At 37.6% G+C, this 57671-nt stretch carries 56 protein-coding genes (1 of these 56 running past the window's edge); 26 read left to right on the top strand and 30 right to left on the bottom strand.

Annotated elements, in window-relative coordinates; all coding sequences use genetic code 11:
- The 3 genes from AW17_RS06790 to AW17_RS06780 form a co-directional block, all read left to right on the top strand.
- A protein-coding gene (locus AW17_RS06790) for a hypothetical protein (protein WP_029275371.1) crosses the window boundary here: on the top strand, positions 1-33 show its final stretch. It extends 240 nt beyond the left edge of the window; the window shows 33 of its 273 coding nt (coding positions 241-273); its start codon lies beyond the left edge, outside the window; its stop codon occupies positions 31-33.
- A 142-nt stretch (positions 34-175) separates the two neighbouring features.
- Positions 176-511 carry a gliding motility protein GldC gene (gene gldC, locus AW17_RS06785; protein ID WP_029275370.1) on the top strand — a complete coding sequence of 112 codons (336 nt, stop codon included), beginning with the start codon at positions 176-178 and terminating at the stop codon, positions 509-511.
- 222 nt (positions 512-733) lie between these two features.
- Entirely contained in the window at positions 734-1132 is a 399-nt protein-coding gene (locus tag AW17_RS06780) for a hypothetical protein (RefSeq protein WP_029275369.1), read from the top strand.
- Between the two features lie 41 nt (positions 1133-1173).
- Here the strand turns inward: AW17_RS06780 and AW17_RS06775 are convergent, their stop codons facing one another.
- A complete protein-coding gene (locus AW17_RS06775; protein WP_029275368.1) occupies positions 1174-1563 on the bottom strand; it encodes a cupin domain-containing protein in 390 nt (129 codons plus the stop codon).
- A 20-nt stretch (positions 1564-1583) separates the two neighbouring features.
- Positions 1584-2063 (bottom strand): methylated-DNA--[protein]-cysteine S-methyltransferase, encoded by a 480-nt coding sequence (locus AW17_RS06770; RefSeq protein ID WP_029275367.1) that lies wholly within the window; start codon positions 2061-2063, stop codon positions 1584-1586.
- A gap of 120 nt (positions 2064-2183) precedes the next feature.
- Here AW17_RS06770 and AW17_RS06765 point away from each other — a divergent pair, with 120 nt between their 5' ends.
- The 4 genes from AW17_RS06765 (at position 2184) to AW17_RS06750 (ending at position 5937) form a co-directional block, all read left to right on the top strand.
- A complete protein-coding gene (locus tag AW17_RS06765) occupies positions 2184-2849 on the top strand; it encodes a heme exporter protein CcmB (protein WP_029275366.1) in 666 nt (221 codons plus the stop codon).
- A 43-nt stretch (positions 2850-2892) separates the two neighbouring features.
- Positions 2893-3642 (top strand): cytochrome c biogenesis protein CcsA, encoded by a 750-nt coding sequence (gene ccsA / locus AW17_RS06760; protein WP_083488642.1) that lies wholly within the window; start codon positions 2893-2895, stop codon positions 3640-3642.
- 1 nt (position 3643) lies between these two features.
- Positions 3644-3862 (top strand): CcmD family protein, encoded by a 219-nt coding sequence (locus AW17_RS06755; protein ID WP_029275364.1) that lies wholly within the window; start codon positions 3644-3646, stop codon positions 3860-3862.
- A 653-nt stretch (positions 3863-4515) separates the two neighbouring features.
- Entirely contained in the window at positions 4516-5937 is a 1422-nt protein-coding gene (locus AW17_RS06750; RefSeq protein ID WP_029275363.1) for a Glu/Leu/Phe/Val family dehydrogenase, read from the top strand.
- Between the two features lie 843 nt (positions 5938-6780).
- Here AW17_RS06750 and AW17_RS06745 read toward each other — a convergent pair.
- From AW17_RS06745 to AW17_RS06735, 3 genes are all read right to left on the bottom strand, one after another.
- Entirely contained in the window at positions 6781-8124 is a 1344-nt protein-coding gene (locus AW17_RS06745) for a hypothetical protein (RefSeq protein ID WP_029275361.1), read from the bottom strand.
- Positions 8125-8193: 69 nt separating this feature from the next.
- The gene (locus AW17_RS06740) at positions 8194-10230 is read right to left on the bottom strand and encodes a hypothetical protein (RefSeq protein ID WP_029275360.1); all 2037 of its coding nucleotides are present in this window, start codon (positions 10228-10230) and stop codon (positions 8194-8196) included.
- A 200-nt stretch (positions 10231-10430) separates the two neighbouring features.
- Positions 10431-11111, bottom strand: coding sequence for a hypothetical protein (locus AW17_RS06735; RefSeq protein ID WP_029275359.1), 681 nt, complete (start codon positions 11109-11111; stop codon positions 10431-10433).
- A 255-nt stretch (positions 11112-11366) separates the two neighbouring features.
- Between AW17_RS06735 and AW17_RS06730 the strand changes: the two genes are divergently transcribed.
- The 10 genes from AW17_RS06730 (at position 11367) to AW17_RS06685 (ending at position 19481) form a co-directional block, all read left to right on the top strand.
- Positions 11367-11801 (top strand): cytochrome c maturation protein CcmE domain-containing protein, encoded by a 435-nt coding sequence (locus tag AW17_RS06730; protein WP_029275358.1) that lies wholly within the window; start codon positions 11367-11369, stop codon positions 11799-11801.
- Between the two features lie 5 nt (positions 11802-11806).
- A complete protein-coding gene (locus AW17_RS06725) occupies positions 11807-14272 on the top strand; it encodes a heme lyase CcmF/NrfE family subunit (protein WP_029275357.1) in 2466 nt (821 codons plus the stop codon).
- Positions 14273-14276: 4 nt separating this feature from the next.
- Positions 14277-15041, top strand: coding sequence for a Rossmann-like and DUF2520 domain-containing protein (locus AW17_RS06720; protein WP_029275356.1), 765 nt, complete (start codon positions 14277-14279; stop codon positions 15039-15041).
- Between the two features lie 40 nt (positions 15042-15081).
- Positions 15082-15414 (top strand): 2Fe-2S iron-sulfur cluster-binding protein, encoded by a 333-nt coding sequence (locus tag AW17_RS06715; protein WP_029275355.1) that lies wholly within the window; start codon positions 15082-15084, stop codon positions 15412-15414.
- A gap of 98 nt (positions 15415-15512) precedes the next feature.
- A complete protein-coding gene (iscX, locus tag AW17_RS06710; RefSeq protein WP_029275354.1) occupies positions 15513-15755 on the top strand; it encodes a Fe-S cluster assembly protein IscX in 243 nt (80 codons plus the stop codon).
- Between the two features lie 71 nt (positions 15756-15826).
- Entirely contained in the window at positions 15827-16354 is a 528-nt protein-coding gene (locus tag AW17_RS06705; protein WP_029275353.1) for a KdsC family phosphatase, read from the top strand.
- Positions 16355-16790: 436 nt separating this feature from the next.
- Positions 16791-17621, top strand: coding sequence for a universal stress protein (locus AW17_RS06700; RefSeq protein ID WP_029275352.1), 831 nt, complete (start codon positions 16791-16793; stop codon positions 17619-17621).
- A gap of 104 nt (positions 17622-17725) precedes the next feature.
- Complete coding sequence (locus AW17_RS06695; RefSeq protein WP_029275351.1) at positions 17726-18115, top strand: Spy/CpxP family protein refolding chaperone; 390 nt, start codon at positions 17726-17728, stop codon at positions 18113-18115.
- A gap of 69 nt (positions 18116-18184) precedes the next feature.
- The gene (locus AW17_RS06690; RefSeq protein ID WP_029275350.1) at positions 18185-18751 is read left to right on the top strand and encodes a Maf family protein; all 567 of its coding nucleotides are present in this window, start codon (positions 18185-18187) and stop codon (positions 18749-18751) included.
- Positions 18752-18803: 52 nt separating this feature from the next.
- A complete protein-coding gene (locus AW17_RS06685) occupies positions 18804-19481 on the top strand; it encodes a peptidase associated/transthyretin-like domain-containing protein (protein WP_029275349.1) in 678 nt (225 codons plus the stop codon).
- Positions 19482-19598: 117 nt separating this feature from the next.
- On the opposite strand, the gene tnpC is transcribed toward AW17_RS06685, so the two are convergent.
- The 15 genes from tnpC to AW17_RS06610 form a co-directional block, all read right to left on the bottom strand.
- Entirely contained in the window at positions 19599-20531 is a 933-nt protein-coding gene (tnpC, locus tag AW17_RS06680; RefSeq protein ID WP_029275348.1) for an IS66 family transposase, read from the bottom strand.
- A 34-nt stretch (positions 20532-20565) separates the two neighbouring features.
- On the bottom strand, positions 20566-21132 hold the full coding sequence (locus AW17_RS06675) for an IS66 family transposase (protein ID WP_029275347.1): 567 nt from the start codon (positions 21130-21132) through the stop codon (positions 20566-20568).
- A 77-nt stretch (positions 21133-21209) separates the two neighbouring features.
- Positions 21210-21572 carry an IS66 family insertion sequence element accessory protein TnpB gene (tnpB, locus tag AW17_RS06670; protein WP_029275346.1) on the bottom strand — a complete coding sequence of 121 codons (363 nt, stop codon included), beginning with the start codon at positions 21570-21572 and terminating at the stop codon, positions 21210-21212.
- Entirely contained in the window at positions 21569-21928 is a 360-nt protein-coding gene (locus AW17_RS06665; protein ID WP_029275345.1) for a hypothetical protein, read from the bottom strand. Before AW17_RS06665 ends, tnpB begins: the two co-directional genes overlap by 4 nt.
- 68 nt (positions 21929-21996) lie before the next feature.
- Positions 21997-22764, bottom strand: a complete 768-nt coding sequence (locus AW17_RS06660; RefSeq protein WP_209444213.1) for a DUF5712 family protein — start codon at positions 22762-22764, stop codon at positions 21997-21999.
- 3 nt (positions 22765-22767) lie between these two features.
- Entirely contained in the window at positions 22768-23316 is a 549-nt protein-coding gene (locus AW17_RS06655) for a BfmA/BtgA family mobilization protein (RefSeq protein WP_029275343.1), read from the bottom strand.
- Between the two features lie 10 nt (positions 23317-23326).
- Positions 23327-23644, bottom strand: coding sequence for a hypothetical protein (locus tag AW17_RS06650; RefSeq protein WP_036669220.1), 318 nt, complete (start codon positions 23642-23644; stop codon positions 23327-23329).
- Between the two features lies 1 nt (position 23645).
- Positions 23646-23906, bottom strand: coding sequence for a helix-turn-helix domain-containing protein (locus AW17_RS06645; RefSeq protein WP_029275341.1), 261 nt, complete (start codon positions 23904-23906; stop codon positions 23646-23648).
- Between the two features lie 447 nt (positions 23907-24353).
- Entirely contained in the window at positions 24354-24641 is a 288-nt protein-coding gene (locus AW17_RS06640; protein ID WP_051691671.1) for a helix-turn-helix domain-containing protein, read from the bottom strand.
- Between the two features lie 88 nt (positions 24642-24729).
- The gene (locus AW17_RS06635) at positions 24730-25740 is read right to left on the bottom strand and encodes a hypothetical protein (protein ID WP_029275339.1); all 1011 of its coding nucleotides are present in this window, start codon (positions 25738-25740) and stop codon (positions 24730-24732) included.
- A 506-nt stretch (positions 25741-26246) separates the two neighbouring features.
- Positions 26247-27155: a hypothetical protein gene (locus tag AW17_RS06630; RefSeq protein WP_029275338.1), complete on the bottom strand. Its 909-nt coding sequence runs from the start codon at positions 27153-27155 to the stop codon at positions 26247-26249.
- Between the two features lie 158 nt (positions 27156-27313).
- Positions 27314-28561 carry a hypothetical protein gene (locus AW17_RS06625; protein ID WP_029275337.1) on the bottom strand — a complete coding sequence of 416 codons (1248 nt, stop codon included), beginning with the start codon at positions 28559-28561 and terminating at the stop codon, positions 27314-27316.
- 6 nt (positions 28562-28567) lie between these two features.
- Positions 28568-28939, bottom strand: coding sequence for a hypothetical protein (locus AW17_RS06620; protein WP_029275336.1), 372 nt, complete (start codon positions 28937-28939; stop codon positions 28568-28570).
- 62 nt (positions 28940-29001) lie between these two features.
- Complete coding sequence (locus AW17_RS06615; protein ID WP_083488640.1) at positions 29002-30930, bottom strand: ATP-dependent helicase; 1929 nt, start codon at positions 30928-30930, stop codon at positions 29002-29004.
- Positions 30915-32774: an ATP-dependent nuclease gene (locus tag AW17_RS06610; protein WP_029275334.1), complete on the bottom strand. Its 1860-nt coding sequence runs from the start codon at positions 32772-32774 to the stop codon at positions 30915-30917. The genes AW17_RS06615 and AW17_RS06610 overlap by 16 nt, the downstream gene beginning before the upstream one ends.
- Before the next feature lie 119 nt (positions 32775-32893).
- On the opposite strand from AW17_RS06610, the gene AW17_RS06605 reads away from it, so the two are divergent.
- Entirely contained in the window at positions 32894-33868 is a 975-nt protein-coding gene (locus AW17_RS06605) for a hypothetical protein (RefSeq protein WP_157280228.1), read from the top strand.
- Between the two features lie 263 nt (positions 33869-34131).
- Here the strand turns inward: AW17_RS06605 and AW17_RS06600 are convergent, their stop codons facing one another.
- Positions 34132-34896, bottom strand: a complete 765-nt coding sequence (locus AW17_RS06600; protein ID WP_209444211.1) for a DUF6602 domain-containing protein — start codon at positions 34894-34896, stop codon at positions 34132-34134.
- 153 nt (positions 34897-35049) lie between these two features.
- Between AW17_RS06600 and AW17_RS06595 the strand changes: the two genes are divergently transcribed.
- The 3 genes from AW17_RS06595 (at position 35050) to AW17_RS06585 (ending at position 39379) form a co-directional block, all read left to right on the top strand.
- Entirely contained in the window at positions 35050-36462 is a 1413-nt protein-coding gene (locus tag AW17_RS06595; protein ID WP_157280227.1) for a hypothetical protein, read from the top strand.
- Between the two features lie 37 nt (positions 36463-36499).
- Positions 36500-38272: a hypothetical protein gene (locus tag AW17_RS06590; protein WP_029275330.1), complete on the top strand. Its 1773-nt coding sequence runs from the start codon at positions 36500-36502 to the stop codon at positions 38270-38272.
- 72 nt (positions 38273-38344) lie between these two features.
- Complete coding sequence (locus AW17_RS06585) at positions 38345-39379, top strand: hypothetical protein (protein ID WP_029275329.1); 1035 nt, start codon at positions 38345-38347, stop codon at positions 39377-39379.
- Here AW17_RS06585 and AW17_RS25350 read toward each other — a convergent pair.
- Positions 39369-39455 carry a DUF6717 family protein gene (locus AW17_RS25350; protein ID WP_425339087.1) on the bottom strand — a complete coding sequence of 29 codons (87 nt, stop codon included), beginning with the start codon at positions 39453-39455 and terminating at the stop codon, positions 39369-39371. The genes AW17_RS06585 and AW17_RS25350 overlap by 11 nt on opposite strands.
- Before the next feature lie 1054 nt (positions 39456-40509).
- Positions 40510-41400 carry a PhzF family phenazine biosynthesis protein gene (locus AW17_RS06580; protein WP_029275328.1) on the bottom strand — a complete coding sequence of 297 codons (891 nt, stop codon included), beginning with the start codon at positions 41398-41400 and terminating at the stop codon, positions 40510-40512.
- Positions 41401-41497: 97 nt separating this feature from the next.
- Here AW17_RS06580 and AW17_RS06575 point away from each other — a divergent pair, with 97 nt between their 5' ends.
- On the top strand, positions 41498-41851 hold the full coding sequence (locus AW17_RS06575) for a winged helix-turn-helix transcriptional regulator (RefSeq protein WP_029275327.1): 354 nt from the start codon (positions 41498-41500) through the stop codon (positions 41849-41851).
- A gap of 660 nt (positions 41852-42511) precedes the next feature.
- Here AW17_RS06575 and AW17_RS06570 read toward each other — a convergent pair.
- Positions 42512-44665 carry a GH92 family glycosyl hydrolase gene (locus tag AW17_RS06570; RefSeq protein WP_029275326.1) on the bottom strand — a complete coding sequence of 718 codons (2154 nt, stop codon included), beginning with the start codon at positions 44663-44665 and terminating at the stop codon, positions 42512-42514.
- A gap of 224 nt (positions 44666-44889) precedes the next feature.
- On the opposite strand from AW17_RS06570, the gene AW17_RS06565 reads away from it, so the two are divergent.
- On the top strand, positions 44890-47157 hold the full coding sequence (locus AW17_RS06565) for a glycoside hydrolase family 95 protein (RefSeq protein ID WP_051691670.1): 2268 nt from the start codon (positions 44890-44892) through the stop codon (positions 47155-47157).
- 273 nt (positions 47158-47430) lie between these two features.
- A complete protein-coding gene (locus AW17_RS06560; protein WP_029275324.1) occupies positions 47431-47784 on the top strand; it encodes a nuclear transport factor 2 family protein in 354 nt (117 codons plus the stop codon).
- 286 nt (positions 47785-48070) lie between these two features.
- Here the strand turns inward: AW17_RS06560 and AW17_RS06555 are convergent, their stop codons facing one another.
- Together AW17_RS06555 and AW17_RS06550 are read right to left on the bottom strand one after the other, a co-directional pair.
- Complete coding sequence (locus tag AW17_RS06555) at positions 48071-48265, bottom strand: hypothetical protein (RefSeq protein WP_029275323.1); 195 nt, start codon at positions 48263-48265, stop codon at positions 48071-48073.
- A gap of 171 nt (positions 48266-48436) precedes the next feature.
- Entirely contained in the window at positions 48437-49861 is a 1425-nt protein-coding gene (locus AW17_RS06550) for a glycoside hydrolase family 125 protein (protein ID WP_029275322.1), read from the bottom strand.
- A 289-nt stretch (positions 49862-50150) separates the two neighbouring features.
- Between AW17_RS06550 and AW17_RS06545 the strand changes: the two genes are divergently transcribed.
- Complete coding sequence (locus AW17_RS06545) at positions 50151-51338, top strand: acetyltransferase domain-containing protein (RefSeq protein WP_029275321.1); 1188 nt, start codon at positions 50151-50153, stop codon at positions 51336-51338.
- A gap of 341 nt (positions 51339-51679) precedes the next feature.
- On the opposite strand, the gene AW17_RS06540 is transcribed toward AW17_RS06545, so the two are convergent.
- From AW17_RS06540 to mutS, 4 genes are all read right to left on the bottom strand, one after another.
- Complete coding sequence (locus tag AW17_RS06540; protein WP_029275320.1) at positions 51680-52285, bottom strand: thioredoxin family protein; 606 nt, start codon at positions 52283-52285, stop codon at positions 51680-51682.
- Between the two features lie 6 nt (positions 52286-52291).
- The gene (locus AW17_RS06535) at positions 52292-52759 is read right to left on the bottom strand and encodes a TlpA disulfide reductase family protein (RefSeq protein ID WP_029275319.1); all 468 of its coding nucleotides are present in this window, start codon (positions 52757-52759) and stop codon (positions 52292-52294) included.
- A gap of 121 nt (positions 52760-52880) precedes the next feature.
- The gene (locus tag AW17_RS06530; RefSeq protein WP_029275318.1) at positions 52881-53408 is read right to left on the bottom strand and encodes a C40 family peptidase; all 528 of its coding nucleotides are present in this window, start codon (positions 53406-53408) and stop codon (positions 52881-52883) included.
- 72 nt (positions 53409-53480) lie between these two features.
- A complete protein-coding gene (mutS, locus tag AW17_RS06525; RefSeq protein WP_029275317.1) occupies positions 53481-56060 on the bottom strand; it encodes a DNA mismatch repair protein MutS in 2580 nt (859 codons plus the stop codon).
- Positions 56061-56691: 631 nt separating this feature from the next.
- Here mutS and AW17_RS06520 point away from each other — a divergent pair.
- The gene (locus AW17_RS06520; RefSeq protein ID WP_051691669.1) at positions 56692-57441 is read left to right on the top strand and encodes a phospholipase D-like domain-containing protein; all 750 of its coding nucleotides are present in this window, start codon (positions 56692-56694) and stop codon (positions 57439-57441) included.
- Positions 57442-57671: the final 230 nt, after the last annotated feature.

Below are 57671 nucleotides of genomic sequence, written 5' to 3'. Positions count from 1 at the left end.
GTTTTGATGCTGATACTCCAAAAAGTAGCGTAATTAAATGGTAAAAATATCTCAACGATCTTTATCGGTGCAATCAACCAATCTGTGGAATCAAATTAAATAAGCATCTTTGCATCCGTAAAAATTTACCGATAAATCTGTGTAATCCTTTTATCGGTGTAATCAATTTTAAAAAATGAAAAAAGCAGAAATAAAAATAACCGTTGAGTTAGATGAAGGCAATAACCCAGATAACATACTTTGGGAGAGTACAGATTCTGGAAACGCTGATAAAGTGCCTGCAAAGGCGATGTTTTTATCGGTTTGGGACCACAATTATAAAAACACTTTAAAGATAGATCTTTGGACAAAGGATATGCCTGTTGATGAGATGAAACGTTTCTTCTACGAAACTTTGCAAACCATGGGCGATAGCTTTTTAAAAGCCACAAACGAAACGTTGATTGTTGAAGATTTACGTGATTACTGTGCCCACTTCGCAGATAAGATGGGGATTATTGAAGGGCAATAGTTCATTAGTCATTAGTCATTAGTCATTAGTCATTAGTCATTAGTCATTAGTCATTAGTCATTAGTCATTAGTCATTAGTCATTAGTCATTAGTCATTAGTCATTAGTCATTAGTCATTAGTCATTAAAAAATGCCAGACAAGTTAGCTATTAAACTATTAATCATCAACTTCCGTCATAAACAATTAACCAATTTATACAGTTAACCGATTAACCAAAAAAAATGTTAGTATTAAATAAATTCAGGGCTTGGTTAGGCATTTTGTTATGTATTATTGCAGGTTTCTGCCCCATGTTAAAAGTACCCATTAAAGGCAATTGGAATTTGTATCAATCAGATGCACGTTTGTTTTTGATCACTTATGCCATTATTGCCATTTCGGTATTGTTTCTGTTTATCAGAAAAGTTGGTGCCTTTAAGTTTATGAGTTTTATAATGGCTATCTGGTACGTTTTAGCGGTAGTTGCTGTTTATTTTACTGCAAATAATTATACTAAATATGGCTTCGCCAATAAACTTATAGGTAAAGTTGTTCATTTCCAGTGGGGCTGGATTGTACTTTTGGTAGGTGTTATATTTATGCTTTTCAGTGTAAAACGTGGCGAAAAAATTACAGCTTAAGCTTTTTTGTGCAATTGTGAGCTTAGCTTGTTTTAAAAACGCTAATCTGCGATAAAATAATCGTTGGTATCATCCTCTAATGGAATATAGATTCTTTCCCATTCATTACCTTCTATAACTTGCCAGGTGTGCCCTTCTCCGGCCGTATCATTGGCAATGAGTATAATCCCCGGCTCGATAATAAATGTTTCGCCATTGCTTACTGTAAACCGAAGTTTACCCTTAAGCGTAATTACGTATTGACGCCTTGGTGCAGGATGAGGGATCTTCTCTAAAGTTGATACATCGGTTTGGGCGAAAAAATAATTGGCATTAATATGCTGACGGATAGGGATTGTACCCGTTTCAAAAGCACATTTGTTATCTTCAATATTAATTAAACGGATGGCTTTTATATAATTTTTAGTTGTTTCGGCTTGATCTGTATTCATCTGCAAAAAAAAATATGGTTTTAAAATTTTAATTCAGTTTGTCCTTTTTGGGAAACTTCACGTTCGTGTTGTAGCAGCCATTGCTTACGCCATAAACCACCTGCATACCCCACCAGTTTGCCATTACTGCCAATTACCCTATGACATGGTACTACAATGGCAATATTGTTTTTTCCATTTGCTGCAGCAATAGCCCGTATCGCTAATGGATTGTGTGCAGAAAATTTGGCATATGAAGTGGTTTCGCCAAAAGGTATAGTCAGTAAATTCTGCCAGACCTCCTGTTGAAATTCAGTCCCTTTTTGCTTCATCGGAAAATCGAAAGCCTTTAAATCGCCTTTAAAATAATCATTTAACTGATTGGCTACCTTTACCGTAAGCTCGTTTTCTGATAATCCTGTAATATCCTTTTCAGCAAAAGTAATTACATGTACAAATTCGTCATCAGCTAAGATGGTTATTGCGCCAACAGGCGATGCTATAACTGATGCGTAATCCATAATTTTCCGTGACTTCAGTATTTCTGTGGCTAATTTCCTTTTCGCTTATTCTTAAACAAAATTACAACAATACAACAATTTAAGCGTGCAATATTTATCAATAAAAGTATCTTTGCGGTTATGCAATTGGCCAAAGAGGTTAAATATTTAATTCACAAGGAAGTATTGTTAGAGTGGCGCTCCAAATATACCATTAACGGTGTATTGCTCTATGTGGTTTCTACCATTTTTACTTGTTACCTCTCTTTTGTTAGCCTGGGCGATAAATTAACATGGAATGCTTTGTTTTGGATCATCATGCTTTTCGCCTCAATTAATGGTGTATCGAAAAGTTTTTTGCAAGAAACTAAAGGCCAACAGTTGTATAGTTATATTTTGGCAAGTCCAGCTGCGGTTTTAATTTCAAAGATGGTTTACAATGTGCTTTTAATGCTTGTTTTAACTACGCTTGCACTTGGCTTTTATATTTTGGTATTTGGAACCTACAATGATACTGATCTTTTAATGTACTACCTTGCGATAATACTGGGTGCAATTAGTTTTTCGACTGTTTTTACTATGGTTTCGGCCATTGCAAGTAAAGCTGGAAATGGAGGCATGTTAATGGCAATTCTAAGTTTCCCGATTATTATTCCGGTACTTATACTGTTAATTAGATTAGCTAAAAATGCTGTTGATGGCTTGCAATGGGATACAAGTTATGATGAAATAAGCATGCTTGTAGCTGTCAATGTAGTTACCGTTGCCACTGCTTTATTGTTATTTCCTTACCTTTGGAGAGAATAAAGTGCGTACGTAGAAATCAGAGAGAATTTAATAAATATAACATATGAGTAAAACATGGTGGAAAGTTCTGGGAGCCATATTGGTTTTGTATTCAACAGTAGGAGGATTACTAATTGGTGTACCTAGATTGGCAATTTTGAATGAGACCATAAGGAATTTGTATTTTCATGTACCGATGTGGTTTGCCATGATTACACTATTTTCCATTTCAGTTTTTTATAGTATTATGTTTTTACTAAAAGGAGAAGACAGCTATGACACTAAAGCCGTTGAAAGTGTAAATGTTGGGGTGGTTTTTAGTATCCTTGGATTAATAACCGGTTCCTTCTGGGCTAAATTTACATGGGGACAGTTTTGGAGTTTTGATGTTAAACAAAATTTTAGTGCAATTGCCATATTATTATATTTTGCTTACTTAATTCTTCGCAATGCAATTGATGAAGAACAAAAAAGAGCCAAAATATCTGCGATTTACAATATTTTTGCCTTTCCTATGATGGTTGTGCTAATTATGGTACTCCCAAGGTTATCCGATTCTCTACACCCTGGAAATGGTGGAAATCCAGGTTTTAACAGTTACGATTTGGATAGTAGAATGAGAGCTGTTTTATACCCGGCATTTATAGGCTGGTCCATTATTGGTTTTTGGATTTATACCATCCGTTTCAGAATACGTTCAATAGAAACCATCGCGAATACACCTGATTACGGTGAAGTGAAAGGTGTTCGTGATCGCTTCGTTACAAATGAAAATCAATCAACAACAAACGAAAACAAACAACAACATAACTAAAATGAAGAAGATATTTTTCTCCCTGATATTAATGATGGCCACTATGCAATTATTTGCGCAGGATAATGGAGTAGAAATGGCTGATAGCCTTCGTAGCAACGGAAAGATATATGTTGTGGTAATATGTATCGTAATTATTCTTGTAGGTTTGTTGGCTTACCTGTTCTCAATCGACAAAAGATTAAAGAAAATAGAAAAAGAAAACCAAACTGATAAATAATAACGTAAATACGAATGCTGGCTAACACCATATTTGGCTTTAATGGTCGGTAAATAGATGTGTTTCAAGATTAAATTTGTCTTTTTTTTTGTATTTATCTCATTGTAAAAGAGATTTTTGCTAATTTTAAAAGCCCTAATTAAAAATACAGAGCAGTAACCACATAAAATACCTACATCACAGTATTGTTTTTTGGTAATTTATTGATCAAGTTTGGTTAGTTATAAATTAAATCAACGGGACGATTTAGGTTAACTTTAAGAAGTGATCAACACAATTGGTCACTTTTTTTATATCCTGTTTTTATTCGTATTTGCAATATTCGTAATATTGATCTGTTTTTTAGCTTCTATTTATTGAACGTTGCAATAAAAGGCTATTTTGAATATTTTTTTTATAATTTTTTTTAGATCAAAATAACCTGTGATAAAACCTATAAAAATAATCATTTTATAGGATTGGCCGACTAAGATATCTACGTTTAAATGTATTTGGGGTAAGTTTTTAGACAGTTTTCTCCAATGGGTACAAAAACTAATTTTAGGCTAAAATAGAATGGTGTTTGCTTTACACTAAGTCTTTTTGCATTTGGATATGTGCAGTTTTTTTAGGCAATTTTGCACCGAAAACTTATTCAATATAAAAAATAAATAATGGCTAATCTAGCAGACGAGAACAAGTTCTTTGCAGATGTTTGTAAGAACTTTGACAGTGCGGCTCAATTCACCAATCATCCAGAAGGTTTATTGAACCAGATTAAAACATGTAATAGTGTGTATCGTTTCCAATTCCCAATCCGCCGCGGAAACGGTTTTGAAGTAATAGATGCATGGCGTGTAGAACACTCTCACCACATGAGTCCTACTAAGGGTGGTATCCGTTACAGTGAAATGGTAAACGAAGATGAGGTTATGGCGCTTGCAGCCTTAATGACTTACAAGTGTGCCATTGTTAACGTTCCATTTGGTGGTGCAAAAGGTGGTATTAAAATTAACACTAAACAATACAGTGTTGCCGAGTTAGAAACCATCACCCGCCGTTATACTACAGAATTAATTAAGAAAAATTTTATTGGTCCTGGTATCGATGTTCCTGCTCCAGATTATGGATCTGGCGAACGCGAAATGAGCTGGATTGCCGATACTTATATGACCATGAATCCTGGTCAGTTAGATGCTTTAGGCTGTGTAACTGGTAAACCAATTGCTTTACATGGTATCCGTGGCCGTAAAGAAGCTACAGGACGTGGCGTTGCTTATGCCGTGCGCGAATGTGTAGAAGTGGCAGAAGATATGGCTAAAATAGGTTTTAAAGCTGGTTTAGGCGATAAAAGAGTAATCGTTCAAGGTTTAGGTAATGTGGGCTACCACTCAGCTAAATTCTTGGCAGAATTTGGTGCTACCATTGTAGGTTTATGCGAATTTGAAGGTGCTATCTACAATGCAAACGGATTAAATGTTGATGAGGTTTTTGCACACCGTAAAAACACGGGTTCAATTTTAGGTTTCCCAGGCGCTAAAGATTTTAAAAATTCGATGGAAGGTTTAGAGCAAGATTGCGATATCATTGTTCCTGCAGCTTTAGAAAACCAATTTACCGAGCTAAATATCCGTAATATCAAGGCAAAAATTATTGCCGAAGGTGCAAATGGTCCAACAACGCCAGAAGCTGAAACAATTTTTACCGAAATGGGCGGTATCATCATTCCTGATATGTATTGCAATGCGGGCGGTGTTACCGTTTCTTATTTCGAGTGGTTGAAAAACCTTTCTCACGTGGCTTTCGGTCGTATGGAGAACCGTTATGCAGCTAACTCAAATGCCAATCTGATCAATACTTTAGAAAACTTAACGGGTAAAACGATCCTTCCAGAACACCGTTTAATGATTGTTAAAGGTGCATCTGAAATGGAATTGGTAAACTCTGGTTTAGAAGATACCATGATCCATTCTTACCACGAAATCCGCGAAACATTAATGAACAAACCAGCAACTCAAACATTGAGAACAGCTGCTTTTGTAAATTCAATCGATAAAATTGCGGTTTCTTACATGAATTTAGGCGTTTGGCCATAATAAGGCTTGGGGTAGGAAGGCAGAAGGTTTAAGGCTTTCCCTCAGCGATGAATAAAAAAACCTTACAGTTCTAAAATCTGTAAGGTTTTTTTGTTCAAAATCTTCATAGTGGCTTGAAGCGCAAAGAAATTTACTGATTTGCAGAAGCATTGCGCTCCAAACGAAATCGATAGTTTTTTAATAAGAAAACGAATGGATTGTGGTTCTTGGCGGGGTTGCAGTCCTGCCATTTGCTATAGCTCCGATAGAAAACCTGTGAAACAAGCAAGCACACCAAATATAACATAAACTGGTGCTTAAATCGGAGGCTGCCGCTATTGTCGGGTTTAGGAACCGGGGTTTGTGCACCATGCAACCCTAAAATGAAACACTGTCTTAGCTGCTTAGCCCCGGTTGGAGTGTTACCCTGCAGCAACGAGGCACGAGGAAGCGAAGCGTAAAAACGCAAAACGGGATGAAACTTTTTGTTTTGTACAGGCGGTGCGCTCCAAATAATAAATATATTTTTAGTTTTAGAAATGAAGCGCTATATTTCATTGGACTGGGTTGGCCCTGCTGTACCTCCTGCCGATTGAAGGATCGGCATCCGTCCCATCAGGTTTAGGTACAAAGTATAGTTAGCAATTGCATAACAAGGATGACTAATCTGAATTCATGTTTGGTGGCTCACCAAACACACGGATTAAGAACAGACATTGTCATCCTGAGCTTGTCGAAGGATTACCGTTATCCTTCAGGCAGCTTTAATCTGTGTAAATTAACTCAAATCAGCAGGAAAACACGAAATATTTTGAATCCGTGTTTGGTGAGCCACCAAACGTTGAAAAGGAAAACAAAAAGTATTTATATCCCTTTAAGTATCTGATAAAGCGAATTAATATTTTTATTCATTAGTACTAAGTTCCCGTCAAACTGCATCTGTTTTCCACCAATTAATTTTCCGGTAACCTGAAGTGTTTTGTATGTTTTAAGATAATTGTTAAACTGGCCCATGTTTGATTGCTTATTCAGCTTTTCAAAATTAACAAAGAAGTAGAAAAAATCTGGAGAGGGAACAGATCCATTTTTGGAAGTCATCTGCTTTTTTGTTCCGAAATAAACATTCTGTTGATCGCTTTCTACGAAAACCTGATAGAGCGGAAATGCACTTTTGTTAACTTGGTTGCTATCTAAATTAATAATTTTTTGTTTGGCCAAATAGTTTTTTAGACCATTTGCATCAGCATGTATTGCTATAGAGAATTGTGGTACATCTCTTTTTTGCAGACTTACTTTTGCTACTTTTTCAAAATCATCGTTATAATCATAAGTAACAATAGAATCTGTTTGTTGTATCGTGCTCAACCAATCAAAATCTACACTGCCTTTATAATATTTTAATACACTATCGGGCTCAATGCTGAAATTCTTTGTTTTAAAAACCCGATGAGATACATTTTTGAAATCAGCATTTAGCCACAAACTGGCAATAGCATCTTTATTATGCTGGTGGTTGCTCTGTGTATTTGTTGGGATAATCTGGTTGGCGATAACCACATCACTAAAATTTACAACTCCATTATCAAAATTAACATATCCTTGATGTAATGCAGTTTCGAAAGCGATGTGCTGCAAGGATTTTGCTGTATACTTATACTTGCTCTCAGTTACCTTTACAAAGTTTTTCTGGCTTAATATATCCATCAAAATACGATCGATATTTTCTACTTTAACTGATAATGAAATAGCAGCACTTTTACGGTTGTAATAAATAACCACATTGCCCAGTTTCGATTTCGCGACATTTATCCCCTCAGTTTTTTTTGTTATTTCCAAATGCATTAAATCTCTTAAAGCATTTTCAAAATCATTTACATTCTTTAGTTCAAATCGCGAAAAGTAAATTCCAGATTTTCCCTGTAGAGTATAGAAAAATAAACTTGCAGGTATTTCTAAGCCATTATTAAATTTATCCGGCTTATTTGAAGTGTCTTTTTTAAAGTCCGATTTGAAATAATAACTGGGGTTACCAAGCATATTTGATGCAAGAGTTTTGTAAAGCTCATCAATGTTAATTTTAATTAAACTGGTTGCATTTTTCGGAATTAAGGTTTGCTCAGCAACATATCTCCTGTATTTGAACACACCAGCAAAAAAAATAAGCAGCAATATTATTATCGCTGCTGTTATTTTTAAAAATCTCTTCATAGAAGTGGTTAATTGTTGAAATTGGTTAACCGGTTAACTGAAAATGGCTAATTGAAAACTGTCAACTGCCTATTTAGCAGCATTTTCAATTAAAGAAAACAGATATTTCAATGCATTTTCATGTCCGTTCGGAATTTCAGCACTAATGTCTGCCGAAACCAATCTGCCCTTAATCGGGTTCGATTTCATGTATACATTGCCCATTTTTTCTAAAGTGCTGTTAAATTTCTTGGCGGTTTCTTCACCACCAATTTCCGAATCTGGTACTTTGCCCACCAGGTTTTTGGCATTAAATAAAAAGCTGAAATTGTTTTTGCTCAATAGTTGTTTGTGCAGTTTACTTAATTTATTGCTGTTGTATTGATTGTTGCTAATGCCCTGCATTTCAGTTAACGAATTACCGAAAAATACAATACCATCTTTAATCATAAAGTAAATATCAATCGGGCTTTTCTTTTCCAATATTTTATAAATGTTGTTCTCAACAGATACATAATTTTTGTTTATGCCATATTTAATCAGTTTGTTGATCAATCGGGTATCTTCTGATGAAAACATGAAAAGGAAATCGGGCAACGTTTCTTTCTTGGTTTTAACGATTTCTTTTTGTTTGTAATCATCATCATATTCGTAAGTGGTGTAAGTAACGTCTTTTGTGTTTAATCCATTAATTACGAATAACGCATCACCTTTAATTACCTTGCTTACAGCTTCTTCATCTAGCAAAAGACTGAAGAGCTCAGCGCCAAGATCAATTTCTTCATCCATCTTGCCCCCCAATAAAGAACCATAGGTTTGTTTCATTAATTTAGGGAATTCTTCCAGATAAGCTTTGGTATCAATCGAATAGCTCATAAAACCAAGTGCTTTTTCGCTGTTTACATATTTCAAAAAGTTTTTGTTTAACTTTCTGTTCATGATTTTTTTATACGCATCTGCCTGTTCCTGCGCCAATTCTAAGCCTGTAGAGATACGGAAACTCTTGTCGTCCATAAAAAGTTTCGCATTTAAACTGCCATAACCTTTCATTAAGCCTGCTTTACCGTAAGTACCAAATTCTGGCGCAATCGAATTATAAACATCTTGAAGGCTCGATACCCAAAGTTCTGCAATAGCTTTATTATCTAAACTCGCTGTATATGATTTATTGTTTTCGATAGACTCGTAACTGCCATTGAAAATCTGATCTGCCTGGGCGGTCATCCAGGTAAAAGCCAATCTCTTTTTCTTTGCATCTTGTTCCAAACGCTCTTGTTGGTAGGTATCATATTGCTCATCAACAATACCATGAACAGGAGTCAAGGCGCTCGCAGTATCGACTGCGAATTCTCTTGCTTCTCTGGATTCTTCAAAATCTGAATCTATTTTAGCAACTTTTTTAGATTTTTTGGCCGTTTTCTTTTTACCGGTTTTTTTCGTTCCGACAGTTTTTTTGGTGTTCTTTTTAGCCGTCGATTTTTTGCCAACTTTTACTTTTTCAATAATAGGGGTATCAACTGCCTCTACCATAGGCTCATCTGTTGTTGCGTAAGTAGAATCTACAGCCACAGTCGCGCTATCAGCAACTATTACATCGTCGCTTTGGAACCTTATATCTTTAATCCCATAATGTGCAGATTTAACTGAATCAGCAAAGAAAGATCCTTTTATGCTTCCGGTTACAAAATACAGCATGTTGTTGTTCCATTTAATAATGCTCGTGCTATCAGGCAAAACCATCGTACGGATATCGCCCTGCTGTGTAAACTTTTTCTCTTTGGTGTCAATCAGATTTTCAAATTTTTTAGCATCTTTTATCGGAATAAGAAAGCAGTTATATGTAATACTATCGCTTAACTGATTAAAGTAATACATGTTTTTCTCCAGGTTGATGCCGAAATCTTCTATACTGGTAAAGCTTTTATCAAGTGATTTTGAAGTTTCAGTAAGTAATTTCTTGCCTACAAAAGATTCGTTAAAATCTTTTACAAACATCAATTTAAATACGTTATCGCCCTTAATGGTGGCAACTGTGAAGGCATTTGCAGGTATTCTCTTAACTAGATCCTGAGCCTTGGCCAGATTAAACGATAAGAAAAGAGCGATTGCAATTAGAATTTTTTTCATTGGATATAATTATTGATTCGGTGTTTATTGTTTTTCGATTGTATCAATGAGCTCGCTTACTCGGTTTGTTTTTTAGCGGTTATGAAGCTATCATGACCATATTCATCTCGGTATGTGAACAGTATGCTCATGATGGTTTCATTAGATATAATTTTTTTCAGCGGAGATGAAACGATCGCAGATTAGGCGTTGGTTTCATTTTATTTAGATAGTTGTATAGAATTAGATACGTTAATTTTTCCGTTAATTAAATCCATGATGCTACTTTTTAACATTACAGCTTTTTTAGATTTCGATACATTTGATGCCAGATTGGTGCTACTTGTTACAACAGATTCGAAACGGTAGATGCTGGTGTAAGTTGCGCCGTTAAAAACTGCCTTGTCTTTTGCTTTTAATTTATTGAATTCTGTTTTAGCGGTACCTATTGCCTGATATTTTCGGCTAAAGGTTTTGGTGACCTTGTTATAAGTATATGAGGAGGTGTTAGTGGCCTTAATTTTTTGCTGGGCAAGAATATTTTTGGTGATGTTATTGATATTTGAAACATCTTTAAAAGAAAAACTAATGGTTGCGATGTAATTATTAAAATCGCTTGTGCTTTTTACATTAGAAATCCCTTCCGATTTTTTTAAATAGGCCACTGCTTCATTTAATTCCTGTTGAATTTTTTGTTTGCTGGGCACTTTATAGCCTTGTACGCTATCCAAAAGCATTACCGATGCTACTTTGGTTTTGCTCTGGCTTAAGTTTATGGTGAGTACCACATCGCCGGTTCCATCGTTTTTCATGGCAATTTCTTCAATTACTTCAAAACAAGAGCTTAAAAAAGGTATCAAAACGATAAATGACAAAAGCTTATAAAACTGCTTCAATTTCATGTTAATCCGGTTTATGTTCTATTGTGGGATGTAAAAAAGGGATGATTATCTGATAGTCCAAACTTAACAATTTCAGCCCAAACTTTTAAACGATTTAAGATCTTACTTAAGATCGGTTATAAATAGTGGCTTTTGAGAAAATATTTTACTTTAAAAATCAGATAATTGTCAATATAAAGACAAGAAAAATGTAAAAGAATGCTAGCTAAGCCGATTTTTCTATCTTTGTTGCCAGCTTTTACAACAAGTATAACCATGAAGAAAAGTGCAATCATTGGATTGATTACCATCGCAATTTCCGTAGGGATTTTATTTAGCTTAAACGCAAATACCGACACCTACTCTAATTTCAAAGAGGCAACCCTTTCTGAGAAAGAAGAGCATGTTATGGGTTATTGGGTAAAATCGATGGGTACTTATTACGACGCCGTAAAAGACGCTAACCATTTTTCATTCCACATGAAAGATGAAAAGGGAGAAGTGAGAGAGGTAATTTACGCAGGTACCAAACCGCAGGATTTCGAAAAATCTGAAAAGCTTGTGTTAATCGGTAAGATGAACAAAGACAAGTTTTACGCGTCGAAAATTTTAATGAAATGCCCATCTAAATATAACGATAACCTTGTTGAAATTAATAAAGACGGTAAGGTTGACACGGTAGGTAAGTACGGCGAGAAAAAATATAACTAATTTTAATGGATATTCAATTTGTAGGCGAAAACCTGCTACCGGGTAAAATCGGGCAGTTTTTTATTGTGCTGGCGTTTAGTGCATCATTACTTTCAACAATCGCATACTTTTATGCCAGTCGCGATAAAAATTTAGAAGATAAATCTTGGCGGAACTTAGGCCGGATTGGATTCTTGGTTAATTTTGGCTGTATAATTGGTATTGGAGCAATTTTGTTCTACCTGGTACTAGGCCACTACAATGAATACAGTTACATTTATTGGCACTCTTCAAAACAACTTCCAATTCATTATATTATTTCTGCTTTTTGGGAAGGGCAGGAAGGAAGTTTCTTGCTCTGGGCCTTCTGGCAATCGTTTCTAGGTACTTTATTAATCTGGAAAGCTAAAACCTGGGAGCGTCCTGTAATGACAGTTGTGGCCTTCTCTCAAGTGTTTTTGACTTCAATGCTTTTAGGTGTAGAGATTTTTGGTGAGCGCATCGGAAGTTCTCCATTTATCTTATTAAGAGATTCCCTGGATCTAAAATCAGTGGCTCCTGTAGTTTTCGCAAACCCTGAAAACTTCGCTAATTATTTAAAATTTATTACCGATGGCAGAGGATTAAATCCATTGTTGCAAAACTATTGGATGGTTATCCACCCACCCACCTTATTTTTAGGTTTTGCCAGTATGATTGTACCTTTTGCGTATGGAATTGCGGCTTTGTGGCAGAAAAGATATAAAGAATGGATTAAACCAGCTATGCCCTGGGCACTTTTTGCGGTGATGGTTTTGGGTACAGGTATTATTATGGGTTCTTTCTGGGCTTACGAAGCGCTAAACTTTGGTGGTTTCTGGGCTTGGGATCCTGTAGAAAATGCATCTTTAATTCCATGGTTAACGCTAATTGGTGCCGTACATGTAATGATTGCCTATAAAAATACAGGTCATGCTTATTTTACTGCAATTGCTTTAGTATTCTTAAGTTTCTTATTGGTGCTTTATGCATCGTTTTTAACCCGAAGTGGAATTTTAGGTGATACATCAGTTCACTCTTTTACCGATATGGGGATGTTTGGCCACTTAATTTTATACAATGTGGTTTTCGCTGTTTTAGCGATTGCTTTAATTGTAGTAAGGTGGAAAGAATTGCCAATTACCACCAAAGATGAGGAAACCTATTCGCGCGAATTCTGGATGTTTATTGGCGCTTTAGTGGTAACAGTTGCCTGCCTCCAAGTTATTTGTTCAACTTCAGTGCCTGTGTTTAACAAAGCTTTTGGTACGAATTTCGCGCCGCCACCAGATGCTGTAAAATACTATAATCAATGGCAGGCACCATTTGCGGTATTAATTACTTTGATTTCGGGTTTCTCTCAATATTTAAAATACAAAAGAACCGATCCACGCAAATTTTATAGCAGCCTGGTATCGGCAATTATTTTCTCCATTGTGTTAACAGCAGGTTTGGTATATGTGGCTGAGATTTACACCAACACCATGTACATCCTCATTACCTTCAGTTGTTTGTTCGCAGTGCTTTCTAATGCTGCAGTATTATATCAGGCTTTCGGAGGAAAGGCGAAATTGGCCGGATCTGCAATTGCACACATTGGTTTTGCTTTTTTGATCTTAGGTGCATTAATTTCTGCAGCTACAAACAAACCTTTATCAATTAATGCTACTAAATTTATTCCAGTAAAAGATTTCGAAAAAGTAGAAAAACCTGGCGAGAACATCATGTTATACAAAAACGAACCTAAGAAAATGGGTAAGTACACTGTAACCTATGTAGCCGATACCACGGTAGCACCCAATACCATTTATACTCTTAATTTTAAAGTTTTAGATAAAGAAGGTAAGGTTAAAGAAGATTTTAACTTGCATCCACATGTACAGGAGAATGAAAAAATGGGCTTAATTGCCTCTCCTGACACCAAACATTACCTTACTTATGATGTTTATACCCACATCACCAGTGCTGCCGTTAAAAAAACATCGCACGATGATCACGAAGGTCATTCTGACGATGAAAATTATAAAGCACCGCGTATTGTTAAGGTTTCAGTAGGAGATACCATTCACACCTCAAGTGGCATTGTTACGGTTAAGGATTTAAATAGAAAACCTACTGCAAAAGATTTAGTTTTAGGGCAGGGTGATTATGCTGTTGGTTTACCATTAGAGGTTAATGCTGCCGGTAAAGTTTACAATACAGAGCCTATTTTCTTAATCAAAGGAAATAACACTTTCGATTTCGCACGTAAAGTGGATGAATTGGATTTGAAATTCCGTTTTGCCAGGGTATTGCCAGATGAGAAAAAAGTGGAGCTTCAGATTTTTGAAAAACCTCAGCAGGCTAAAGACTGGGTAGTTTTTAAAGCAATAGAATTTCCTTTCATCAATTTATATTGGGCAGGTACTATTGTAATGGTTGTTGGTTTCTTACTTTCAATTTTCAGAAGAAGAAAAGAGGCCAAAACCGCATAAAATCATGAAGATCGTTTTATTAGGTTCGGGAAACGTTGCCACACATTTAGCAAAAGCATTAAAAGCCAAAGGTGAAGATGTGGTACAGGTATATAGCCCAAACCTTAATCATGCAAAGATATTGGCTGATTTGATAGCAGCTGAGGCCATAAGCGATTTAAATGAGGTTAAACAAAATGCCGATTTATATATTATCTCGGTAAAGGACGATGCCATTGAAACCGTATCCAAATCATTAAAAAACGTAAGTGGTTTGGTGGTGCATACCTCTGGAACTACCGATATTAATATTTTATCGTCACAGGTGAAAAAAGCAGGTGTTTTTTATCCTTTGCAAACTTTTTCGAAAGGTAAAGCGGTTTCATTTGAAAATATCCCGCTTTGTATCGAAGCGAACGATGAAAGTCAATTGGCGATTTTAAAGAATCTGGCAGCCAAAATTAGCCGTCAGGTGTACGAATTAGGTGGCGAGAAAAGGAAAGTATTACACCTTGCAGCGGTATTTGCCTGTAATTTTCCGAATCACCTATATGCTTTGGCAAATAAAATTTTAAGTCAGAACGGTTTGGATTTCGAAATCATCAGGCCGTTAATTGCCGAAACCACCGATAAGGTAATGAGCAATCTACCTGAAAATGTGCAGACTGGACCAGCAGTGAGGGCCGACGAAAGCACTTTAAATAAGCATTTAAGCATGTTAACCGATATGCCCGAATTGCAGAACATTTATCAAACATTGAGCGATAGCATAAAATTAACGCTGAAATAGCATAATTACGGCTTTTGCTTCTTACTTTTGCAAAATAATTATGAGCATTTTTAAACTAAAAATAAATTTTGAAGAAGCAGATCACGAATCTATTGAATTACCAATAGCAGCCGGCGAATCTGTTTTAGATGTTTGTCTGGATAACGGAATCGAATTACAGCACAACTGTGGTGGTGTTTGTGGCTGCAGTACCTGCCATGTATACGTAACAAAAGGTATGGACAATATCGAAGAGATTTCTGATAAAGAAGAAGACTTTATCGATAGAGCTGTTCGTCCGAAAATTACTTCTCGCTTAGGCTGCCAATGTGTGGTGATTAACGGCGATATCGAAGTTACCATTCCAGATCAGTCTGACTTTATGGGACACTAGTTAGTCTGGAGTCCGAAGTCTTCAGCCGGGAGTCGATTAGCCGATTTAAACAGTTAACCGATTAACCAATTCAAACAATTAACCAACAACAAAACAACATGAATAACGATAAATTTGCTTTACCTTTTTACTGGAACGATTACGAAGATATTGCAATGTCTTTATATGAGAAATTTGGTGATGATTTTACAGAAGCCAAAATCTACCGTATCCGCTTTACCGAACTTTTAGATTGGGTTTTAGCCTTGCCAAACTTTAAAGGCACCCGCGAAGAAAGCAGTGAAGGCCATTTAGAGCAAATTCAATCTGCCTGGGTTTACGAGTGGAGAGATAATCAGTAATTAGTCCTGAGTTCGGAGTCCTCAGTCGAGAGTCTGCACCGAGCACTTAACCCTAAACGCCAAACGCACGAATGTTTTTACAAAAACTAAAAGAGATCACTACTTTCATTTTTGATGTAGATGGTGTACTTACTGATGGATCTGTTCAGGTTACCGATAATGGCCAGTCATTGCGTACTTTTAACATTAAAGATGGCTATGCCATGCAATTGGCGGTTAAAAGAGGGTATAACATCTGTATTATATCTGGTGGAGATGGTATTGCCATGGGGAAGCGTTTTTTCAATCTGGGGGTAACCGATGTTTTCCTCCGTACAGGAGATAAGGTGGCCATTTTTAATCAATATCTTCAGGATAAAAACATTGCGGCAGGAGAAGTGCTTTACATGGGTGACGATATTCCCGATTTAAAAGTAATGAAACTTGTAGGGCTTCCAACCTGCCCGGCTGATGCCGTAGCAGAAATAAAAGCAATATCTGCATTCATTTCTCCTTACAATGGAGGCAAAACCGCTGTCCGCGATATTATCGAAAAAGTAATGAAAGTACAGGGCAGATGGCACGATGAAAATCCAAATGCTGCCGATTCGGGGATGTAAATTGGTTCATTAATTAGTCATTGGTGAATTAGTACAGGTGCCATAACGAATCGTCATCCTGAGCGGGGTCGAAGGATCTTTTCGTCATCCATCCAAATAGCTAATTAAGTTAAAGATTTCTCCATTTCGCTGTGCTCCAGTCGAAATGACAGCCCAAGTTATAGTCATCCTGAGCGGGGTCGAAAGATCTTTTGCGATCCGTCACCCTGAACTTGTTTCAGGGTCTTTATCAGCCAGATAATTTAAGCCCTCCTAAAACAATATCATTCTGCGTGTAAGATTCTGAAACAAGTTCAGAATGACGGTAACTCCAAATAAGATTATAAATCTCAGACATATAATTTGCAATACATCAGATTATATGCGAAATTTACGTTAACAAATTAATCAATCGATTGATTAATTTGTTAACGTAAAAAATGTTAAATTTAATCACATGAGCACATACCTTGTACCAGTAGATTTTTCGAACACAGCAGATCACGCAGCCCAATATGCCGCCAGGCTGAGTTTTGCGATGACGAACTCAAAAATTATATTGCTTAATGCCTATTATGTTTCAGAATACGAAAGCATTTTGCCAACACCCGATTTAATTGTTACCACAGATGTTCACATCGCTGATGAAATTACGAGAAGGCTCGAAGCACTGGAAAAACTTAAGGTAAAAATGCTCGAGATCAATCCGAAGGCTGAAATAGAAATTTACCTCACTAGAGAAACGCTCCTGCGTTCTATCATCGATCGGGTAAATAGGGAAGAGATCGAACTCATTATTATCGGTAGTAACGGTAAAAAAGCGAAAGACGAAAGTGATATCGGTTCTAATGCGATCAAAATTTCTAAATCAAGCCCAGTTCCGGTTTTGGTTGTTCCGCCTAAGGCCGATTATCAATCAATCCGTAAAGCCATTTTGGCCTGCGATTTTAAAAAGGTTAAAGAGGTGATTCCTATGCACGCACTTAAAAATATTTTAAGCAAACATGCTTTAGAACTTTTGGTGCTTAATATTAACTCTGGTGATGTTATTGATTTGAAGGAAGAACACTTTTTACACGAAATGCTCAAAGATTTTTCTCCCGCTTATCACTATGCTGATCATCCTGATACGATTAAAGGAATAGTAAAATTTGCTAAAAGTGAAGAAGCGCAGCTGATTATCGCATTGCCCAAAAAATATAGTTTTTTCGAAAGCTTGTTGCATGAAAGTGTATCTCAAAAATTGACTATTAAATCGCATGTGCCCGTGTTATTGTTGAAAGATTAATATATTGGAATTTGCAACAGCTAAGTTACATACGACGCGTTAAACTTTTATTTTCTTTTGCACTCCAACTAGCTCAATTTTCAACCAAAAACAACAAAAACAACATGAAAAAATTAATGATGATTTGCGGATTAATGCTAGGTATAGCTGGTTTCGCTAACGCGCAACAAGGTGGTGGACAAGGAAGAATGATGATGAAGCCTGAAGAACGCGTAAAACAGTTAGACGAAAAATTAAAGTTATCTGATGATCAAAAAACAAAGTTAACCACTGTTTTTACTGAGCAAGCTGAAACCATGAAAAAAATGCGTGAAGAAATGCAAGGTGGTGGCGATAGAGATGCGATGAGAGAGAAAATGCAAAAAATGCGTGCTGATAATGATGCAAAAGTAACTGCAGTATTAACAGCCGATCAGAAAAAAACTTACGAAGCTTGGCAAAAAGAGCAACGTGCTGAAATGGAAAAACGTAGACAAGGTGGTGGAAATAACTAATCTTGGTAAAATATCAAATAAGAAAAGCGGCTTTATGTCGCTTTTCTTATTTTAGCAGAAAAATAAAATATGCCTGCCAATTTCCCTCCCATTATTTTAGCATCTAAATCGCCACGTAGACAAGAGCTTTTAACGCTTATGGGCTTAAATTTTAAAGTTGAGCTAAAAGATGTAGATGAAAGCTATCCATCGGATTTAAGCCCTGCAGAAATTGCCGTTTACATTTCAGAACAGAAAGCTAAGGCTTTTACTGCTAATGGTGAAATAGTAATTACAGCTGATACCATTGTGGCCTTGAATGGAGAAATTTTAGGTAAACCTGAAGATAGGGCGCATGCACAAGAAATGTTAAAAAAACTGTCGGGAAGCAGACATGAAGTTTTTACAGGTGTAACACTTGCAAAAGGCGATAAAATTCATTCGTTTTACGATAGAACAGAGGTTTACTGTAAACCTGTTGCAGCTGAGGAAATTGATTTCTACATTGATAATTATAAACCCTTTGATAAGGCCGGGAGTTATGGCGTGCAAGATTGGTGGGGTATCGTAGTGGTACAACGCATTGAAGGTTCTTATACTAACGTAATGGGCTTGCCAACAGAAAAGCTATATAATGAACTGTTGAAGTTTATTTAAAACTCCTTGTGGAATTCTCTCGAAAGTTTCATCATCTCTAAAAACAACCACGATGAAAACGAGAATTAACGAAGTTACCATAGCCGAACCATGTTTACAGAACTGGGATGAAATGGATAAAGGAGAAGGCTTTAATTTCTGTAAAGCCTGTAGCAAAAACGTAATTGATTTCTCAGGTTATACCAATGCCGAAATTATCAGCGTATTGGCTGGAGCCAGTTCTTCTGTATGTGGTCGCCTAAGCAATAATCAACTAAATCAGCTCAACTATTATTTATCGGTTGTGCCCATCACTAATAGAAACTGGATGAAATATTTGGGCGTACTGGCTATAGGAATGAGCATTTTTGTGATAGATGCCAGGGCCACAAATTTTAAAGCACCAATTGAAATTGCTAAAAGCATAAACAACAAAACCGACGACACGAAACCTATAGTGTCAAAAAAAATATATGGCTATGTTATGCTAGCAGATAATAACCCCGCGGTTGGAATAAGATTAGTCATTGCCGATACTAAGTTTTTCTCCACCACTGATAAAAATGGGCGCTACGAAATTACCTTAGATGATAAGTTTGATGTGGGTAAAAACAAACTTGTAGTTGAAAGTTTGCAATATCATGCTATTTTAACTCTCGATTTTTCTAAAGGGAAACAAAACAATCTTAAGCTTCAAAAAGCCGAGTCTATGATTATGGGCAAGATAATGATTGCACCTAAAAAGAAATAACTTAAATTATATAGGCTAATGCTCAATGAGGCATATTGTTAAATATAAAATTGTCACCCTGAGGGTTAATTTATTGTATAAAAATCAATATTAATGACGTATATAAGTAAGCTAACACTACAGTGCAGGTTCAGTTTGCTGCATTTCTTTCCATCTGTGCGGTAAAAGTTCTTGAATCTGCGCTGATGGATATGTATTTATTCTTTTCAGCACATCTACCATCCACACCATTGGATTAATGCCTTGCAATTTGCATGTTCCCATGAAAGAATATAGCATGGCACTTCTTTGCGCTGCGTCATGGGAACCGCAGAACAGAAAGTTCTTTCTTCCCAGGGCAATTCCTCTTATACTGCCCTCAATTGGATTGTTGTCAATGTTTAAGGCACCGTTTTCCATATACACTGATAGCCGTTTATACCGTTTCATGGTATAGGCAAAGGCTTTGTGAATAGTACTTTTTTCGTTCAGCATCCCTGCATTTTCTTCCAGCCATTGCCCAAAGTGCATCCATATAGGTTTGGAGAGTTCCTGTCTGGCTTCTTTGCGCTCCTGGGTGGTTTTATCCTTGATTTCGCGCTCAATATCATAAAGCCGTCCAAAGACATTCAAAGCGTATCCTGCCCTTATCGGGTCATTTTTTTCTGATTCCAGGAAATAGCGCCTGGCATGCGCCATGCAACATAATAGAGTGATATCCTTGTTTACTGCAAGAGTTTCATAACAGCTGTACCCGTCACTTTGGAGGTATCCTTTGTAATCTGATAGCAGTGCTTGTGGCACTTGTTGATTGCGTCCTGGTTGATATTCAAAGAATACGAGTTTAGCTGGCGGAGCCTGAGCTGCCCAGAAATACCCTCTATGGGTAGTACCTTTTTTATTCTTATCCATCACCTTCATCGTGGTTTCATCCATCATCAGGTAGTTGCTTTGCAAGACTTCCTGTTTAAGTTTTTCATACAATGGATTTAACAGTGTGCAGGTCTTTGCAATCCAGTCCAGCAGTGTAGAATGTGCCAGTTTGATGCCTGTTCGGTCAAATCGGGTCATCTGGCGGTACACCGGAAGGTGGTCACAATACTTTTCAATGATCAGCGTAGCCAGCAGCCATACAGTTTTTGATCACTTCATCAGGAAGAGGCGCAATAATGATCTTGCTGGTCAGGCCCGGATCACCGGCAGGTGTAGGTAACAGGTATTTATAACGGATGATCTTTTTGGCCGTCAAACGGGCAGGGCTACATTTTAAGCGATAAGACACCTCGCTGCCAGTGCATTTACTGCCTTCAGGTATCACATCAGGATGGATCTCCAGGATCTCGTCCACGATATTTTCAGGGATTACAAAGTGCTTTTTCTTTTCCTGCACTGCCTGTACCGGTTTTGCCCTTTCAACTGAAACAGGTGCCGGTACCGTAACTTCAACTGTAACTTCCTCTATCAAGCCCAAACGAAGCTGACCAGGGCTTTGGTCCTTACCCAGATAGCGTTCGCTCTTACTGCCAAAGCTCAGTTTGAGCAATTGTTCCAATCGGTGGAGCAGCTGCTCGTTGACCAAACGCAATTGCTTGAACTCTTCCCGTAGAAGGATGTTTTCCTTCCGGGAAGATTCATACAATTCTTTATAATCAATCAACTCTGATGACTGCATTAAGGGCTGTTTTATAGCCCTAAAAATAAGCAATCAGACCTTTTTTTGCAACGTTTTTCTGAATATTTCCCAGCCAATTACTGCTCCAAAACCAATGCAGTTTTCCGCATGCGGTTGCGCTGCTTTTCTTTCTGAAATTCAATACCCCGGATGACCTGTAGCAACTGGATTTCGCTGATATGCCGGCCTTGTCCATCAGCACGAAGTGGCGGAACTTCAAAACTCCCATTGTCCATCTTCTTATAATAAATCACAAAGCCGCCATGTTCCCAGAATAATAGTTTGATGCTTTGCCGCGAGCGGCTCACGAAAATATACACATCACCACCGGCAGGATCGCGCTGTAGTTCGCTACGGATAATCCCTGTAAGGCCGTTAAAACTTTTCCTGCCATCGATACAATCGGGGTATACAAAATAATTTTTACCAGTCGGTATCATAAGCCTCTGCGTTTGTCCAGTATTGATTGAATATATTCTGGCCCAACATACTGATGCAGCTGGACAGTGAGCTCTCCTGAATTTATACTGGCAAAGACAGGAAGCGGGGCTGCAGCTGTAACGGGGGAAGCCTGCTCAACAGATAAGGCTATAAATTTACCATGCACACCATATTTGCCAGCACGGCGATGTTTCAGCCAGGTATGAAAAGTTGCTGTGGGCACTGCATGGTCTTTACAGAATTTAATCAGGCTGGTCTGCTTTTCTAAAGATTCATATTTCTCCAGCAAGTTCATAATTTCCTGCTTGCTGCGAAAGCGTACTGCCCGACGCGGTTTGATTGGTTGTAGCTCCATAATAATATTTTATGAAGCCAAATTTATAAACCGTGATAGCTCTCGTCAAGATGCACTGTAGTGTTAGCTTACGAAATGTCAGTCGAGAGTTCGGAGATCATCTGCATCTGGGTTTTCTGTTCAGGAGTTCCGTTCTCCATAACATTTGCATATATAAACTTATCCTTGAGCCCTCTCTCGAATTTGAATAAATTATCAAATACCTCCTCACCAGACTGTTTAAATGCACTGCGGTTAAATTGCCCTAGTTTTGCAGAATGTTTTTCATTCTTACCTTTTGAGGTATTTTGAGGACTAAGCTTAACTTTATTACTTAAATCTTTACGACTCACAATCACTTGAACGTGCATTTGTTGTCCTTCTTTTCGATCGCTCTTTTGCTTTATTCCATTTTTCACTTCTTTATCTGTGTGCTTGTGGTAACGGTAGTTTTCAACCTTGCCAAACCATAAAAGATCGGTATTGGTATGGATACCTGGTCTTTTAAAATTCTTAGCGTATTCGTCCATAATTTTTACAGCAAATTCTTTGAGTTTCTCTTTTGCACCACTCTCTCCATATTGTTTAAAAAGATGTTCCAGCTCCTTTTGGCTTGGACTGATATTAATCAGGAAAAACTTACTGTCATCACGGCCAAGCTTTGCAATATTATTATCGATTTTTACCCGGACTTCTTGTCTCCTAATATCATTTCTTAAACCGTTGAACCAGTTTTCATAACCGTGTTCTGAGTTTCTTGCAGTCTTTAAGTTGTTTTCCTTTTCCAGATAGTTGACCAATGCGCCGCTGCTTATTTTGTTATCCCCCGTTTCGGATGCTGTGATATTGATATACATAAGCTAAATATTTTCAAGGGATTTTCTGACATGGCTTTGCAGTTCCTCCTTTTTAGCAGCCGATACTGGCCATCCTAAAGATTCTCTCTGATTGATGTAATAGTTGAGTATTTCTCTAAAACTAGATTTTAGTTTACTTTTTTCATTGTAGTACTGGTGTGTTCTGGCAATTTCTTTTTCCAATTGTACCATACGGTTAGAAATTCCATCACTTTTCTTTTCGTCTTTCTGTAGATGCTGCCAGATTATTTTGAAATATTCTGTATGCTCTTTTGCTATGATTGTGAGTCCGTTACTACCGGTAAACATAGGTAGCAAAAAATCCTTTTCCTGTTTTTTGAAAAATGATATTATCCTGCTCACTCCGTTTACCAGCTCTTTCTTAAGTAGCTCGTCGTTGAAATCGATCGGGTCTTTTTTTGTACCATAAAAATAATTTACCATCTGTATAATCACCAGTTTTTTCGGTCTACCCAGTTTCAACGAGATTTTTTCCAGTTTTTCATCTGTTGCTTTTGGGTATCGCACAGACTTAACATTGATATCTTCCATTACAATCTGCTTAAAAGTTTTTCTCCAATCCAATATTAAGCTTCACTTCACTTCCCAGCTTTGGATGCCATGAGGGTTTATAATTTATAAAGCCACTTTCCTTCAACTCTCTGATATTTTTGTGGTATGTAGAAACAGATTTTATCCTTGAAAATCGCATAAGCGTTTTTCTGCTTACATTAAATGGGAGTGTTAAATCGTGAAAATTACAACATTGAACCAATGCAATTAATATGCTCAAATGCGTTGGAAAAAAATGTGGCTGCTGTGACGCAAGCGCAAAATATCTTCTCAATCCTTTGTGGTACAAATTTTCATCTTTCTTCATTTCATTTCCCCTCCATCATCTTTTCAATTTTTTCTCTACTGTAAAACATAGTTCCCCCAACCTTACGAAATGGCAAATTGCCATTGATACGCAAGTTCTGTAATGTTCCAGGTGAAATATTTAGCATCTTCCTTACTTCAGAACTCCTCAACCATGATTTATTTGAGGCGCCACTATTGGTTTTCAAAATATTTTTCATTTCATTTAGCATTTCTGTCTTGAACTGCTGTAAGTCATCCATTGTAATGATGTCTATCTTCATAATTTACTCCTGTCGTGCTGATATATGCATTAATGCACATATACATATATTTTTACATTTAATTATTCGGTATACTTCAAAGTATACCGTTTACTTTTTTTATCGGCTTGAAAAGCCGACAAGTATCCCCGGAGGATACTTGAAACCCCTGTAGCGATAGCTCAGGGCAAGCAAGTAGGGCCACTGCCCAACTTCCGCTTGCTCAGCCCCCGAAAAGGGGACTGACTGCCTAAACCGCCTTTCTACCGCCAATCACAGCACCCTTGAAAGCGCCACAACCTTTTGGGCTGCCTCGAATTAACCTGCTGTGCCAATGGTTTTTGTTACACATAAACCATTGTTATGTGGATATATATCTATGTTGCTATATGGATACATATCTGCTTGGCTATAGGGATATGCAGTTATGTTGGTGGTGGGATACCGTTCGTTGGGGAATAGATTTCTTCAGTAGTTTTTCTTTCTTCCCGATCTTACCCATTCGGATAGTTCCACCGTGGAGAAATAAAGTCTTTTGCCACGCTTGTTAACAGGGATTTCCTTCCGGCTCACTTTGGTGTAAAGCGTGGGTACAGACAGGCTGAGAAATTCGGCAGCCTGTCTGATGGTCAATAAATCGTCTCGGGGACGTTGGGGATTTTGCGACCTATTTTCCAGCAAAAGGTCTTTAATACGGTCTACCTTTTCGTGCAGTGTACTAATGGCCTGCGGTAGTTCTTCAAATGTATACTTCATAAGCGGTATCTTTTGTTTTGATACCGCAATGTTAGCAGCTTGTTTTGTAGGGTTACAATACGTTAAACCGTATCCTTACCGTTCCCTACTAATATTTACTGTTTTTTTTGTTTCGGACTGTTGGAACCAGAAAAGGAACTTTGTCTTTCATCCTTACCTCTAAAATTGGTGATTTGCAGACCTTGGTATCGGATGATATAATCGCACTTAGCCAGCCCTCCGAGTATTCGTTTACTTTATCTCCATTGCTATATAAGAAGTGTTTTAGAATCCATTTTTCAAGTTCCGCTTTATTGCATCCTACAATGAGGTTAGCTTCATAAAGCTGCTTAAAAGCATCGGCAAGCTTATTACTGTTTCCGTTGAAAATCATCTGGTTTGCAGGTTGTTCGTCTGCTTTTATTAGGGCGTCAAGCTGACTGAAATGTTCTTCAGAAAAATAAGTCCTTATCAGTTGCAAAAAATCATCTATATACTGATGATTGAATTTTGGCCGACCCGCATCTGGATTATATGGGATTTTTGGGGTTAGCTCTGGCGTAGCATCTTCAACTTGTTCGGGGCTTTCCTGCTTGGCCATCCATTCCTTCAAAGTTTCACGGGGATTTAGAATTTCATCAACTTCGTTAACCAATTCGCTTAGGAACTTATCCCTGATCTTTAAAGTATCGTGCAGACTTTCCACAAACTCGTCACCTATATAAATATCCTCGTAGTCTGATTGCAGGTTGTTAACGATAAACAAGTAATCAAGTTGAATTGAAAATATGAAGTTGCTGGGATATTCGGCTCTAAGCTCACCGTAATGTTGGTGGAAATTTGTCCATATCAGTTTAAACCTTTCCTTTAATTTTTTGAGCTGTTCAAATTCTCTTTTTAAGCTGATGTCACTAAGGGACAGCAGATCAATCAAGGCCATGTCTTTTAATACCCTGATTTCACTCTTATAAGCGAACGAATCATAGTAATGTGTCTCGTGGGCAAGGCTATAAGCTGGCTTATTTCTATCTTCTTTTACGGGGCTCTTTAATTCGCTTTTGGTAACGACGAGGAGGCGGAAAGTCTGTATTTTAGTCAGAAATTGAGTTAAACAATTCATGTTTTATAAAATAATTTCAATACTAAAATAGTAAAATTTTATTCTGTAAGTTTCATCCTAATAGATACGGTGTAGAACTGCTGGGTTTACCTTTAATTCTATCTAATCTTAACAAGCAAGTTCTCAAGCGCTATCTCCAAATAGTTGATTTTAATTAATAAATTACCTATGAATATCACATTCAAGAATTTGGAAGAATTACGGCTTAAATTTATAAGCTCTGTAAGTGCATAAAAAGCAACGCTTCAAAATAAACACTTTGAACCGAGAACTTGACATTATCAAAAAAATTTGTGATCTCTATTCTATGTGTCAAAATTATTTACTTATTTAAATAGAATAGTATTTTAAACGAAGTAGCTAGGTTAGACGATTATGAGGGGGCCACTCCTTGGGCCTAAACTTAATTCAAAAACTTTGATTCTGATATACAGAAGCAATATTAGCCTTTTAATTGAAATTACAAAATTTTTCCTCGTAACGGTTTATGTAAGAATTCTTTTATTTTACACCAGCTTACTGTTGAAAAGTGCTTGGTAGTAAGTTTCAAGATCTTTTGCTGTATATTCAAATTTCTCGCATATCCCTCTGCAGTATGAGCTGGTCGTTTTCACCAACATTTCCAACCGATTGATATCCTCTATGGTAGAATGCAGCTTGAGCTGGTAGTACCAGAACTCTTTAGCGGTCAGAATCGTGGCGATCGGCTTGCCATTGGCCATATCGAAGTTCAGCATGGAAGTCAGGAATTTCTTAACCTCCATCAGATCGTTGGGATTTCCCTTTGCGTATGCCTGGAATAGTTCGTCCCGTGTCTTTAGCCAAGATTCAAGATTGCTATCTTGAGGCTTTTCATTCAACGTTATTGATACATCGGTAGCGGCCTCGAATGCTTCCTTCATACTCAGATTTATTGAAAGAGTCATCGTGGCATCTTCTTTTTGGAACCCTGCCAAGATCGGGAACATCTTTTCCTGTTCGCCCTTGACGATGGACAGACTTTTGTACAGGTTATCAAAAGCTTGTATCCGTTTGACCCTGCCTTTCAGCCTGATATTTTCAAAGCCGACGAAGAAAGCCTTGAAAGAGCTACTATAGGAAATCTCTCTGAAATTGTCCAGTGCCGGGCACGGCCTGACATAGAGGTTGAAGTTGGGAGGACTCCCTTTTAAGGTAATAAAACTCCCAAAGGTGCTCAGCGAGGATGACTGCTCATAAAGATACTTTTTAAAGATTAGGTAGTTCCTGCGCAATAGTTCCCTTATCGCCCGTCTTTCTCTAAATCTGCTGATTGCCTTAAGCAGTTCGTTTACCATAATCCCTAAGCAAAAGACTGACAACGAAACTATAATGGTCGCGGTGGGATTTTTTTCTATGCCCAGATAGCCAGATAGCCATTCAATAAATTCATTCATTATTATGAAACAGGAACCTTAAATAAATTAAATCCCTAAACTACTAACAATTTTAGAAAAAGTCATTCACAGAGTGTATGTTCCTTTGATGGTAAAGCTACTAATTTCACCAACTATTGATCAAAACTGTATTTCACTTATCAGTATCGTAGATAAACTTATTGCGCATCCGGCAAATGATAGAGTTGGACAGCCATTTTTACTTCACGATTTCTATCCCCGTTTATATGAAACCTGAAATTGAACCAATTTTCGTCGACGTTAGACAAGAAACCCAAATGATTGGCGTGGTTACTTGTGCTATCACGGACCTTTCCTAAAATTGCTGAAAAGTCTTTTTGTCTTACAAAAATCACTACTGAAGCCTTGGTATCTCTCCACGTGAGGTAACCTAATAGCTGATCAATAGTTGCGAGATAATTCTTCTCTCCACTCCAAAATTTACATTCTGCAATGAATACAACAGAACTGTCATATCGCAGTTGTATGTCTGTTTTACCAGATTTATTAAAAGTTTCTCCACTCGCACTCCCAAACTCGAAGTTTGGATCGAGTGTCAATAAAATATGATCCCTTAAATCTTCTTCGCCCTTATCTTTGTAGACACTCGGCATTCTTTCAAAGTTTTTGCCGACATCGTTGATAACTTTCAAAATCTTGCGATAGTTGTCATCATCTAATGTGGGTTCAGGTTTAAATCCCTGTTCGTAGACTATTGGTTTGATCACTATTTTTTCACGTAGTTCTGGTTTAGGAATAGCAAAAGTAGTAGCTATGTGTTCTTTTTTTCTCAATGGTATCCCTAAAGACGAAAGTAGGCTCTTCTTATTAAGAATTTTTCCCTTTCGTTCATTGAAATAGCTTAGTATTTGGTCAGTTAGGGAGTTATTAAAACTCTCAATATCCACTTTCAAGGTATTATAATTCGCATTCAGCCCATTGACCTCTGTTTCATACTTCTGTTTTATTTCCTCCGCATTGTTAGAAAAGTTAATAAACTCGGCTAAAATAGAATCGCCTTTAATTTCAAAGTCCCCACTGCCACCAAAATAGATTACACTTGCAGGACCATATCGAAGCAAACTAATGTCACCTGAAACAGGGACGAAAAACTGGATTACTTCCTTCTTATAACTCTTTCCATCATAGACATTGAAACTTCCTGGAAAGTATTCTGCTGGTATGTCTCCTTCATAGCTATCTGCACTTACCTCGTCAAAATGAAGAACTGGAGGCAATAGCTTATGTTTCGTTTCTAAATGTTTGACATAATCAGCTTCATTGACGTTGAGAATGTAATCTTCTCGTTCGCCATCAATTGTCGATTTAATGTTGTCATAAGCTTTTTGGAAAACTTCCGAAATTCTCCCTCCCCGAAATATGGTTGAAGTACGACGTCTATACATAATTATCTATTCAGCTATTCGATTAACTTTAAGCTTTCCAAGTTTTTTGATTTTCTTAATGTATGGTTCCCAGTTTTTTGAATCATTATTGGGATTGCTACCATCACTGTAAAACCAAATTCTGGTAATCTTGCCTTGCTCATCTCTGTCGATATTATTTGGTCCGTCTGCCAATTCTAGCAAGAGTTTCTCAGTTAAGCCTTTATAGTTAGACCCTATTTTTCGGATCTCCTCAAGTTTGGTCGCATTAAAAACTGAATGATCCTTCTTATGCCATCCAAGTGGCATGTACTCTCTATTAAACGCGTACCACCCGATTTCAGGATCACGAGCTATACCATAAGGAAAATTTATGCGAAAAAAATCACTAAGAGCCATATAACTATTTTTGTATTTACAAATGTAATGATGTAGTCCTTCTGAAGCACATGTGTTGATAACTAATTACTTAGATATTCTTGACCTTCATCACTAGATTCATTTGTGAAAATATTATGATCCGCTTTAAAACCTATCTTTTCCAAGTGTTGTAGATCCAGCTTCGAGAGTTTAGGGGTAGCAAGGACAAGAAAATGCTTTGGTCTGGAACATGCAACATAGGCAAAACGGATATGTTCTTCTTCTGATTTTTCATTTCTTATCCAATGAGAAAAGTGTCCCCCTTTACTTTGTTTATTTTTATGCGACACCAGCATCACAGCATCTAATGTCTCACCCTTTACACTATGTATAGTGGTTGTTCTAAAAACATTTTGCCCCGATTTATCCTTAAATAAGTCATTAACAGGAATATCTCCAAGGTTTGCGGGGGCCTTAATTTTACTTTTAATATTATCAAAAGTGGTCTGACTGTTATCGAAATAATGCCAATTAAGATTTAAAAATTGTTTTACAAGGCTACTCCAATTCTTCCAATTGACTCCGTCATTTTGCTCGCCGTAAGTATAAAGGGACTTCGACGCGTTCAAAAAATCTTTTATTAGTAACCGCCAGCGGATAGAATCAAAAGACTGTGGACGATATTGATTTCTGATGTCAGCTCTTCCCAGATAGGCTACAGAAAAAATGAATTTGCCTGCATAAGTCAGCGCGTTCGTCAAATCTGTCGAACTTCGGTCTAATTTAAACCAACAATGTAAACTGACAGCAAATAATTCAATCTTACTAAATTTCCACAACTGATTTTGAACCCTAAGTGAGTCGAGGGTTGTTTTGCCTCGCGCAAGGATAGCACAGTTTTTCGCTGGAATAGAGTATTGCTTCAACAAAGCAGCAAACTTGCTGGGCAAGTCAGTAAATGTAGTCTCATCATATTGCCATAAAACACATGTAATTGACGACTTCATTTCAATATTTGCGTAAATTTTTATCCCATCGTTCATCAAAAAAGATGTTACGTTAACAATTTCTTGATTGCTTCTAAAGTTCTTTGTTAGATATAGCTTCTTAAATTTCTTTGCATCAATATAACTTAAAAGCTTTTCAGGGTTGACGTAACGAAAATCATAAATCGCTTGGTTAATGTCGCCAACAAAATCTAGCTTTGACCCTTCTTGCATCAGTAGATCCAAGAATGAAATCTGACCGTCCGACAAATCTTGACACTCGTCAATAATAACTATAGGAAATCTTTGCGCAAGTCTTTTCGTCAAATATGGATATTTGACTAACAACTTGTAGCAAAGAAATTCTGCATCTGCATAAGTGGCAAACCCATCTTGCAAGAACTTGATTTTGTTCTTAATAAACACCGACTTCTGTTCTTCAGTCAATTTTTTTTCTATGAGGCTTTTGGCTAGGTCCGAATCTCCAACAATCGTTTCCCAATCCTCTTTGAAATGATATTCAGTGGCGGCAATAGGAATACTTTTACCATTATGTTGTACCTTTATTTCATAATTATGCAAAAAATCCGCATTGCTATCTTGATCAATTATTCGAACGCTTTTATCTCCATCCTGACCTTTGTAGGCGGTGAGATAATGACAAAATGGGTGAAGAATAAAATTATGCAACCAGCTGTCAAAAGTTCCAACAAAATGGGGATGAGTCCCAAGACTGAGATCAGCATATTTCCTGATGCGGGTGCTGAGTTCTTTTGCAGCACTATTTGTAAAAGTTAAAATAGCCAACCCACCCAGTGAATGCTGCCAAGACAAAATTTGGTAAGATGCTTTAAGTCCGATCACCTTTGTTTTACCACTTCCAGGGCATGCTTGCAGAAAGGTATTTTCACCAATAGCTTGATTGATATAAAATAATTGTTCTCCACTCAGCTTAATCACCGATGGTAAATCACAACGAATTAGTTTGTAGAGCTTAAAACAGATTTTAAGTCTCTTTTTATTTGTCATTAATCGACTAACCATTGGATCGCCTGTTTAATGTATAACGGAACTTGGAATTCAGTCTGGCTTTTAACTAGATATTGGGTTAGCGCTTGAGCAAAAACTCCCTTATCAATTCTGTTGAGTAACCAAAAAGCAGCATCGGCCTTTTCCTCAAGCGTTGCCGCTCCCCAATCATTATCAATATAGGTTTGAAGTTGGGATTTTATCGGTCCGTCAGTTTCCGTCAATTTTAATTGTACATCACACATTAAAGATAGATTGGTGCCCTCGAGAGCCAAGTCATACTCAAAAGTTTTAAGATTGGTAAAGAGCCTGCAATTAATGGAATTGTCTTTTAATTCCTGAACTAAATATAGCTGATGGTTTTTTCCGATCAGTGGACTAGATGGAGTTGGTTTTCCTTCTTTGTCCGGATCGTTATCAGTAAGGCCTGCACATCTAACGGGAATTCCACTGCAACCTGCAAAAACATCTTCAGATTTGCGGTGATAGCCTTTAAACAAAGCCATAAAATGATTAAAATATAACCCGTTTAAATTTATAATAGAAATACCGTAATCGTCAAGGCTATCACAATAGTGCTTCCCAGGGGTTTCAGCCGTGAGTTCTCTTAATACAGTTTTCGACAACTGCTTAATAAGCATGGCTTCAGCAATGCCCTCGACTAATAGCACGCCTTTTGCAAACAGCAGCGTTGATTTTGTTATATCAAGCCATCTTTCTAAAAAATCTTTGGTAGGGCTAGGTAAACAACATTCTTCAACAGCTGTAAATATGGGCATTGAGCTATCTTTTGTGGCAGATAATACTTTTATTGCATTTAAATCTACGCTTGAGGCAAGAGTCGTCGAATGGGTGGTGACAATTATCTGGATTTTATTTTCAATTGACCGTTGTTGTAAATAGTGCATCAATCGGATTTGCAATTGTGGATGAAGATGTGCTTCAGGTTCCTCAATCAATAATATTTTATGAAATGTATCTGTCGTTTCCGTTCCATCAAATTCGGCAAGAATTGTGGCTAAATAAAGAATGTTATTAAACCCGAGACTGTTTTCACTAAGTTCTCGAAACATATCAACAGAATTAGTTGATCCTGTTCCGGGAATGACAGGATAAAAAAGTAGCCTGATTCTTTCAACGATACGGTCGAAATTGATTTCTGTAAATTGTAACGAAGCATCTTGGCCAAAAACAGGCCCAACAGCCTTTAAAATGTTGTCTTTTATATAAGAGTTAGCTATTTGAATAGAGCTATCATTTAAAAGGTCTTTGTTTAACATAGCGAACTTCTTCTCTAGCGGGTGCATTTCATCGCTTTCATCCTGAATACGCAAGTTCTTCAGCAGTCGAGAAAGACGTGACCCTTTGTATGCTTTCAATTTGTCCTCTGCATCTCTTAAAGGGGGAAGATAGATGCAGTTTATCCTATTGAGTAACTCCCATTCAAATAATCCACTTTCAGATTCGTTGCCCCATATTTTTCTTTTAAACCTACCACGATTATCCTCTTTATTCTCAATTGCTAAATTTAGGATCGCCTTTTTGGGATCATCTAAGTTTAACCATGGAAGGTAAACTACCTGTTCATCATCATTCAAATTATCGAATTCACATGCTATTGAAATTCTTGGAGCTCCTTTCGTTTTCGTTGAAAGATGAAGAGGTTTGTGAAAATCCGATTCGGTTATGCCACCTCTGCCATACTCATCTTCTGATAGAATAAGTCTTAGCGCATCGATTATGGTGCTTTTACCTGTTGCATTCTCTCCAACGAGAATATTTAACCCATTATTCAATTTAACAGAAAATTCGCCACTAAAGGCTTTGTAGCCCTTGATTTTTAGTATTTTAAGATGCATGACAGCGTATTTTTACTAATGCACTAAGTTTAACCTAGAATAAATTATTCAGAAACAAGCAAATCTGTATATTAGTTAATTAAAAATTAATTCTAAAACTCTCATTTATTCTAATCTATATGGGTAGAATATTCTACACAGCATCTAGCTACACAGCGCCATATGATAATATCAACCAGTTGGTTGAAACACCTTTGATATGCAGCAAGCTGGATCTCTATAGGTGTATAATGACAGTAGGCAATCCGAGTTACATCACCAAGACGGACATTCGGAATTACGGCCTTTGGAGGGCCGTATCAAATTCTATTATCCAAAAGTGTTTGATAGTCTTCACAAATATCCAATCTGGAGAAGACCTGAATCTACATCCCATTTACAATGATTATGTAAGTGATCAAAAAAGAATAGTCAGCTACAATCTTGGTATGGCGGTGGCGAAATATTACGCGGAAAAATTGTTGTCGATCCCGAACTTAATTCATGTTGAATCTTTGAAAAAACAAGGCGCGATTACATTCCTTGATACAACTTCAAAGCTTGAGCCAGATCTGGTTGGTATGTCTGAAAATGGCGAATGGCATGTATTTGAAGCAAAAGGTACTACTGCTAAACACCTGAATAGTAAAATCAAAGAGGCAAAGGATCAGGGGGGAAATGTCGATACCATACATGGACTGGTCCCGTCGACGATAACCGCCTGTGCCACATCTTTTGGGGAAGATCGAATATTCTCCAAAATTGTCGATCCGCCTTCACAGAAAGGTGTGAAAAAAATTGTTATTGATCCTGAGAAATTTTATGAAACCTATTATTCACCGTATTTTGCGCTTGAGGAGTTCAGCAGCCCGAGAGGCAAAACATCTAGATTAAGGGGTGAAGATTTTAGAATGCTAAGTCTAAAGGCGAACAATTTGGATATTGAAGTTGGGCTGGATTTGGAAATTTATGAGTTGTTGGTTGATAGGAAATTCGACGACATCGAACAATTCTACATTCGTAATCAGTCGTCCGTGATTGACAGGCAAATCGACTCTGAAAACAATAGGATTTCAAGAGGATTAGATGGTTTCATTGTTCGATATGGCGGTTAAATTATAAGTGCATTTCAAATATAATTGTTAACTGGATAAACCAATTTGATTGGCCTCATTCCGCCAATTTTAGAAGAGTCCATAACAAACTGGTTATCAAGAAGTAATCAAAAATTTATTTTTGGTGAAGAGGGGGCAATAGGTTATGGTTTTTCCATATATATAACTCGAGTTCACATTCTCTTTACAATATGAATTCTTTGATCAAACTGTTTTCTAAAAAAAAACAAATATATCGTAGAGTATTAAGGCAGAACTGAAGGCTATGTATCAAAGAGGCTGAATGCGAAATACTGCGAAAATTCCTTCTTGAAATAGTCGTCTCTGGAAACAGTATGTTTAAATACATGGGCTGCTGCAATATAATTTTCAACAGTGTTGTAAATGGACAGATAGAAGTGTTGCAGGGCATTGATTTCAGTGCCTTCGCTATTTTTATATTCAAAACAGCTATAACCGTAGGTATCCCTGCCTGCGTCAACATAATCCTGTTTAAGATGATAGGATTCCTTTATACCAGTAATTTCATCAGGGAGTAATTGAAAAGTGTCATGGTCGTACGTGTAAGGTCCATGCTTGGCTCTATAACTATCAAAATAGCCTGAAATAGAGGCAATATTCGGGGCATTATAGATAAATAAATGACAAGGTTTATAGCAGATCTTTTTCACCTCTTTGAAGTAATCGAGGGCATCATGAAACCTAGCATTATCCATAGAAGTTTTCACCTCCACTATCGCCACTACCGATTCCGTCGGTACGATCACGATATCGTTGATCCTATAAAATGGAGCAAAGAAACTGGAATCATAGATGATTATATCTATCTGGCGACTTGTTTCGCCATCTGCATTGCGGATAAATCCTTGCTCAACACTTATTGTTTTTGGCAAATGCTCTTTTAAAAATGATCTAAGTATTTCTTCGGTAACAATTCCTATTGTAGGATGATGCCTTGTTATAAAGCCTTTGGCCTGATTTAACTTCAGGAGTAGTTCTTCACTTATAAACTGGAAGTTGTCTTGCATGATCCATTAATAAAACTAATCTATAAATATAGATTTTCAGATCAAGTTATCCTAAATGCACATGGAATTATGCAATAGCTATGATTACGAATAACTATATTGATGCAGCAAATGAACAATAATTAAAATCAGGCAAATATGATCAAAATATACATGGACTGGAATGTAATGAGTCAGATGAAAGCTGGGAAACATTCCGAATTCGCAGAGATTATTGCTGATAATAAAAAGTTCTATAAACTTTATTCAACTTCTCATATTGGAGATATAGCAGCAAGCAGTAATGCCCTTGAAAACAAACAAAACATTGATACAGACCTAGAGTTCATTTCGGAGCTTACCGGAAATCAATGTGTATTCAATACCGGTAAAGAAATCGTTATCGAGCACAGATCACCTCATGAACTATTCGACGAACGCACAGATCTAGGAGGAATTCTTGAAATGTTAAATTTGGGGAATGACGATGTGACCCTAACGCCTGAAGATGATGAAATCCGAAAACTTATTCTGCCAGCCCTTGAACATCTTAAACATCAGCCAAGTGATGAGGTATTCAAAGCGGCATTTGAAAACCCTGATTCCGCGAATGAAATGAGACAATTTCTTCCTGACCTGGAAAATAATTACACTAGTGCAGGCGTCTTCAATTCTATCTTAAATATGTTCAAAAGGCTGAATGAGAAAGAGGATTATAAGCAGTTACGGAACATAGTCCAACGGGGTGCAAGAATTAACCGTGACAGATTGTATGATACCTCGGACCCCTACAAAATGATCGAAAAAGCTTACGGGAAATTAGGCGTTGTTGTTCCCGACACCCCACTTTCCAATGAGTACGCACCACAATGGTTCAATGAACTAACCAACGAATACATCAAACTTGATATGCATGGCTATCAGGAAGACCAAGTAAAGATCGACAAAGGCAAAAAACAGACCTTTCGCAATACCACAGAGGATGCTTTCCACACCGCTTTTGCAACGACCTGCGATTTTTACATCACCAATGACGGGAGAAACCGGAAAAAAGCAGAGGTTATCTACGAAAAACTTAAAATCAATTCGTTAGTCATGACTACTGAGGAGTTTGTTGCCCACTATAAGAATTGGTTGCATTTTAAAGGTGAAAAATTTCTAAGTTTCATACCAGCGATCCTTCAATACGTTGATCCCGAAATCAGCGAGAATGGCTTACATCGAACCTATTTCGGTTGCTTTTTTGTTTTTGACTATTTTAACAAGATGCTCCTTATTCAGAACGAGGACGCAGCAAAAAAACCATTTTTTATGCTGACAAGGCAAAAGCCTACCCACAATACTTTTTTGTACCGCAACGAAATTGAAGTACTAGTCGACAAATTACTGGCGATTTTCGGTAAAGATCTAGAAGAACTCAATAGCATTCAAGATGCTGATCAAGATCAGATCAGGGCAGATGAGTGGCCAGGAAGAAAGTGGATCTACCTTGGAATGCATTATTACCTAAGAATCGTAACTGGGAGGTTGCAGCTTTATATCTCATTTATGACTGCCGAAGAAAATACGGAAAGTGCATCTTCATAAAAACAATCTTGAATAAAAATATTTTAAATTAGAATTTATGAACGTCAGTACGGTTTTAGGATATAAAGATATTTTTCCAGATCAGCAGGATATTTATGAAACACTCATGGCGGATTTAGATTCTGAATCCGCAATTCGCGTTTGCAGTGCCTTGAACAATGAGCTCAATGGTGCTGGTGGAATGCGAGGTAACCAAGGAGCGATTTTACGCGATATTGCTAAGCGCTTTTCCAAAGAACAGAAACTCGATTGGGACACAAGATACACCGCATATCTTAACCAGTTTCCTTCAGAAGCAGAACCGGTGCTCTTCAATAACAGGAGCTTCTTGGATATGGTCATAAAAGAACTGGGAAGAAACCACTCTCCAATTGAAAACGCAGAGGCACAACCGATCACTGAATACAATTTCCTAAAAGCCTATATGCTCGTTGCAGACGAAAATGCCGTTATAGATAACGCACTAATGGACCACACCAAAATTGAAAAATCAGATCCGATGTTTTTGATGAAAATTGTTTGGAGTTTAACCGTAACGAAGTTTGAGTACCTCGAAAAAAGCAGTCAGATTTTTGAGACTGTAAAAACAATGTGTTTTATGACGTTTTTACTGAATTCAGAATACCGTTCATTTCTAAATGAGTATCTGAAAAAACTAGCTGTTCCTTCACCTGGCGCATATCTTGCAGCTTTTGGTTTGTTGATCAAATCAATTAACAATTTTGATCCAAACGCCCGACTTTTGAAACGTTTGAATTACATTAAACCAGATCTTAATGCCGATCAAACCCTTTTGCAAAAGCTATCGATTAATCTTAAAAACCAACCGTCTTTTAAGCTTGCGGACATTAAAAAATCACCATTGTGCTATGCTAGTGACCGCGAGGCATATATCGTAATCGATTACAATTTCCTGACTAAAAAAATGTACCGTGGAGCATTTTTTGAGATATGCCATACGACTAGTTTGACGAAGGATAAAAGTAAAGAAGAGAAAAATAACATATATAATACTTATTGTTCAAAAGTCTCAGACTCGCTGGAGCATACGCTGTTTAAACCCGTAATGCAACAGCTGTTCCTCAAAGAAACGCCAGTTAAAGTTCATTTTGATGACCAAACACCCAATGTGCCCGACTGTTACTGTAGAATCGGAAATATCATTTTTCTATTCGAATATAAGGCTTACACTTTTCCGGAAGAACACATCCTTAAACCCGATTTCGAGAAATTCATTTCCTACCTCGAAGAAAGGTTCGTTAAGTCGGATACTGAAAGCCCAAAAGGAATTTCTCAACTTTACACTCAGATCCAGCTGATCTGCGATAACAAATTTGAGTTTGACAAAGAAGCGTATGAGATATACCTAACCCAAGGCTTGCATATTTTTCCGATTCTGGTGCATAGTGATTTTAACTACACAATGCCGGGCATAAACAGGTACTTACATGAGAGATTTGCTGAGTTGCTTTCGAAAGCTAGCCCTGACAATTTAAGGATTGCGCCACTGGCTATGATCAACTTAGAAACTATATGTGACTTTTCCATAACCGGTCAAAGTATAAATGACTTGGGTGCCGCAATCGAAAAGTATATCAATTTTATAAATGAAAATGAGCAAGCTTTTGTGCAGACCTGTTCTCAAACCGCCTTGCTTCGAGCGAGCAGTAGTTTCGATGCATTTTACCATCGAAATCTTGCTGCTCCCAGTAAAAACATCTCAATTCCTGAAAAGATAAAAGAATTGGTGGAATTGGCAGGCATTGTACTAACAGACTTGAATACGCCATTGTTAACCGATGGTGAATAATATAAATCAAGGTTATCACATTCGAACAACATTTTATGCGGCCTGTAAACGCTTAGTTTGCTAACTTGCGATATGCCAATATGTAAACTCTGTAAAATAAATGAAGCCAATAAGACCGGCAGCCATAATGTTCCTTTTTTCTTAATGAGATCGGTTGACAATGAAATAGGAAAACGTGCAAGAAATAAAGAACTAGGTTTTAAAATATCCGGCAATGATGTAAAAGGATATTTTGGACAGTCCGTACTCCGCGAAAAACTAGTTGAAGTATTTGGAGAACTTCCCGATGAGGAGCTTGAAAACCGAGAAAGTAGTATAATTGAGGATTATATTTTCTGCAAATCATGCGAAGATAAATTTGGTGAAATAGAAAGTGGATATGCCCCTACACTGACTAAAATTGGGGAAGGCGTTTATAACAGTAGTGGCAAAGCCGGAGAATCATTAATATTTTGGATCGGTATTTTTTGGAGAGTTTCTGTTTCGGACGAGGCAGCTTTCAAAATGCAGAAGAAAGATGAAAATAAACTTTGGCTGTTACTGAATCACTATATGAATCATCAAGACGCTTATGCGGAAGTAATTCAGTATCAGGAAGTTTTAGGCAACATTGGATATAAAATAATCAGATCTCCAGGATACGCTGAAAAGTTCAACACAGGTAGTTTTACCATTCACCTGTCGCACAGGCAGCCTTATTGTATGTTGCTCGGTGAATTTGCGGTGTTCCTATATATGAAAAAAACACATTTAAACGGGATTCAACAGTCATTCTATACTTTCGAAAAAGATCTGCCGTTAGCTCCAGTAAACACCACAAACAAGGATGAAGAAATATTATCTTTAAATCATGATGAGTTTTCTAAAAGAATTGACTCTGCAGCACATCATATGGCAGATAACCGAAAAAGAAGCATGAACGAATTTCTTGATTCACTGCATGTTGTCTGGGGAGGCGAAACAAAACGCATGCACAAAGATGTAAAGGAAGAAATTTTTAACCATTTAGCATATAGTAATGAGAAACTTGGCAAGAAATATACGAACGAAGATCTATTTAGATCAGCGTTTGAAGTGTTAAGTAAGTATAATAAACCTATCGATTAAAACTTATGTACCAATCGGGAATGTCAATATACCAATTGTTGTCTGCTGTTTTGTAAAACCGGAATGTTGTTCTCATTATTTATTATATTGAATCATCTCTTTATTGGCAGCTGGGTTTTTGGGATATTCTTTTTATTAAAAATGCTCTTACGGCCGTAAAACATCAAAAAAAACCGCGCGCAACCTATCCGAGTTGCCGCGGCCATTACTAATCTACTTAAAAAGAGGGTGAAATTTATTTTAAAACTCGGGAAGCAAAATAAATTTTATCAGATTTTTCTGATTAAAAAACGTCTCCGAGGCGAGTTTTAAATTTTCAGGATTAATGTTATTAAGCAAGGAATTATTCTCTAGAACCTCTAGCGGATTTTCTTTATTTTCGAATTGTCCACCCAGGTTGGATATTACGGTTCGATTTGTGCCAGCTATTTCGGAGTGTTAGTGCCAGCAATTACGGTTTAAATGATGCCACTTTTAATTTTTAAAGAGAATGATTATATTTACACAATAGCAATTGCAGCTAAAACGTACAAAATAAATGGTGAGCGATTAGGTGAGTTAAATCGAAAACCGCATAAAATACTATTTAAACGCTGATTTTAGCACCAGGTGCAAATCCCAGCGGGATCACAGAAAGCCTCATAGAAATGGAGGGCACTGAAAAACTACCTATTTAAAAAGGGCTTATGAATTTTTTATTCCATAAGCCCTTTTCTTTATGATATTCGCAATCTCTTAAATTTTATTTCGCAATTAGACGATTCTAAGAGGCCTTATCTGCCGTTTTTTCTCAATATTTAATACGACATTTTTTACAAGGACTTTTTCAGTGCCCTCTAGAAATGTGGGGCTTTTTTGTTCTATTCCTGCTGGCTTTGCATTGCTAATATATTAAATTATAGACCGTCAAAAGGGCTTTTTATTGATTTATTATTTTGGTAATCAACTGCATTTTTTTTGTCGTTTTGCTGCCGCTATGCCTTATGAATTCTACTGTGTTTCGCAAATGAGTCCCACTTTGCGACAAATGTTTAGCGGAGTTTAGATAATTTACGGACACTGTTTTTTCTAACAATTATTTATAAAACTTATGGAAAAATCAGTAGCCGAAAAGCTCCCGGGGGTCCGAATCAATCTAAATACATTACACCTTCCATAACGATTATAGAAGATCCGCTTATCCAAATTCCATCGTCCACTACTTCTGCCTCAATAACAGAGGGCCTCCTAACATGAGCACCTTGTAAGATGCGATAATTTTGGTTTTTTTCCACATAGCCAAGATTTTCAAGGTAACCGGTTAAAGGCCCCGCTGCAGTTCCGGTAGCAGGATCTTCATCAATACCAATACTGGGGTTAAAAAAACGTGTTTCTGCAAGAAATTCACTTTTGCCATGTTCAGTAGTAAAAAGATAGCAACCTTCAAATCCGAATTTGGAGGAAGCTTCTTTCAAAAGACTTTTACTCAATACTGCTTTGTTTAAGAATTCCGAATTCTTTATGGGAACCATAAGGTGTCCCACTTCTGTTTTTACAATATTGATATTCCAATCGTTAAGGGTAAGATCGTCAGCACTTAGTCCAATGGCTTCGGCAATTACGCTGGCAGGTACCGTTACCATGATTTCAGCAGGTCTCTGTTTCATGCCAACGTAAGGAATTCTATCCTTCTCACTGATCTTAAGGGGGATTTTTTCACCCGCCATTAACACCCAAGCCTGTCCATTTTGTTCGCGGAAAATATCCCATTTTTTTAAGATAGCCAGGCATACTGCACCCAAAAGATTATGTCCAGCTCCGGTAATCTCAAAATTCGCTGGCGTAAATGATCTTACGCTAAACACTTTTTCAGTTGCCGAATAATTTACAAAAGAAGTCTCTGAATATCCAAACTCCCTGGCGATGTCATAATATTGTTCCAATTCCAATTGTTCCTCAGTATAAACTACAGACAACTGATTTCCCTTAAATTTTTGATCCGTAAAAACATCCAATACGTAATAGTCAACTTTCTTTTTCATCGTTTTCATTTTTATGATTTCAAAATTAGGACACAAAACTTTAAGTTTGTTATCGGTTAACTAATGGTTACCGGTTACCTTTTGTTAACTATCAAATATGGAAACACCAATCAAACGGGAAGCGACCTGCGAGCAGGAGCTGGCGGCTATCCGGGATAGCCTGGAAATACTTGGCGGCAAGTGGAAGCTACGAATTATGCGATATCTTAACAATCATATAGATGAAAAAAACACATTTAAGAAGATCCAGCGTGAGGTTGAGGGTATATCTGCAAAAATGCTTTCCAAAGAGTTGAGGGAACTTGAAATAAACCTCCTCGTTACCCGAACGGTTATGGAAACCAGGCCTATTACCGTGAATTATGCAATGACAGAATATGGGCTAAGTGTTTTCCCGGTCACCGAAACATTGGTTGATTGGGGATTAAACCACCGTGAAAAAATAAAGTAGCATTCAAAAGCATTAGACCACAGTTCCGATTCGGCATTAAGAAAGGGCTGACGTTTAACACATAAGATTGTAAAAAAACAACACTGCTCGCGATCGGGTTAATCGATACAGCAGGCAATTGATAAAAAGCAAAGTTTCATCAGCCAAATTAATAATACGTTTCAAATCGAATACAAAAGTATCCGAGATAATGTCAGGAGGATCATCAAATACCTCGATAATTTGAATAATCACAAAGCCGTTTTATTGCCCCTTTACCCGGGCTGCTCCGACACAGCTCTAGACCAACAATACCTTACGATAACTTTCTCTTTACCTTTCATTTAACTACCGTGAACTCGCTGATCTTAAGCGACGCAAACCTTTGACCTACCCGATCTACACCAAGGCTACAACTCAACCGAAGCATGTGCGAAGCAGTATGCAAACAAGTACCCAGCAGGCCTGGCCGGAAGGTGGCCTAAACGTGGGGTAAATGTGGCTTAAAGGTGTACTTTAGAATATTTTTTTGGGGATTTTTAATCAGATGGATTGATTTGGGATACCATCTCTTCTAATTAACCCAATATACTAAAATTATGGCTATCCGGAATTGAATTAACAAGATTAACGGGGCAAACGGAATCTTGTTTTTTACAAACGCGGAATTAAGCTTTGAAATTATTTAGTATCGATTTCTACTTTACCACCATTTTTAAATAGATCGTGGGAGATGAAATATCCGTTATTTGCTTTCCCGTTAACTTTAATGTTGGTGATCCCCCTTCCCTTTCCAGGCTTGCTAATTGTTAAAAAATTTCCTGTACTGGTTTTCCATTTAACTTCATCAAAAAGTGGAGCAGTAACTAAATATTCGGCATCTGTTGCGGAGAATGGATACAAACCTAAAGAACTGAATACATACCAGGCAGACATTTCACCAGCATCATCCATTCCCGAAAGCGCCAAACCATCGCTCCCTATACCATATAGCTCATTTAAGATTTTATCGATAATTTTTTGTGATTTTTCTGGTTTCCCGATAAGCGTATAAGAAAAAGGAGCTTCATGATCTGGCTGATTTCCCTGGCAGTATTGACCAATCATGGTTTCTACATTCCGTGCTATATATTTTGGGTTCCAGGGCACAGTAAACAAGGAATCTAACTTGGATTCGAACCCTTTTGCACCGCCGTACAATTCGATTAAACCTTTCATATCATGAGGCACATAAAATGAAACCTGCCAGGCGTTGGCTTCCCTGTACATATATTCGTAATAAGGGTATTGTGGATTAAACGGTTTGATCCAATCGCCATTCTCTAATCTGCCCCTCATAAAGCGTGTACCCGGATCGAACATATTTTTATAGTTTTTCGATCTCGCCATCAAGGTGCGGTAATTGCTGCTATCGCCGAGTTTTTTAGCGATCTGAGCCAGCGAATAATCATCGTAAGCGTATTCCAATGTTTTAGAAACGCCTGCCTTGGCTTTGGTTTCTACATGTGGATTTTTAACATCGGGATCTGAGATATAACCCTTCTCGATATATTCTTTCACAAACGGACGGGCACCACCATCTACATTGGCATTACGTAATAAAATTTGATAAGTACCCTTGATATCGAAATCATCTATTCCCCTTAAATAAGCACCTGCTATAGAGGATGCGCCATGGTCGCCATGAAAAAACGTTGGGATGAATCCTGTTTTATCGCCAACCTCTTTCATCGATTTAATTACATCCAAGGTAACCTCAGGCGTAATTAAACCCAGCAGTACATCCTTATTGCGATAAGTATCCCAAAGGGAAGGTTCGGTATAATAGTTGAAATTACCCTTAACAACGTTGTGCTTAGCATCTTTAAATTCACCGTTTACATCACTCCGCAAAGCTGGCCATAAAAAAGAGCGGTACAAACAAGAATATAACATTTGCTTCTGTTTTTCGGTGCCACCCTTTACCTGTATGGTAGATAAAAGTGTTTCCCATTTTGCTGTCGCTTCATTACGGATCTCCGGAAAAGTCTTGTTGCCAATTTCTCGTTCCAGGTTTTCTTTGGCATTAGCTGTACTTACAAACGATAAGCCGATTTTAAGTTCTACTGGCGCTGTACCGCTATCGGCCAAGTGCATAATCGCATAGCCTGAGCGTTTACCTACATCAGTCTGATCAAGTTTTTCGATCTTGGCATTTACCGTTGCGTAGAAATATACATTTTCGCCACCTTGGAAGCCCTGTATAGCAGAAGTACCAACTTGCTCGATATTCCATGTAGAAACCCTGCTATTGGCCTTTCCCATGTCGAAAAGAATCTGTCTGTTAGTGGGATTCTTATAGTCATATTGATGAAATCCACACCTCAAAGTTGAAGTAAGCTTTACATTTATCTTATAATCATTTAGATAAACCTGGTAAAAACCTGGTGCTGAACTTTCATTTTTGTGCGAAAATTTCGATCCAAATTTACCGTTAGCATCAGATAGCGGTAAAATTGGAATGTTGCACAAGTTCCAGTGCCCTTTATTGGTGTGTGCAAAGCCATAAATAGTATCATCTTCATATTCGTAACCTGCACCAGATCCAAATTCTGTAATCGGACTTAATTGCACCATAGCATTCGGCAATGAGCTACCTGGAAAAGTTAAACCCGCCCACGATCGCCAGCCCTGTGGCAACTCATAACCTAAAATTTTAGGATCGGTTAAGGGCACTGTGCCGATAAAAGTATTTACATACTTGGTAAAAGCTGTTTTGGATTGACTTTGAGCAGTATATATGTGCGTAAGGCTCAAAAACAAAATTAAGGTTAGAAATTTGGTTATCGATTTCATTTTACATAAAACGTTTTAGTGTGTCATATCAAATATATAAAATCTATTAAAATCCAATCTAAAATATCATAATAGTTACCAACTAAAATTTCGCTGGTGCAAATTATCGGATGCTTAAATAATTGAATAGTATGCCAATAATCGATAGGTATTCATCTACCTAGTGGGCAGCACAATCGTTTGATTATCTATATATTTGGCTATACACTAATCAAATAACCAACATGTTTTTTAATTGCAAGCAAGCTATTCTCTGCACGCTAGTCTCATTTGCAGCCTTTAGTTTTTTCACGCCAGTTTTCGCTCAAAAGAAAGAAAAACCATCTTTATTGATTTGGGACGATAAACCTGCAAAGAACTGGATGACAGAAGCCTACCCCATTGGAAATGGTCGCATTGGTGGTATGATTTTCGGCGATGTAAATCAAGAACATATTCAGTTTAATGATAATACGCTCTGGACAGGAGATGAAAATGATCGGGGTATGTACCAGACTTTTGGAGATATATTTATTGATTTCGACAATAAAGATCAAAATTTCAGCAATTATACACGGAAATTAAATCTAACCGATGCGGTTCATTCCATCAGTTACACTCAAAATGGGACCAGCTATAAACGTGAATATTTTTGCAGCTTTCCGGATAAAGTAATGGCTTTAAGGTTAACTGCTGATCAGAAAAAATCATACTCAGGCACGGTTAGGCTTAAAAACGCACATCAGGGTGTCGTAACTGTTCGTGGAAATACCATCCAATTTGTAGGCAAATTATCAAATGGAATGCCTTATCAGGCCACGGCTTTGGTTAAAATCGAAAATGGTAGTAGCCATTCAGTTAAAAATGATGACGGAGAAGGATTAAAAATCGAAAATGCTGATGCCATAACCATCCTTTTTACCGCTGCTACGAATTATAGCAACAAACGTAGCCAAAATTGGAAAGGAGAAGAACCTGCTTCCAAGATAGACCGTATCCTAAAACAAGCAACGGCAAAATCATATTCAAATCTGTTAAAAGCACACGTTCAGGATTACCAGCAATTATTTAACCGTTTAGCTATTAATTTAGGTGAGCATGATATTAAAAACAACAGTTTACCAACTTATCAAAGGCTAATCAATTATAAAAAAACGCCTGATCCGGCCTTAGAGGCGTTGATTTTTCAATACGGTAGATACCTTCTGATCAGTTCATCAAGACAGGGAGGATTACCGGCCAACCTGCAGGGCCTCTGGAATGAAAGTAATACACCGCCATGGGGCAGCGATTATCACTCCAACATCAACATCCAGATGAACTATTGGCTGGCTGAGCCGACTAATCTTTCTGAATGTCAGCTCCCATATCTCGATTACATTAACAGTATGCGGGAAGTGAGTGCTGTTGCCACACGCAAACAATATCCGAATACCCGTGGCTGGACCGTAAAAACAGAAAATAATATTTTCGGAGGAATGAGTTTTTTATGGAACACGCCTGGAAGTGCCTGGTATGCGCAAGCACTTTGGGAGCACTACGCTTTTACAAAAGACAAAGATTATTTAAAGAATTTTGCTTACCCCATTATAAAAGAGATATCGGAGTTCTGGGATGACCATCTGAAAAGAAGATCAGATGGCACTTTGGTATCTCCGTTGGGCTGGTCGCCAGAGCATGGGCCAACTGAAGATGGCGTAACCCACGATCAGCAAATTGTGTACGATTTATTCACCAATTATATAGAAGCAGCTGGAATTTTAGGCATTGATAACGATTATAAACAACACATTGCAGACCTTAAAGCACACTTATTGAAACCAAAAATTGGTAAATGGGGACAATTACAGGAATGGGAAACCGATCGTGATGATCCCAAAGATCAGCACAGGCACATTTCTCATCTGTTTGGTCTGCATCCAGGGAGAGAAATCAGCACCATTAAAACACCAGAACTTGCCAAAGCCGCGAGGGCAACTTTAACTGCACGTGGTGACGAATCGACAGGATGGTCTATGGCTTGGAAGATTAACTTTTGGGCCAGACTACAGGATGGAAATCATGCCTACAAAATATTACAGAACTTCATTACGCCAGTAGGTGGCTCAGGTACCGATTACAACAAAGGTGGTGGCATTTACACCAATCTTTTCTGTGCACATCCACCCTTCCAGATTGATGGAAATTTTGGTTATACTGCGGGCGTTTCAGAAATGCTCTTACAAAGCCAGGCTGGTGAATTACAATTTTTACCTGCCCTGCCCGATCAATGGTCAACAGGAAGTATTCAGGGTTTAAGAGCGAGGGGCAACTTTGAAATTACGGATCTGCAGTGGAAAGATGGTAAAGTTATAAAGTTGTCGATCAAATCGTTATCTGGCGAAGATTGTGTTGTGAGATCTCCTAATGCGTTAAAACCTAAGCTTAAAGGTATCGATGAAGAAAAATCTGGAAATGACTTTAAATACAGTTTTAAAACACAGGTAAGAAAAGTATATAGTTTTGAAGGATAGTTTGGTCGTCATTGCGAGATGGCTTTTTCAGCCGACGAAGAGGCCATATCATAAATAGTGAATTGTCATCCTGAGCCTGTCGAAGGACTTAGTTGAATAACTTTTATGTGTTTCGACAGGCTCTCCGTAGGAGTCCTTTGGGCAACATGACAAAATCTGAGAAGAAATTGTCTTTATGATACAGCCTCAATCTTAAAACGATCGCTACTCGTCAAGTCACTTCATTCAAACATTTACCTTCTAATTTTCGTTTAATCATAAATAGATTTTGTTATGAGCACATCCGATAAACTATTAACCGAGCATAATGCTAAAGTTGTTGTACTTGATTTTATCAATGCCTTAAACACCGAAAACTTTGAAATGGCCAGAGCACAACTGCATGATGACATGACTTTTAAAGGTGTTATGGGCGAAAGAAACGGCGCTGATATTTACATCGAAGACATGAAGAAAATGAAATTCAAATACGATGTTAAAAAAGTATTTGTAGATCAGGAAGAAGTTTGCCTTTGGTACGATATCAACATGGGTGAAAAACCAATCTTTTCAAGCGGTTGGTACAAACTGGAAGACGAGAAGATTAAATCATTCCAGGTGATTTTCGATCCAAGGCCTATATTGTAAGGGAGATGGAAACATCGTAGTATCGTCATTGCGAGAAGACTTTTTCAGCCGACGAAGCAATCCTACAACGTTCGCTATTAACGTGTGTTTTAAGATTATTCATTTGTTTTTAAAGGCATTCATGAGTTCAATCGTTCGGTTAGCTTCTTGCCTCTCAATGACGAACATTCTATAAGAATCTGTAAATGAATTCGTTGTCAAAGAATATTTACCGATTTATAGTTAAATAGGTAGTTAACGATAGATTGTTCCATTCATGTAAGTAGAAATGACGAATACTAATATACTAACAGACCTGCTTAAGCTTCCTAACAATGATGTGGCTACCTTCCAACTGAAAAAGAAACATTAAAAACTCATCCGTTTCACTGATTTCAATACTTTTAACGATGCCAGATTGGCCCTTTCCATCTGTTATAACCTCTCCTATTTTAATTTCTAAAAGTGTCGAAGTAGGCAAATTATCATTTATTATTGTCATATTGTAAAAGGTAAGTTCAGTGTGAATATGTTTTTTTAGACGTAAAAGATACCTTTATGGGTATTGGCAATTTCTGATATAATGTATGAAAAGATAAAACAAAACCGTATTGATTGGGAATTGAACTGAAGTCAAAATCAGTCATTAACAACAATCAATACGGTCGGTATATTAAGCTTTTAATAAAGCTGGTTTTTCGTGGTAGGTTCTCCAAAGTAACTCACCAAATAAGGTGTTAGACCAAGCAAACCAAGCCCTTGTAAAGTTTGCCGGGTTGTCTTTATTGAAAGACTCGTGCATAAAACCTTTGCCAGCATGTGTTTTGCGTAACATTTCGATACAGGCTTTAATCTCGGTATCATCTTTTGAAGTTAAGGCGCGCATGGTGATACTCATTGGCCAGATCATATCCTGACCAGCGTGCGGCCCACCAATTCCCTCGGCAGCTGTACCTTTAAAGAAATATGGATTGTCTTTAGAGAGGGCGAATTTTCTTGTGTTCTGATAGATCGGATCTTCAATTTTCATTGCACCTAAATAAGGTAAGCCCAACAAGCTTGGTACATTAGAATCGTCCATCAGATACGAGCTTCCAAAACCATCTACCTCAAAGGCGTAAATTTTACCATATTTTGGATGACTAACGATTGCGTGTTTTTGTAGCGCTGCACTCACTTCATCAGCAAGGTTTAACAAACCGCTTTCCAGAGCTTGGTCATGCTGTAAAGCTTTAATCATTTCTGCTGCCTGCTTTAAGCTCGATACCGCAAAAAAGTTAGAAGGAACCAGGAATGGGAAAATGGTGGCATCATCACTCGGACGGAATGCAGAACAGATTAGTCCGACCGGATTTACCGGAAAACCATAACCCGCCATCGGTAAAGAATCGGTAGGTTGGGTAGTTTCGCGTTGAAAATGATATGGCCCTTTATCCGTTTTTCGCTGTTGCTCTTTAAATGTTTTTAAAGTAGCTTCAATTCCTTTTTTCCAACTGGCATCAAAAGGTGTTTTATCGCCTGTTTTTTTCCAGTAGTGGTAAGCCAGGCGGATTGGATAACATAAAGAATCTATTTCCCATTTACGCTCGTGTACACCAGGCTGCATGGCCGTTTTATCGGTTTTCCACTCACCTACCTTAGTGGCATCACCATAAAAAGCATTTGCATAAGGATCTTTTAAAACACATTTAGTTTGGTGGATAATTACGCCCGCTATCAATTTTTTAAGTGCTTCATCTTCGTTTACGAACTGAAGATATGGCCAAACCTGTGCTGAGCTATCGCGCAACCACATCGCATCAATATCACCCGTTATTACATATGTATCTGGTCTACCATCTTTTTCTGAATGATAAACCGTAGTATCTAAAGTATTGGGAAAACAATTTTCGAACAGCCAGGCCAATTCGGGGTTTTTAACGTTTGCCTGGAAAGTTTTAATTGCGGCATCTACAGCTTTACTTTGAAAGTGCCGTTTTGCGGCAGCTACACGTACCACAGGGAATTCCGGTGCGAGATTAGCGGCAAAAGAAAATTTCGATGCGACAACTCCTGCCCCTAACAAGCCTGTGTTTTGTATAAATGTTCTTCTTTTCATTATGATGTGTTATGATATTTTGGTTTAATTTCTACTAAACGAAATCTATATATTATCGATTATGATAAATAAGTAGTGGTAAGATTTTATTCGGTTAGCGCTTAACAAATATTATTATAATTTTTCGAACATCAAAATCATTATAGTCAATTAAACTATTCCTAAATCGATTTTCTTATGCATCATACTGAAATTGATTCAGATAACATTTTTGACGGACCTAAAGGTAATAATTATGTCAGTAAAAATAATTTTGAATGAGTATATTTAAATAACCAAACCTATTTATATGAATGCTGATAACAGTCTCCTATCAAAACGAATTTTATCTATTGATATACTCCGTGGATTAGTGATGATCATTATGGCACTGGATCATACAAGAGATTTCTTTCATGTTGGCGCCATGACCGGCGATCCGCTAAATCCAGACACCACTACGGGGATGTTGTTTTTTACCCGTTGGATTACGCATTTTTGTGCACCAACCTTTGTTTTCTTATCGGGATTATCTGCTTATTTATCGGCACAGAACAAAACGGCAGCCCAGGCGAGTTCATTTTTGTTAAAACGGGGTTTATGGTTAATACTGATAGAGATTGTTGTCATCACATTCGGGTTAACCTTTAATGGAACATATAATTTTATTATTCTTCAGGTGATCTGGGCTATTGGCACCAGTATGATATTCCTCGGATTGGCCAGTCGAATTTCGTATAAAACTGTGCTGATAACCGGCCTGATATTGGTTTTTGGGCATAATCTTTTCAATTTATTCCCTGCTCCACCAGATTCAAATGGTGGCTTGATCTTAAAAATATTTTTCACGGCATCAGGAACCGTTGTGCCGCTTTCTGCCAATCATTTTGTTGGTGTATTTTACGCCATCCTCCCATGGACAGGCGTGATGTTTGTGGGCTATGGCGTTGGTGCCTGGTATAAAAAAGGTTACGCCGCCGACCGCCGACAACGCAATTTATTAATTGTAGGTTTGCTCACTATCTTTGTGTTTATCTCCCTGAGGTTGATCAATATATATGGCGATCCCGTTCCGCGAAAAGAATATCACGATTTCTTTAAAAACGTGCTTGCTTTTTTTAATGTAAACAAATATCCGCCATCTTTACAGTATATCGCTATGACTTTAGGTCCGGCCATGTTATTTTTGGCTTTTACTGAAAAACTGAGCAACCGGTTTGCCAGGATAACTTCTGTATACGGTGCTGTCCCCTTCTTTTATTATGTAATACACTTTTATCTGTTGCACACCCTCTTAATTGTGGTATTTTTTGCCACAGGACATAGCACCAAAGAAATTGTACAGGTTCCATTTTTATTTAGACCTGCAGCCTTTGGCTTTGGTTTACCAATCGTGTATTTAATATGGCTTTGCGTGGTGGCCTCTTTGTATCTTCCTTGCAGGTGGTTTAAACAATATAAGGAAACACACCGCCAATGGTGGTTAAGGTATATTTAAAGCCAAGAGGGTGTTCATAAAGGCGATTTCACCTAATATGCCGTCATATTGTCCAAAGGACTCCTACGGAGCGCCTGTCGAAACACCTTAAAGCGTATTTAAACGGGCCTTTCGACAGGTTACCAATGACAGATTCTAAAAATTGGCGTCATCTCGACCGAAGCAAATGCGGAGTGTTCCAAAGGAACTCCTTAGGAGGAGAGATCTTTGGACCATGTTAAAAGATCTCTCCACTGCGGTCGAGATGACGATTTATCTTATCGATTACCCAACTCCTTTGTTTTTTGCCAAAAAACTGACCTCTCAGGATAACAAATCTATATTTGATAGAACCTTTTTGTTTAGCCTTTTTTCCATTTTATTCCACAGCCAACAGCTTTAGTTGATGCAATTGCAGGCTTTTTACCGATGGATAATTCATTAACTGCATTTTTAACATACTCCACTTTTGTACTGTTTGCTTCTTCCGGATCGTTATCTATGGCACCAATGTACTCAACCACATTTCCTTTATCGGTTTTGTTCAGCACAAAAACATGTGGCGTTCTGGTAGCACCAAACTGTTTGGTGACTACATGATCGGGATCTAACAGATAAGGGAAATTGAATTTCTTTTCTGAGGCCAGTGCCTGCATTTTTTGGAAACTTTCATCCGGAACGGCTCCAGCGTCGTTTGGATTAATAGCCACAACAGGATAACCTTTTGCAGCATAAGTTGCGTTTAAAGCAGAGATGCGCTCCTGATAAGCTTTTGCAACCGGACAGGTATTACAGGTGAAAACCACAATATAGCCCTTTGCATCCTTGTAATCGGCCAAAGCAACCATTTTGTTGTTTACGTTTTTCAGCGAGAAATCTTTTACTACATCGCCCACTTTATAACCTTCAGTCTGGGCAAATGCGAATCCTGAGATTAGCATAAAAGCCACTAAAATCAATCTTTTCATAACGATCTATTTTAAGTTTAACAAGGTATTTTTCAGTTCAGTTTCTGTAAATTCCTTCTCATAAAAACGTCTGGCTTTCTTGTTTACAAATAATGTAGCAGGAATAGCACCCGACCATTTTTTGTCTATCCGTTCAATATACGCTTGCTGATCGGGCTCGTTTAAAAGAAATACTTCGGCATTAATTTTATTGTTCAACACAAATGGAATCACTTCCTTTTGCAATTTTGACTTGAAATCTAAACTCACCAAAATTACCTTAACTGGCTTTTTTAAATTGGCTAAACGTAATTTCTCGAAATTCGGCAACTCGGCCACACATGGTGAACACCAGGTAGCCCAGAAATTGATTACATAAGTTGTATCTTTTCCATTAGCCATGCGTTTATCCAACTCATCCAATTTGAGCAATGTTACCTGCGCTGTAGCGCAATAAGTAATTAAAGATAAGCAGATTATGAAAAATACACGCATAAATGAATAACGAAATTTGGTGGGGATTGTTTTATCATTATTTGTCATTCTGAGCAAAGCGAAGAATCTTTCTTCACTTTAAATTAAAGATTCTTCACTACGTTCAGAATGACAGTAAAAACTAATTCACCGATCCCGATTTGACCAATACACGTTGATAAGCTGGAAGTGTTAAATCATCAACAATTACGCCTCTGGTAGTGCTTGCATGCACGAAAAAACCATTATTGAGGTATATCCCCACATGATCTACATCATTGCCGCCAAAAGAGAAAAACACCAGATCTCCTTCCTTTAAATTATCGATGTTTTTACGCTTCACCACATTGGCTTGCTCACGTGAAATACGTGGAAGTGTAACCCCGTAAATTTCTTTCTCCAATAAAAAAGCAAAACCAGAACAATCAATACCGCCTTTATCTAAACCCCCAAAACGGTATTTTACACCTGTCCAATCGGTAATGAAACGATAAAGCGGTTTGCTCTGTAAATTTGCCATTGCATCTGCCGCTTTCGAAGCCTTTGTATCACTTTTAACCGTGTACTTACGGGTACCGCATGACGAAAGAAAAAATATAATTGCTATTAAAAAGAATATATTCCTTTTGAGGTGGAAGGTAAAAGGTATAAGGTTTAAGGTTCTTTCCATCGTATAGTATATTAGTTGCATGTGATGAGATTTAAAACCTTATGCCTTAAACCCCACACCCTACAACCTCTCTTAGTTCTTAATCAATCGTTGTATTTCGTCCAGTTTCAATAAAGCTTCAACAGGCGTTAATGCGTTTACATCCAAATTATTCAATGTATCGCGGATTTTAACCAGAACAGGGTCATCGATGGCGAACATCTGTAACTGATAAGCCTGGTTCTGCACTTTTTTAATGCTGTCTTTTATACTTTGTCCTTCTGTACGGTCTATTTCCAGTTTTTTCAATATCTCATTAGCACGGCCAATTAATTTTGTTGGCATACCGGCCATTTTTGCAACGTGTATACCAAAACTATGTTCGCTACCACCGGGAACGAGTTTCCGTAAAAAGATTACCTTATTGGTCATTTCTTTTACCGATACATTAAAGTTTTTAATGCGCGGCATGGTATTGGCCAGCTCATTTAACTCATGGTAGTGCGTAGCAAATAAAGTTTTTGGTCTGGCAGTTGGATGCTGATGCAAAAACTCAGCAATGGCCCAGGCGATTGAAATACCATCGTAGGTACTTGTTCCGCGCCCAATCTCATCGAGTAAGATTAAACTGTCATCCGAAATGTTGTTCAGGATACTGGCCGTCTCATTCATTTCGACCATAAACGTACTTTCTCCTGAAGAGATATTATCAGATGCCCCTACCCGGGTAAAAATCTTATCTACAATACCTACTTCAGCATCTTTTGCAGGAACGAAGGAACCCATTTGCGCCATCAGTACAATCAGCGCCGTTTGCCTTAAAATGGCCGACTTACCCGCCATGTTGGGACCGGTAATCATAATAATCTGCTGACTTTCCGTATCGAGATATACATCATTGGTAATGTATTCTTCTCCAACGGGCAATTGTTTCTCAATTACCGGGTGGCGGCCACCTTTAATATCAAGCACTTTATTTTCGGTAACTTTTGGCTTGTTATAATGGTTTTTGGCCGCTAACTGTGCGAAACACAGTAAACAATCCAGCTGCGCAATTAAAAACGAATCGAGTTGGATCGGTTTGATGTAACTGGCTGTTTCGTACATCAGTTCGTTGTACAAACGGATTTCGATAGCCTGTATCTTCTCTTCCGCACCCAAAATCTGATCTTCGTATTCTTTAAGCTCCGGTGTAATGTAACGCTCGGCATTTACCAGTGTTTGTTTACGGATCCAGCCCGCTGGTACTTTATCTTTATGGGTATGGGTAACTTCCAAATAATAGCCGAAAACATTATTAAAGGCGATTTTTAACGATGGGATACCCGTTGCTTCTGCTTCGCGTTTTTGTATCTGAACCAGATAATCTTTACCACCAAAAGCTATTTTACGCAAGCGATCCAGATCTTCATCAATTCCATCTGCAATTACATTTCCTTTAATCAGCAAAGCTGGTGGTTCGGGCTGTAATTCCCTTTCAATTCTCTCCCTAATAGCCAAACACGGATTTAACTGATCGGCTATTTTAATGAGGAAAGGATTTTTAGAATCGGCAGCCAGTTTTTTAACTGCCTCAATATGGTAAAGCGCACGTTTTAAAGCAACCAATTCTCTCGGACCAACGCGTTGAAGGCCGACTTTAGAAATGAGTCGTTCTAAATCTCCAATCTGTTTAATGTTATTTAAAAATTCGCCTTGTAATTCTTCATGTTTTACAAAATACTCCACCATTCCAAGTCGCTCCTGGATTGGTTTCAATTCTTTTAATGGCATAATGATCCACTTCTGCAACAAACGTGCGCCCATTGGGGTACAGGTATGGTCCAAAATATCGAACAAGGTTACGGCATTGTCGTTAGGCGAATTCACCAATTCCAGGTTGCGAATGGTGAAACGGTCTAACCACATATAACGGTCTTCCTCAATGCGGCCGATCGAACTGATATGCTGTAGATTGCGGTGCTCGGTTTCGCCCAGGTAGTGTAGAATAACACCAGCAGCAACAATTCCGCTCTGTAAACGCTCTACACCAAAACCTTTTAAAGAGGAAACCTCAAAGTGTTTCATCAGGGTTTCGTTTCCAAAATCAGTGGTAAAAGGCCATTCGTCTAAACCAAAAGTGTAAAAACGGTCGCCGAAGTGCTCGGTAAATGCCTGTCGCTTCGATTTCTGAAAAATAACCTCTGTAGGTTTAAAACCTTGCAAAAGCTTGTCAATATAATCGCTGTTGCCCTGCGCAATTAAGAATTCACCTGTCGATATATCTAAAAATGAAACGCCCAATTGTGTTTTATCAAAGAAAACACAGGCCAGGAAATTGTTCGATTTTTGGTTTACAATATTATCACCGTAAGCAACGCCGGGCGTAACCAATTCTGTTACACCACGTTTAACAATGGTTTTTGTGGTTTTAGGGTCTTCCAGCTGATCGCAAATGGCTACACGTTGTCCTGCCCGTACCAGTTTGGATAAATAATTATCTAACGAGTGATGCGGAAAACCAGCCAGTTCTAAAGCGCCGCCATTGGGCCCGGTACCTCTTCTGGTTAATACTATGCCTAATATCTGTGCCGTTTTAATGGCATCTTCGCCAAAGGTTTCATAAAAATCGCCAACCCTAAATAGTAAAAGTGCGCCCGGATACTTCGCTTTAATCGCGTTGTATTGCTGCATTAACGGGGTTTCTTTATTCGTGTCTTTAGCCAAAACTGAAATTAATTTACAAAAGCCATAAAGATAACACGAATAAGCATTTTACAGCTGTTTTGTTGAAAAGTTAAAAGATTGTTAGTTTGTTTAACCGCTTAAATGTTTAAATCTGATATTTGGAAGGCATGCCAGTTAACCAGTTCTCTTCAATTAACCAATTTATACAGTTTAAACAATTAACCATAATTAGAAAATGAAGGGTTCTGTACATTTGGGGGGGCTGTGGCCCCACTTTTTGCTTATAGCCCCTCTTTTCAATCGGGAGCTACCGCTTCAATCAGGTTTATGAACTAAGGGCTGTTTTAACTCAGTTTCATCATAGTTCTCTTTCTTCAACAGTTAACCAGTTATTGCAATTTAAACAGTTAACCATCATTTGGAAATGAAGGGTTCTGTGCATTTCGGGGCATATAGTCCTGTTATCCGCTTTAATCGTTACACTCGTGTTCGCTCCTACCAGGTTTAGGGACAAGGGTTTAATTAATAAAATTCTTATTATCTGTCAAAAAATATTACCTTAATCCATATTACAGCTTACATTAATAAATGTATTACATGTGACATTTAACAAAACTAGAAACTTAAGATCTTAGCTATGTACCACAATAACACGCTTTGTGATATTTATATTGGAAAAGGGGCAGGTAAAAAACTAATGGATGATATGAGAAGTGCAAAATATTCTGTCAAAATTATATCCCCTTACCTATCACCATACCTAATTTCAGAATTGATTAATCTAAAAGATAAAAACATTGATGTTAAGTTAATTACCACAAATAATATCGAGGATTTTTATGGTGATCGTGAAAGAAATATCTATAAACTCATTATTCAGAAATGCAATACAGACTTTGATAAACAAATAATTAGGAATAAGTGGATTAAGCTTGCAGAAACACTGTCATATATTAGCTATGGCCTAATAGCGCTATTGATCGCATTGGCTTATTATTTCAGAGACCTTAAAATATTCTTAGGTTTTATACCTATTATTATTCTATTCCTTATACGAGGTTTGTACAAGATAAAAACTAAAAACCTTCGGATCTATTCTTACAACTATACTCAGCTATTTCCTTTTAAAGTATATATGTGTAATGAAAAAGCATCTTTAATTCACAGTAAAATATACCTAATTGATGGTCAAATCGCCTATATGGGATCGTTAAACTTTACTGCAAGCGGAACCCAACATAACCATGAGACTAGAATTAGAACTACGGACATTAACGCAATTGAGAAAATAAATAAGGAAATCGACGACCTTTTCGAAAATCCTTATATGATTGCGGCAGATCTACAGCTATGGGGAAGACAATTATACATTGAACCTATTAACTAAAATTAACATTAATTTCAAAACGTTTTGGCCCTATTGCTGTTACATTTATATAAATTTAACCTAATAACCTGAGTTCGATTATTAAATCTCATTTTGTGGCGTTTTAATCAAGTTTTCTGTTAAGACGGTCGTCACCCTGAATTTATTTCAGGGTCTTTCACGCTAAAAAGATGCTGAAATAAATTCAGCAGGACGATAAAGCGGGATTAGGCGTAAATAAGATATAATTT

It is taken from the genome of Pedobacter borealis DSM 19626 (genome assembly GCF_000708285.2).
Classification (GTDB): domain Bacteria; phylum Bacteroidota; class Bacteroidia; order Sphingobacteriales; family Sphingobacteriaceae; genus Pedobacter; species Pedobacter borealis.
The sequence above is the reverse complement of the archived record's forward strand: the minus strand, read 5'-3'. Positions and strand labels throughout refer to the sequence as shown.

Bases quoted from the DNA above. Each gene is read 5' to 3' on its own strand.
- tnpB (WP_029275346.1), bottom strand. From the start codon at position 21,572: ATGATACCGACTGGTAAAAATTATTTTGTATACCCCGATTGTATCGAT.
- ccsA (WP_083488642.1), top strand. From the start codon at position 2,893: ATGAGTAAAACATGGTGGAAAGTTCTGGGAGCCATATTGGTTTTGTAT.
- AW17_RS06580 (WP_029275328.1), bottom strand. From the start codon at position 41,400: ATGAAAAAGAAAGTTGACTATTACGTATTGGATGTTTTTACGGATCAA.
- AW17_RS06650 (WP_036669220.1), bottom strand. From the start codon at position 23,644: ATGAAGAAAGATGAAAATTTGTACCACAAAGGATTGAGAAGATATTTT.
- AW17_RS06560 (WP_029275324.1), top strand. From the start codon at position 47,431: ATGAGCACATCCGATAAACTATTAACCGAGCATAATGCTAAAGTTGTT.
- AW17_RS06540 (WP_029275320.1), bottom strand. From the start codon at position 52,285: ATGAAAAGATTGATTTTAGTGGCTTTTATGCTAATCTCAGGATTCGCA.
- AW17_RS25350 (WP_425339087.1), bottom strand. From the start codon at position 39,455: ATGAGAACAACATTCCGGTTTTACAAAACAGCAGACAACAATTGGTAT.
- AW17_RS06550 (WP_029275322.1), bottom strand. From the start codon at position 49,861: ATGAAAAGAAGAACATTTATACAAAACACAGGCTTGTTAGGGGCAGGA.
- AW17_RS06705 (WP_029275353.1), top strand. From the start codon at position 15,827: ATGTTTTTACAAAAACTAAAAGAGATCACTACTTTCATTTTTGATGTA.
- AW17_RS06775 (WP_029275368.1), bottom strand. From the start codon at position 1,563: ATGAATACAGATCAAGCCGAAACAACTAAAAATTATATAAAAGCCATC.
- AW17_RS06630 (WP_029275338.1), bottom strand. From the start codon at position 27,155: ATGAATGAATTTATTGAATGGCTATCTGGCTATCTGGGCATAGAAAAA.
- AW17_RS06685 (WP_029275349.1), top strand. From the start codon at position 18,804: ATGAAAACGAGAATTAACGAAGTTACCATAGCCGAACCATGTTTACAG.
- AW17_RS06770 (WP_029275367.1), bottom strand. From the start codon at position 2,063: ATGGATTACGCATCAGTTATAGCATCGCCTGTTGGCGCAATAACCATC.
- AW17_RS06565 (WP_051691670.1), top strand. From the start codon at position 44,890: ATGTTTTTTAATTGCAAGCAAGCTATTCTCTGCACGCTAGTCTCATTT.
- AW17_RS06690 (WP_029275350.1), top strand. From the start codon at position 18,185: ATGCCTGCCAATTTCCCTCCCATTATTTTAGCATCTAAATCGCCACGT.
- AW17_RS06535 (WP_029275319.1), bottom strand. From the start codon at position 52,759: ATGCGTGTATTTTTCATAATCTGCTTATCTTTAATTACTTATTGCGCT.
- AW17_RS06725 (WP_029275357.1), top strand. From the start codon at position 11,807: ATGGATATTCAATTTGTAGGCGAAAACCTGCTACCGGGTAAAATCGGG.
- AW17_RS06640 (WP_051691671.1), bottom strand. From the start codon at position 24,641: ATGAAGTATACATTTGAAGAACTACCGCAGGCCATTAGTACACTGCAC.
- AW17_RS06610 (WP_029275334.1), bottom strand. From the start codon at position 32,774: ATGCATCTTAAAATACTAAAAATCAAGGGCTACAAAGCCTTTAGTGGC.
- AW17_RS06635 (WP_029275339.1), bottom strand. From the start codon at position 25,740: ATGAATTGTTTAACTCAATTTCTGACTAAAATACAGACTTTCCGCCTC.
- AW17_RS06745 (WP_029275361.1), bottom strand. From the start codon at position 8,124: ATGAAGAGATTTTTAAAAATAACAGCAGCGATAATAATATTGCTGCTT.
- AW17_RS06555 (WP_029275323.1), bottom strand. From the start codon at position 48,265: ATGACAATAATAAATGATAATTTGCCTACTTCGACACTTTTAGAAATT.
- AW17_RS06730 (WP_029275358.1), top strand. From the start codon at position 11,367: ATGAAGAAAAGTGCAATCATTGGATTGATTACCATCGCAATTTCCGTA.
- AW17_RS06750 (WP_029275363.1), top strand. From the start codon at position 4,516: ATGGCTAATCTAGCAGACGAGAACAAGTTCTTTGCAGATGTTTGTAAG.
- AW17_RS06765 (WP_029275366.1), top strand. From the start codon at position 2,184: ATGCAATTGGCCAAAGAGGTTAAATATTTAATTCACAAGGAAGTATTG.
- AW17_RS06590 (WP_029275330.1), top strand. From the start codon at position 36,500: ATGAACGTCAGTACGGTTTTAGGATATAAAGATATTTTTCCAGATCAG.
- AW17_RS06600 (WP_209444211.1), bottom strand. From the start codon at position 34,896: ATGCAAGACAACTTCCAGTTTATAAGTGAAGAACTACTCCTGAAGTTA.
- AW17_RS06570 (WP_029275326.1), bottom strand. From the start codon at position 44,665: ATGAAATCGATAACCAAATTTCTAACCTTAATTTTGTTTTTGAGCCTT.
- AW17_RS06545 (WP_029275321.1), top strand. From the start codon at position 50,151: ATGAATGCTGATAACAGTCTCCTATCAAAACGAATTTTATCTATTGAT.
- AW17_RS06575 (WP_029275327.1), top strand. From the start codon at position 41,498: ATGGAAACACCAATCAAACGGGAAGCGACCTGCGAGCAGGAGCTGGCG.
- mutS (WP_029275317.1), bottom strand. From the start codon at position 56,060: ATGCAGCAATACAACGCGATTAAAGCGAAGTATCCGGGCGCACTTTTA.
- AW17_RS06715 (WP_029275355.1), top strand. From the start codon at position 15,082: ATGAGCATTTTTAAACTAAAAATAAATTTTGAAGAAGCAGATCACGAA.
- AW17_RS06615 (WP_083488640.1), bottom strand. From the start codon at position 30,930: ATGGTTAGTCGATTAATGACAAATAAAAAGAGACTTAAAATCTGTTTT.
- AW17_RS06620 (WP_029275336.1), bottom strand. From the start codon at position 28,939: ATGGCTCTTAGTGATTTTTTTCGCATAAATTTTCCTTATGGTATAGCT.
- AW17_RS06675 (WP_029275347.1), bottom strand. From the start codon at position 21,132: ATGCAGTCATCAGAGTTGATTGATTATAAAGAATTGTATGAATCTTCC.
- iscX (WP_029275354.1), top strand. From the start codon at position 15,513: ATGAATAACGATAAATTTGCTTTACCTTTTTACTGGAACGATTACGAA.
- AW17_RS06780 (WP_029275369.1), top strand. From the start codon at position 734: ATGTTAGTATTAAATAAATTCAGGGCTTGGTTAGGCATTTTGTTATGT.
- AW17_RS06720 (WP_029275356.1), top strand. From the start codon at position 14,277: ATGAAGATCGTTTTATTAGGTTCGGGAAACGTTGCCACACATTTAGCA.
- AW17_RS06520 (WP_051691669.1), top strand. From the start codon at position 56,692: ATGTACCACAATAACACGCTTTGTGATATTTATATTGGAAAAGGGGCA.
- AW17_RS06625 (WP_029275337.1), bottom strand. From the start codon at position 28,561: ATGTATAGACGTCGTACTTCAACCATATTTCGGGGAGGGAGAATTTCG.
- AW17_RS06585 (WP_029275329.1), top strand. From the start codon at position 38,345: ATGCCAATATGTAAACTCTGTAAAATAAATGAAGCCAATAAGACCGGC.
- gldC (WP_029275370.1), top strand. From the start codon at position 176: ATGAAAAAAGCAGAAATAAAAATAACCGTTGAGTTAGATGAAGGCAAT.
- AW17_RS06605 (WP_157280228.1), top strand. From the start codon at position 32,894: ATGGGTAGAATATTCTACACAGCATCTAGCTACACAGCGCCATATGAT.
- AW17_RS06735 (WP_029275359.1), bottom strand. From the start codon at position 11,111: ATGAAATTGAAGCAGTTTTATAAGCTTTTGTCATTTATCGTTTTGATA.
- AW17_RS06665 (WP_029275345.1), bottom strand. From the start codon at position 21,928: ATGGAGCTACAACCAATCAAACCGCGTCGGGCAGTACGCTTTCGCAGC.
- AW17_RS06740 (WP_029275360.1), bottom strand. From the start codon at position 10,230: ATGAAAAAAATTCTAATTGCAATCGCTCTTTTCTTATCGTTTAATCTG.
- AW17_RS06530 (WP_029275318.1), bottom strand. From the start codon at position 53,408: ATGGAAAGAACCTTAAACCTTATACCTTTTACCTTCCACCTCAAAAGG.
- AW17_RS06700 (WP_029275352.1), top strand. From the start codon at position 16,791: ATGAGCACATACCTTGTACCAGTAGATTTTTCGAACACAGCAGATCAC.
- AW17_RS06755 (WP_029275364.1), top strand. From the start codon at position 3,644: ATGAAGAAGATATTTTTCTCCCTGATATTAATGATGGCCACTATGCAA.
- tnpC (WP_029275348.1), bottom strand. From the start codon at position 20,531: ATGACCCGATTTGACCGAACAGGCATCAAACTGGCACATTCTACACTG.
- AW17_RS06595 (WP_157280227.1), top strand. From the start codon at position 35,050: ATGGACTGGAATGTAATGAGTCAGATGAAAGCTGGGAAACATTCCGAA.
- AW17_RS06645 (WP_029275341.1), bottom strand. From the start codon at position 23,906: ATGAAGATAGACATCATTACAATGGATGACTTACAGCAGTTCAAGACA.
- AW17_RS06660 (WP_209444213.1), bottom strand. From the start codon at position 22,764: ATGTATATCAATATCACAGCATCCGAAACGGGGGATAACAAAATAAGC.
- AW17_RS06655 (WP_029275343.1), bottom strand. From the start codon at position 23,316: ATGGAAGATATCAATGTTAAGTCTGTGCGATACCCAAAAGCAACAGAT.
- AW17_RS06695 (WP_029275351.1), top strand. From the start codon at position 17,726: ATGAAAAAATTAATGATGATTTGCGGATTAATGCTAGGTATAGCTGGT.